We start from the raw sequence: 57,671 nt of genomic DNA, 5'->3' as shown, positions 1-57,671 counted from the left end.
CTTAACAAAACTGCAATTAGCACCAATTGCGCTTGATCAGCACAGTAGCCAAAATATGCGCTTATACCAAAGCAAACAAGTGAGCTCACCGATGGTTGTAGGAGTTATAAACACCAAGCTAGTGCTGCCAACAAACTACCAAAGCCACTACGATAGCCATGCTTTAGCGCTTATTTTAGAGCATGAATCAGTGCACATTAAACGCAAAGACAACCTAGTTAATGCCCTCGCCTTAAGTGCCACTATTTTGCTGTGGTTTAACCCTGTCGCTTGGCTTGGCTATGCAAGCCTACGTCGTATTCAAGAGCTTTCATGTGATGAGCAAGTGCTCAAAAATAAATCGACAGAACAACGAATTTTATACAGTAAGGCATTAGTGCACTGTGCCAGCTTTAGCAGAGCAGGCTTAATGGCTTATTCACAATACGGAGATAAAAACACCATGTTACAACGTCTAAATCAAATAAAGCAGATCGACAACAGTTCATTTATCGCAAAAACAGCGTTAGTTATTTTTACAATGGGCATGCTTAGCAGCTTTGCAATTGCAAAGCAGCCGATGTCAGTTGAAAAAACAAAAGATTACCAAGCGGTTATGCGTGTGGAACCAATCTACCCAATACAAGCTGCAGAGCAAGGCATTAGCGGTTCAGTCGTTCTGAAATACGATATTTTACCAAGTGGCGCCACCAGCAATGTCATTGTGGTTAGTGCGGAGCCTGAAGCTGTTTTCAATCGAGAAGCAAAAAGAGCCTTAAAACAATGGCAATATGCGCCATCTGAATCGGGCTTTAAAAACGCCTTAGTGCAACTCGATTTTGCCTTAGACGAAAACTATCAAGCAAAAGATTTAATAGAGAAAATTAAAGTTAGTTCGAAATAAGCTGTATCAACTTAAGACCCTAAAGCAAGCGCCTTATTTAAGCCGCTTGCTTTGTGGTTTTTACTGTTTTAATCAGTATGAATTATAAACACAGTGCAATCATCGCCACACAGCTCACGTAGCCAATCAGCCAAACTAACGAGCGCAAAATATCTTGGTTTATATAGTAAAAAATACAATATAGGACACGAGTAATTATATGCACAACAGCTAACATTTCAGTGGCTTGATAGATATTGTTGGTCGCAATCACCACCGCTAAAGCAACAGCAAAAACAACTAATGACTCAAAACTATTTTGATGAGCAGCCAGCGCCCTCGCCCCAAAACCTGTCAACTTACTTTGTTGATCTCTCGGGTGTTTATTGTCATATCCTTGAAGCTTATTTTGCGCAAAAGCCACGGGAGCTTTTGCTAAATAAGGTAGAAGAACTGCGATGAGTGCGCAGATAATCAGTGTTGTCATGATATTTCCTTATTTTTTAACTGTATTAGCTTACCCTAACGCAAACAAAAAAAGCCGCTACTTATAACAGCAGCGGCCAGCAATAGCATCATTGTTACTATAGCCTAATGACGACATAAAAGCCCTGCGGCATATTGTCACAGCTGAGTTTTCCTCAAGTTGGTCGATCAGCTAATGCCCAAATACTTTGGTTTTGTTACTCTATACCCAAGCCCCCTCATTAATTTATTTTCAATATGACTTGGATTTTCTTAACCATTTTTGCGGCATTTATGCAGTCGTGGCGCAATGCGCTGCAAAGTAAACTCAGTGCAACAGTGAGTGTAGCAGGGGTGACGCTTGCTCGTTTTATTGTTGCCAGCCCAATTGCTGCCCTGTATTTATTTGCACTTTATCAATACCAAGACGCCGCACTACCAGACTTTAACCTGGCTTTTATTGGCTACATTATTGGTGCCAGTATCGTCCAAATTGTTGCCACAGGTTTGATGGTAAAACTATTTAAAATGAATAACTTTGCAGTCGGTGCTGGGCTTGCCAAAAGTGAAGCACTGATGGCGGCTATTTTAGGGGTTATGTTTTTTGGCTCCGCACTGTCATTGCTAGGTTGGGTTGGGGTATTTATTGGTGCAATCGCCGTATTGCTATTAAGTGGCATCGCGAATGTTAAACACTTTAATTTGGGCACTGCACTCCTTGGGCTTGCTTGCGGTACTTCATTTGCTCTTTCATCATCATGGATCCGTGAAGCAAGTTTAAATTCAGGACTGACTTTCCCGCACTCAGCCGCATGGGTACTGGTACTGATAATCAGCTTACAAACGCTAATGCTATGCGCTTATATTACACTCAAAGAGCCCGATACATTTAAGAAAATGTGGCACCATAAAGGCACTACTACCGCTGTCAGTGTTTGTAGCTGTTTAGGTTCAATCGGTTGGTTTAGCGCCATGAGCCTGCAGCATGTTGCTTATGTAAAAACACTCGGGCAAGTTGAAGTGTTCTTTACCATTTTGGTATCGATTCTTTGGTTAAAACAGCCGTTAAAACGCCAAGACACGGCGGGTCTAGTATTAATTGCCTTGGCTGCCATTTTGGTGATGCTACCCAATTAGGTGCATTTCTAGTCATTAAAAAAGCGGCTATGCCGCTTTTTTAATGACTAATTTTTAGTGTTATCACACCACTGATAATCAACAGTACTCCGGCAATACGGCCAAATGTGGCGGCATCACCGTAAAATAAAATACCCACCAAGAAGGTGCCTGCAGCGCCTATACCTGTCCATACTGCATAGGATGTCCCCATCGGAATATCTTTTTGTGCCAACCACAACATAAAGCCACTGGCGACCATAAAGACGACAGCAATAGCAATGCCTAACCAGCGACTCTCTGATTCTTGAGACATCTTAAGGCCAACAGGCCAGCCAATTTCTAACAGACCTGCGACAATTAAATACAACCACGCCATTATTGATCTCGCTTTTTCAAGATCACGTCATATAAATCTTCACGGCGGTCTTTTAAGTTTCTAACGGTACCTTCACTGTGCAGGATTTTCAGTTTATCCATATCTAAATCACTGAATAACAGCATTTCGGTATTCGGTGTTGCTTCGTTCAAGGTCGCATCATGGGGGAATGAGAAATCAGAAGGAGTAAGCACCGCCGATTGCGAGTACTGTACGTCTAAGCTCTCTACCTCAGGTAGATTACCAACAGAGCCTGCAATTACAACATAACATTCATTTTCGATTGCGCGTGCTTGTGCACAATGACGAACACGTAAGTAACTGTTTTTAGTATCTGTCCAGAAAGGTACAAATAAGATATCTAGCCCTTGCTTAGCGAGAATACGCGACAGCTCGGGAAACTCTACATCGTAACAAATTTGAATACCGACACGACCCGCATCCGTTTCAAATACGGCAATCTTGTCACCCCCTTGGATCACCCAGTCATTTTGCTCATGAGGCGTGATATGTATTTTGCGCTGCTCATCAATTTTACCGCTTCGATGACATAAGTAACTAACGTTATAAATCTTATCGCCTTCTGCCAGCGGCATTGAGCCGGTAATAATATTGGCATTGTATTCAACCGCCATGCGCGACATCGCATCACGGAACGTTTCAGTGTATTCTGCTAAATAACGAATTGCCTCAGTTTGATTGCATTGCTCGGTGAGCCCCATTAACGGCGCATTAAAAAATTCCGGAAATAAAATAAAGTCGCTTTTATAGTCAGACACCGTATCGACAAAATACTCAACTTGCTTAAGTAACTCCTCAACTGAGTCGACGCAGCGCATTTGCCACTGCACAGCACCTACGCGCACTATAGATTTGGTTGATTCAAGCACAGTATCAGTGGGCTCAAACATGATGTTATTCCACTCTAACAACGTGGCATAACCCACTGACTCTTGGTCTTCTGGTAGATATTTTTTAAGTAAGCGTTTTACTTGGAAATCGTTAGAAAGTTGAAAACTTAAAATCGGATCGTAAAGCTCTTTATGATCCACTTTTTCGATGTACTCCATAGGTGACATTTCAGAGCTATGATTGTAATAACGTGGAATGCGCCCACCCGCCAAAATCGCACGTAAGTTATACTGACGGCATAATTCTTTTCGCGCATCGTATAAACGCCTGCCTAAGCGCATACCGCGGTGGGTTGACGAGATAACAACATCTAGACCATATAAAGCATCGCCTTCTGAGTCGCTAAAAACACGGTCGTGGCCATCAACAATATCTTCGTAAGTATGCGGGTTAGAAAAACGAGCGTAATCTACTTGTACACTCAAAGCGATACCCACAAGCACACCGTCATCAACAATGCCAATTTGACCTTCAGGGAATTGGTCAATTAAACGAAAAATGGTGTGGCTTGGCCACGCTCCACCTAAGCCTGGGTAAGCTTGATCCATCAGAACTTTGATTTGTGGATACTGCTCTTTGGTTAAATTACAAATCTCTAGATGCGTTTTTTCAGCCGACATACATACTCCTTTAGGGCATAACAGGAAACACAAAGCAAACTATACGGTAGCACGTTTAAAATAGCTCTTTTAGAGTGGCATCAATTACACACTATGCCAAGTATCAGCATAATAAACAGCGTATGAATATGCGTTTAATTAAATCGACCCACAATAAACTTATTAATGAGTGAAGGTGATATTGGTGATTTATTCATCAGCTAGGCTATTTTCATCTATACTTTGCGTTTAAGCGCCTGCTTGTATGAGGTTCATTTGATAAAACATTTACTAAAACAATCAAAGCAGTCAGGTTTAGAAGAAATAGAACAAGTAAAGTTTTTAATCATTTCTAAAATCGCATATTTCGCACTGATAGTGCATGCGTTGCTCATTCCACTTTTTGCCCATGTGGGCGCTATTACTTTAGCTTTAGTCAATATTCTTAGTGTCGTTGCGTGGGGCAGCGGTATCTTTCTAATAAAACAAGGGTTGACCTCTTTAGCATTGAGAGTATTTTGTTTAGAAGTACTTATTCATGCTGTTGTGGTATGCGCCACACTAGGGCTCGATTTAGGGTTTCAATTTTATTTGTGGACTATCTCCTGTATTTTGATGATTGACTACCAATTATCACTAAAACGCGCTGCACTATACAGCTTATTGATGATCACTACCTTTGCTCTTCTATACATCTTTTTCAACGATGTACCTTATCAATATACCTACCCACAGCTTATTCCTTATGTACATTTAACAAATATTATTATTGCTGGTTTGCCTATGGTTTACGCTATTGGGCTGATCAGAGAGATTACGCTTTCACAGCGTGTTGAATTAACCGAAATGGCATCACGAGACCCACTCACCAAACTTTATAATCGTCGCTTTGCTAAAAAATTAATTTTAGCAACTTACAAAAAAAGCATCGAAACAGATCAAAGCCTGTGCCTTGTTATGGCTGATATCGATCACTTTAAACAAATTAACGATACCTATGGCCATGACAAAGGCGATGCGATTTTAGTCAATATTGCACAAGCAATAGGTGAATTCTTAAATGAAACAGATATAGCTGTACGCTGGGGTGGTGAGGAGTTTTTGCTCTTACTCGATAATACCGATGAGTATCACGGGTTACAAAAAATAGAAGCCTTGCGTGAACATATTGCGACATTAGACGCTCACCAAGAGCTACCAAACTTATCGGTGACAATGAGTTTTGGCTTAATTGAATGGCAACCGCTTGCATCTTTAGAGCGCATGTTGCAGCAAGCTGATGCAGCACTCTATGACAGTAAAGATGCAGGAAGAAATACTACCACGGTTGTAAAAGCATTCTGTTTACAACTGGATGATACTGATGCGGTCAATTAACCGCATCTATCGTAATACTATGCATAATGCTCTGTGGCATAAGAGGGGTGAGACCTTCGTTAACATAGTCATCAAATCCCGCACGATAGAACTCAGACAGCGGATGCCCAGATTGACCACCAGGAATTGCCATTATAGCTTTATCTAAGTGTCCTGGCTGTACAATAAATCGTTGTGAGGCACCAAAACTACGCCCTTGTACTGCTGGCATGAAGGTATCACCAAACCCTGGAGCCGCTGGCATGTTGAGCAACTTTTTGAGTATGGGAATTTGTTTTGCAAATGGATGCTCAATAACGAGCTTATTCACGCTTCCCCACTGCCAATTTTGCATGTTCTGTCCATATTGAGTGGTCAGCTTATCAAGGGCGCGATCAAATGCTGCTCGCATTTGCTCAGACCAATCAGCATAATCAGGGTTTAGCCAACCTTTCGGTTGAGTATTTATTAGCTGCCAAACTGCAGGCTCAAGATCTCGCTTCACGTGCTTTAAGCTGCCATCATACGTTTGCAGTTCATTTTCCAGTGGGCTGAACAGGCCATTAATCACTTCATCACGGTAGTACTTCACTAACGTATAACCAATCGAATCTGCACATGCACATGCTTGCCAATTGTTTAACTCTGTTAGGGAAGCTTTATACTCATTGGGTCTACTTTCAAGTTGCTTTACAAGTAGGTTATGCCATTTTGTTAAAAAGCGAGCTTCATTATCATGCTGCAACTGATAAAAATCGCTCTCTGTGAATTGCTGCTTTTCAAATAAACGGTCGCGGATCTGAGCCGAACGTGCGCCCATTGCATAAGCACCATTACCAAAGCGTTTATTATCTTCAGCCGAAACAACACGTGAGTTCCCCGTCCAAAGTCGACCACTTGCAGGGTTCTTAACATAGGGTCGCTCAGTTTCATTTTCGTGCCACCCTACTGGGTAATTTTGCTCTGAGACAGCAAGTTCGTTAGGAACCTTGCGTGCAGGAATCGCCCCCATGTTCTTCCAAGCTGCACTCCCACTATCATCTACAACCATTAGATTTTGTACAGGAATACCAACATCCGCTGCAAGCGCTAACGCATCATCAACGTTATTTGCTTGCTCAAGCTTTATTAGGTCCATATTAACCGCATAATCATGATGTGCCACCCAACTTAGCGCATAAGGCTTACCGTTTATATTTTTTACCGGACCATACTCACTCATGGTCAGCGTATAGTTTTCACTACTGCCATCATTAAGTAAAATCGCTTCATCTATCTGCCATGTTTTGTCGCGCCCGTCGAGTGCAATCCAATCTGCTGTATCCAAGTAGCCATTGGTAAAACCCCAAGCGACTTTATTGTTCGTGCCAACCACAATTGCAGGGGCACCAGGTAGCGAAACGCCTGTTATTTGTTGCATCTGGCCATTTAAAGGGTAATTTAACTGCGCTCTATACCAAATAATCGGCACCGCAAACGACAAATGCATATCATCAGATAACATCCCAGCACCTGTTTGCGTTAAATCCCCCGTAACAGCCCAATTATTACTGCCTAACTCCTTAGTATCTTCAATATGCGTGATCATACTCAAAGGTGCTGATAAGGAAGGAATCGAGTGATTGTAAGGAGCTAGCTGACTGTTATCGAGAGCTGCTTGATACAGGCTAGGTTGCGTAATAAAAGCAACCATCTCTTTACCAAATAGTTGCTCTATTTGAATTAAGGTTTTATCTCGTTCAAAAGTCGCAGTTTGCAAATCCAAATACATACTAAAAATAGTAAGTAGGCTGTCTTCACTTTGCCATGGTTTCGCCGTAGCAGCTGTTAGTAAATATTCAAAACTATCAAAGCCCGTTTGTGCGTGTCCCTCATTCACACCTTTTGCATATGTCGCCAATAGTGCTCGATCTGACGAAGGTAATTGCTCGAGTAAAATTTGGCTTCGTTTTCTCAACTGATGAAAGCGCATTGTTTTATCAAGTTCCAGCGCGGCTTTGCCAAATAATTCACTTAACTCTCCGGCTGCATTTCGACGCAATAAATCCATTTGAAAAAAGCGATCTTGTCCATGAGCAAAGCCAAGCGCATATGCCGCATCTAAACGACTTTGTGCATGAATCACAGCTTGACCTAGCACATCTCGTTCGATTTTAACGGATTGTTCAATTGCTGTACTTGTTCCCTTGCCATCCAGAGCGGGCAAGCTTAAGTTCAACGCGCCATAAATAAGCCCCGTAGCCAATAACGCAACGACGAGTAGACTCATCAACAACCATTTAATTATTTTAAACATATTAAATACGCTTCCGAAGGAGTTATAAGCCTATAGTAACCAGTGTTTTATGAAAAAATAGTGTTTCGATACAAATAATTAAATTTAGTTTTAAGATTGTGTGCTTCATTTTTATTTACGACAGAAATTGTCTATAGTAGGTAGATAGTATAAAAACCGATACCTCTCATGCCACTCGCTACTGAAAATGATAATAAAAAGCTAAAAAAACTAAAGCTCACCTTCTGGCTTTCTTTAGGTTTAATTATCCTAATCGGTCTAGTCATTGACCATATCAACTATACGCGAGAGAAAGACGCCTACCGCTCACAAGAGCTTGCGAAAATAAGTACTTACCGCGCTGAGTTGGAATCAATATTGGTGTCAAACATTCAACTCGTACGAGGTCTTGCGGTTGCAGTGGCTGCAGAGCCTAATCTTAACCAAGCCCGCTTCTCACAAATCGCAACACCACTATTTGAAACCTCCTCTGAGCTCAGAAACATCGGCGGTGCACCCGATATGGTTATAAAAATGACTTACCCGATGGAGGGAAACGAAAAGGCAATTGGGTTAAATTTTTTAAAAAATAAAGCTCAACGCTCAGATGCCATAAAAGCACGGGACGAAAATAAAATTATTATGGCAGGTCCTCTTGAACTGGTACAAGGCGGCCAAGCGCTCATTGCTCGAGTGCCCGTATTTACCCAGCCAAACAATCAATTTTGGGGTCTACTGTCTGTCGTTTTAGATATAAATAAAGTGTATCAAAACGCAGGGCTCACTTCGCTTAGTAATGAATATGAACTCGCGCTACAAGGACGAAATGGTAAAGGGCTTGATGGCGAGTTTTTTTATGGTAATGAACAGATTCTAGAGACTAATCCACTCAGCTTTAGCATTTCATTCTCAGGCGGTCAGTGGCAAATGTACGCCACACCTAAACAAGGCTGGCAGCCTGCTAATTCTTCTATTTGGCCATTACGGCTGGCGATTATTCTAATTTGTGCTTTATTTGCAGGTGCATCTGTTTTTTTACTGAAAATGCTTGAGCGCCAATATAGAAACGAGCGCATGCTCGAGACCATGAGCGGTTTAGCAAAAATAGGGGCTTGGTCCTTTAATCTCGAAACTAAAACAGTATATTGGTCAGAAATGACCAAATTGATTTTTAAACTACCATTTTCAAGCCAGCCCGAATGGCCCAGTAATTTTGATTACTTCAAACCAGGCTACAGCAGAGACAAAATTCGCCACCTAACAGAAAAAGCGATTAAAAATGGCGAGAGCTTTGAAACACAAGTACAAATAATGACGTACGAAGGCAATCCTGTTTGGGTTCTTGTCAATGGCGAAGCTGAACATCACAACCAACGATGCGTGAAACTGTTTGGCTCTTTGCAAGATATAGATGCCCGTAAACGTGTTGAACTTGAGAACAGCAAAATAGCCCTCCACAATGAAATTTTAGCATCTTTAACTGTTAATGATGCGGTTTTAACAGGTAACCTCAACCTATCAAAACATATTATTGTGCAAGCAATTTGCCATGCCCTTGGCGTTGACCGTGCAGGAATCTGGCTCTTCAGTGATGATAGACAATCACTCAATAGGTTTGCGATACACGACCAAAGCAACCCCCAATTCAGCGAATCTATCGCTCTACAGCAAATCGACTTCCCTAATTATTTTGACGCCATAAATAACCATGCTGTGATAAGCGTAAGTGATGCACAATGTGATTCCCTAACAAAAGACTTATCTGTTGATTACCTAGAACACTTTGATATTCGTTCGATGCTAACTGTTATTATTCCCACAGGTAGCAAAACGATGGGGGTAGTTTGCGCAGAAATGTGTCACCACCGGCGTAAGTGGAGCAAAAATGAGGAAAGCTTTTTAATTGCAGTGGCGGCACTCATTGGCAGTTTACACGCCAGTCAACGACGAATTGAAACCGAACAGCAGCTTGTCCAAGCAAAAGAAGCGGCAGAGCAAGCGGTAAAAGCCAAAAGCGAATTTTTAGCCAGTATGAGTCATGAAATCCGAACCCCAATGAATGGCGTGATTGGCATGCTTAATATAATTAAACAAAGCAAGCTTGATATTCAACAAAGTCATCACATTGCACTTGCTCAGTCATCAGCTGAATCTTTGCTGCATATCATTAATGATATTTTAGATTTCTCAAAAATCGAAGCCGGCAAACTAGACATAGAGAATGTATCGTTCAATGTATCGAAACTACTGGGAGATACCATTGAATCCTTTGCAATCAAAGCTGAACAAAACAACACCAAGCTGATTCTTGATGCCACTAATATCAAACATGAATTTATCATTAGTGATCCAAATCGAATTCGTCAAATTATCAATAACCTACTAGGAAATGCCGTCAAGTTTACTAACAACGGTGAAATAATCGTCATAGCTAGCTACGAAGTAGCAAACAACGACACCTTCTTGTGTTGTTCCATAGTTGATTCGGGAGTTGGCATCAAAGCAGATAAACAAGCCACATTGTTCGACTCTTTTACTCAAGCTGATGCATCAACAACTCGTCAGTATGGCGGTACGGGACTTGGGCTTGCAATTGTGAAGCAGCTCTGTCAACTAATGGAGGGAGATGTTGGGGTAGTAAGTGCGCTAGGTGAAGGCAGCACCTTTAATTTTACTGTGAAAGTAAAACTAGACTATGCACAACAACAACCCGAGCCGAGTCATATTATCGACAAGAAATTGATACTCATTGCAGATAACTGCAAGCTAAGCAGTGGTATTGCTAAAAAACAATTACAGCTATGGGGTGCTAAAGTAGAAGTAATTAATAATATTGACGGCTTACTTGCCCGTGCACAACAACCAACTGGCTGTCATTTTGATGCTATTTTTATCGACTACGATCTATTCACTAAAGCGTCTAAAGCTCAACAAAAAGCGTTTCAAACCCACTTTAATGCAAGCCGTGGTAAGCGTATTCTAATGGCACCGATGAGTTTAACTGAAAAGCAAACAAGACACGTGTTAAAAGTGGAGAGTATTATTTTTAAACCCCTCACTCCTTCGGACTTATTTAACTCGCTTGCTAATGAAAAATACATTGAGCAGCAGCAAACCAACAAAGAGCCGATAAACGCAAAAATAGCAGAGGTTAACTCTGACACTGAGTCACAAGTACTTTTAGTCGAGGATAATAAAGTAAACCAAATAGTGGCAAGTGCATTGTTGAGACAAGCTGGAGTGAGCTTTGATATCGCAGAAAATGGCCTTGAAGCGATCTCATATTTGCTCAACAGAGAAGAGGCTCCTTACGAGCTTGTTCTAATGGACTGCCAGATGCCTGAAATGGATGGTTATCAAGCAACACGCTCAATTAGAGCGTCAGAAGCGGGAGATGCACATCAAGACGTTAATATCGTGGCCTTAACCGCGAATGCAATGCAAGGCGATAAAGAACGCTGCCTCAGTGCTGGCATGAATGACTATTTAACCAAACCACTTAACTTTGATGCTTTAAATAAAAAATTACAAATGTGGCTAAGCCCTCATAAACACAGAGAGTAAAACAATGCACTTAACACCAAACCAACAACGCGTTATAGGTTGCTTACTTGAAAAGCAAATCACAACACCTGAGCACTACCCTCTCTCTTTAAACGCATTAACCAACGCCTGCAATCAAAAATCAAACCGTGAACCGGTTCTATCACTGAGCGAGTCGGATGTACAAAATATCATAGATGAACTGACCCATTTACGTTTAGTCACTGTTGATGAAGGTCTTTCGGGTCGAGTAAACAAATACGCGCATCGCTTTTGCAATACTCAGTTTGGCAGCTTACAGTTTACTGAGCAACAGCGTGCGATTATTTGCTTATTATTGCTAAGAGGGCCGCAGACCCCTGGCGAGTTACGCACCCGGAGTAATCGCCTCGCCGAGTTCTCTAATGTGAATGACGTTGAAATCGCCCTTAATGCCCTTATCGAGCAAGAACATGTTATCCGTTTAGCCCGTGAACCAGGTAAACGAGAAAGCCGTTATATGCACTTATTTGCTGACTCAGATAGCTTAGCAAAAGATATAGCTGATCATGAGCCTGAACAGGCCAGCAACAGCGAAGTTCAACAATTACGTGCCGAAATCGAAGAACTTAAGCAACAAATTAACGCGATAAAAGCGCATTTAGGTCTTTAATAAAAGCGTTGCTCGTAACATAATGTATAAGACGCTGAACAACCACAACGAAAATAGGAGCTCAACCATGCGTGCCGATATTCTGGCAGAAATGAAAGTCCAACCCACGATTGATGTGAAGGCGGAAATTACGCGCCGCGTCAACTTTCTAAAAAGCCGACTTTTAGCTGCGCATTCCCGTTCGCTTGTCTTAGGTATTAGTGGTGGTGTTGACTCATCAACATGTGGTCGTTTATGCCAATTAGCCATTGATGAATTAAACCAAGAACACAACACCAACGAATACCAATTCATTGCGGTGCGCCTACCTTACGGTGTGCAAGCAGATGAAGACGAAGCACAAATGGCCGTTGATTTTATTAAACCCAGTAAGCGCATGACCGTAAACATTAAAGCGGCGGTTGATGGGATGCACGAACAAGCAATGGCAGCTGTGGTCGGTGGCGGCGTTGAGCTTCCTGAGCAAGCAAAAATTGACTTTATTAAAGGTAATGTGAAAGCGCGTCAGCGAATGGTGGCACAATATGAAATTGCCGGTTTTAGCCAAGGTTTAGTTGTAGGCACCGATCACAGTGCTGAAAACATTACGGGGTTTTACACTAAATTTGGTGATGGCGCGTGTGATTTAGCGCCTTTATTTGGTCTTTCGAAACGTCAAGTAAGAGCGCTTGCTGAGCAGCTAGGAGCCCCGTCGTTGCTGGTTCATAAAGCACCAACAGCTGATTTAGAGTGTGATCGCCCAGGTTTAACAGATGAAGAGGCACTTGGCCTAACCTACGAACAAATTGATGACTTTTTAGAAGGCAAAGATGTGACAAGCGAAGTAGAAGATAAATTAATCGCTATTTACTTACGTACTCAACATAAGCGCCAAGCAATTCCTACTATTTATGACGAGCTTTAAGCGGCAAAATACCCAAGGGCAATTTAAAGCAATAAGCAAATTAGTTGCCCTCTCTTCCACGCTACACTGATATCGCCCCCTTAGCAATATCCTCATTTCTCAATATGATAAATGATCGGTGTTAAAACTTTACCCGTAAAAAGTTTTGCAACATGATTGCAGTAAAGATGAAATAGTTCTGTAATTTGGTTTATAGTGGTTACAGTTCACACTGAATAGAAAGCCCAACACATCAGACATCTAAGGATTTATACATAGTTTATGTCATCGCCTATTTTAATTACTGGCGCAGGCCAACGTATTGGACTCGCCTTGGCCGAGCACTTTTTAGCGCAAGGACAAGCAATCATAGTCACATACCGCACTCGCCACGATGCTATTGATATCCTCGCAGGTAAAGGAGCAACGTGTATTCATGCTGACTTTGACAGTGATGCAGCAATTACACATTTTATTGAACAACTAAAAAGCCATACTAATCAGCTAAAAGCAATTATTCATAACGCGTCGAGTTGGGATTGTGAAGCCAATAACCAAGATTATGCGACACTGTTCGATAATATGATGCGCATACATGCTAAAACCCCTTACTTAATCAATCTAGCTGCGGCTGATCTACTGCTTCATTATCAACAGAATACAGGTCAAGCTGCCGATATCATCCACATGACAGATTACGTGGTGGAAAAAGGCAGCCCTAAACACCTAGCCTATGCAGCAAGTAAAGCAGCACTCGATAACTTAACTAAATCATTTTCAGCGAAATTTTCACCAGCAATTAAAGTGAACGCAATTGCCCCATCACTCATTATTTTTAATGATCATGACAGTGAAGAATACCGAGCCAAAACCATCAAAAAGTCTTTAATGGAAATTGAACCTGGCTGCACAGAAATTATTAATAGCGTCGAGCTACTACTTAACAGCCGCTACATCACAGGGCGTTCATTACCTGTCGATGGCGGCAGACATTTAAAATAACGTATTACTGAGAAATCTATGCACGATGATTTAAAAAAGAGCTATCAAGACATAATTAGCGCAGTAGGTGAAGATCCTCAACGAGAGGGCTTACTTGATACGCCGAAACGCGCAGCAAAAGCGATGGAATACCTTACTAAAGGTTATCGCCAAACACTTGATGAAATTACCAATAACGCCGTCTTTACCTCTGATGCTGACGACATGGTATTAATTCAGGATATTGAGCTTTACTCAATGTGTGAACACCACTTACTGCCCTTTGTTGGCCGTTGTCACATTGCTTACATTCCTGATGGTAAAGTACTCGGTCTGTCTAAATTTGCTCGTATTGTCGATATGTTTGCACGACGCTTCCAAATTCAAGAACAGCTTACTCATCAAATTGCCAAGGCGGTTGAAGAGGTCACAGGTGCAAAAGGTGTTGGTGTTATTGTTGAAGCAAAACATATGTGTATGATGATGCGCGGCGTTGAAAAGCAAAACTCAAGCATGCGTACCTCTGTTATGCTTGGCAGCTTCAGAGCCGATCCAAAAACCCGTAATGAGTTTTTGCAGTTAGTTAGAGGGTAATCATGGCCAATGCAATTATCAATGTAACAAACCTCAGGCTAAGAACCTTTATTGGTTTTAACCCTGAAGAGCGTGAAAAAAAGCAAGATGTCGTGATTAACCTTGAAATTCACTACCCTGCTGAGCAAGCGTGTGAAACTGATGCTGTTGATAAAGCACTTAACTACAAGACCATTACTAAAGAAGTCATCGCGTTAGTCGAGGAAGGTCACTTCTTATTGCTAGAAAAGCTCGTTGCCGAGATTTTAGCTATTTGCCACCAGCATAAAAGTGTTCATTACGCCAAAGTTCGTGTTGATAAGCCACATGCGCTGCGTTTTGCAGACTCAGTATCGCTGACTCTCGATTGGCAAAAAAACTAAAAAAACTTTTCAAGCCCAACAGCAAAGGCAAGCACAGCTAAATAGCGTGCACCTTTGCCAAGGGCGACAAGTACGAGAAAAGTTAAAAACTTAACGCGAAAAATTCCACCGACCACAGTGAGCGGATCGCCCACCACAGGTAACCAAGCAAACAATAAACTGTAAATACCGTATTTATTGAATTGTTTTTCAGCTTTTTTAATGGACTTTTCAGAGACCGGAAACCATTTACGATCTTTAAAACGCATGACCTGTGTGCCAAGCCAATAGTTAACACAACTACCTAGCACATTACCGAGTGTCGCACTAAGCCATAACAACCAAAGTGAATAGCCCCCTTTGGCAATCATTGCCGTCATTACCAACTCTGATGAACTAGGTAACAAAGTTGCTGAAATAAATGCAGTAAAAAAAAGCGAAAGATAGGCCATACATACCCAAAAAAAGAAAAGCTCAGCAACACTGCTGAGCTTTTCTAGTATATCTAATTTCTCAGTTTTATTTTATAAATTCGATGCTCAGCGGGTAATCCACTTCCTTACCATCGTTGGCTTTGATTGCCGATACAACAACCATAATAAAAGCAAAAATGGCGATGACAGGTAATAAAATGACGCCGATAACAACAAACATCAACAAGAAACTAATGATATATGCAATCATCATCGTTAACTGAAAATTTAATGACTTACGGCCATGCTCAGCCACTAACGGCATTTCATCCTTTTTGGCAAGCCAGACAATGAGTGGCCCAATGACAGATCCGAAAGGGATTAACAATCCAGCAAATGAGCTTAAATGACATAGCATTGCCCACGTTCGATGGTCCTTATTATCCGTTATAACTTCAACCTTTTGATTATCGTCCATTATGACTCCTTGTTATTTTTTATCACCTTCACTATAGCGTTATATTTGCCTAGTTAATATACCTATGAGTCGATTTAACACGCTGTTTTCACCCCACTTCGTTACTGTGATAAAAAAGTGATAACTTCGTGAGGCTTTTATGATATTGCTATTTGATACTGTTTTTGAACAGTCAAAAACAGGAACAAATAATGAAAACTTTATCTTTAACTTTGCTAGCTGCAACAGCAATTTCTAGCTTCACGAGCCAAGCAGCTGAGCTGGATATCAAACTAACAAACCTCACTCAAGGTGTTCATTTTACACCTATTCTGATTACAGCCCACAGCGGTGATACATCACTTTTTGAAGTCGCAACGCCAGCATCTACAGCGCTACAAACAATGGCTGAAGGTGGCAACATTGCACCTCTTGTTGATGAAGCAACAGCCGCTAATAGCGATCTGGTTGCCAACCCAGCAGAAGGGTTACTTGCTCCGGCCGCATCGACAATGGCAAGCCTAACAACAACAGAAGGTAACGACTACTTATCTCTAACAGCCATGTTGTTGCCAACAAATGATGGGTTTGTCGGCTTGAATAGCTGGAAAATACCTACCGAAGCAGGTACTTACACTATTTACCTAAATGGCTATGATGCAGGCACTGAAGCAAATGATGAACGCGTTGTTGAAGGCTCAGGGGCTTTGGGCGTTCCCGGTATTCCTGCCGCACCAGGCGGAAATGCAGGCACAGGCGGTAGTGGTGTCACAAGCAGTGAAAGCAACACAATGGTACATATTCATCCTGGTAACTTAGGTGATGATGATCTTGAAGCAGGTATTAGTGACCTTGATAACACAGTACACAGATGGTTAAACCCAGTTGCTAAATTGACAGTAACGGTTAAGTAGGAGAGCTATTATGCTTCGTTTAACAAAAAGCTTGATCATCATTGCGCTCGGCGCCAGCCTTGCGGCCTGTGGTGACTCAAATAATAATCGCTCAGAGACTCCACCTGAAGTCGTGTCACCTCCCGTTGTTAGCCCAGTCGTTACATACGAATTTACAATACAAGTAAGTAACTTAACTGCTGCACAACCATTATCGCCAATTGCTGTGATTTCTCATACCGAAAACATGCTTTGGGAAATTGGTAGCCCTGCATCGACAGCGCTTGAGGTAATGGCCGAAGGAGGAAACAACAGCGACCTATTAGCGGTTGATTTTGCAACCGCAGTTGCATCTGCCGATGCGCCTCTACCGCCAGGTAGTCAGGTAACATTATCACTCACAACAGAGCAACTAGATTCATTAAAAATAAGCTTAGCAACCATGCTGGTGAATACAAATGATGCATTTACCGGTCTTAATGCAATAGATGTGTCTTCGTTAGCTGTCGATGAAGCGCTGACTTTTACTACATTTGCTTATGATGCTGGAACAGAGGCTAATTCAGAAGCCGCAGGGACAATTCCTGGACCAGCTGATTCAGGCGAAGGGTTTAATGAAGAGCGTAATGATGTTAACTATGTGGCTATGCACCCAGGTGTCGTTAGTCAACATGATGGTCTAAGTAGCTCTGTACTTAGTAGTCAACATAAGTTTGATAACCCATTGACTCAAGTTGTCATTACGCGGACGCAATAACATAGCACTCACTTGCGCTAAGGGCATAAGGAAGTGCCTTAGCGATTTGGACAAGACTATGCGCCCAGAAAAACTTTTAATTGTTGAAGATGACCGTGCTATACGTCAACTTGTAATAACTCAACTTAGCAACCTAAATTTACATATTGATGAAGCCGATTCTGCTGAATCAGCATTAAAAAAACTAGCAAGCAATGATTATGGGCTTGTTATATTAGATATAAATTTACCGCAAATGGATGGTTTAAGTTTATGCCGCAAAATTAAAGAACACTACCCCACAGTGTCGGTTATTTTACTTACCGCTTTGAGCAGTGACATGGATAGAGTTATTGGTTTAGAAATGGGTGCAGATGACTATATTTGTAAACCGTTTTTTGCAAGAGAATTACAAGCGAGAGTAAAAACTCAATTACGTCACCGAGAACAATTACTTATTGCTCAATCCTCTATAAAAAAGAAACCCGATGAAGCACAACTTCAGCTCGGAGCCTTACACATAGAGTTTTCGAGTCATCAAGCTTACTTAGCAAATCAAGCCGTCAACTTAACCGCGACAGAGTTTGATTTACTGGTACACTTTGCAAAGCATCCTAACCATGTTTTCAGCCGCCAGCAGCTACTTGATCAAGTTTGGGGGTACCAACACAGTGGTTACGAGCATACCGTTAATTCCCATATCAATCGCCTTCGCAATAAGTTTGAACAGTACCATCGTGCTCTATTTATAGAAACAGTATGGGGTGTCGGTTATAGATTAAATCCAGGGCAGTTAAATATACAATGATGTTTTCGATGACCCTTTACCAAAAACTAGCTTGGTCACTAGTCATTATTTTTAGCCTGTTGTGTGCGCTTATATTTAATTGGAGTAAAAAGCTTGAACAACATTCTCAGCACCAAGCACAGCAGCAATTACACATCCACCTCGCTGAGCACCTTGTAAACGATAATCCATTAATAAAACAAGGTGTGTATGACTATAAAGCGTTAGAAAACTTATTTCATACCTTAATGGTGTTGGGACCTGCTTTCGAATATTACTTTGTAGACCCTGAAGGTAATTTGCTGACCTATTCGGCCAAACCAGGCAAAGTAGTGAGACAGAAAATAAGCCTAAGCCCAATAAAAAAGTTAATTGCACAGCCTAGCTCTACACCTATTTATGGTGACGACCCGCGTAACGTTGAAGGTCAAAAAATATTCTCTGCTGCACCTGTCTACAATCAACAAAAGCTACAAGGTTACTTGTATATGATCATTGGTGGTCAAGCTTTTGATGCAACGCTGAACGAGGTCAAACGTGATAACCCAGTTTGGCTAGGGGCAATGTGGTTTGTAGCAGCTATGGTCGCGCTATTTATCACTATGTTGTTGTTATTTCGCTTTTTCACCTCACCACTTAAGCAATTAAATAAAGAGGTCAGCCGAATAAAAGCAGCCAACTACAGCCTCACAGAAATGGCGCTTAGTCCGAGCTATATGGGGAATAACGAAATTGGCAACTTAAGTAAGGGAATTTATGGCATGCTATCTCGTATTGATGAGCAATTTAAATCTTTGCAGCAAATCGATAAACAACGCCGAGAATTACTTACTCATTTATCACACGATTTAAGAACGCCACTGGCTTCATTACATGGTTTTCTTGAGGTTATAAAAAAACCACACCCCCATCTGAGTGAGCACGAGCAACAACGTTATCTCAGCCTTGCAATGGATAATTGCCAGCAATTAAAGTTGTTAATTGAACAAATTTTTGAACTGGCTAATTTAGAGTGTGGCCAAGTAAAGATAAAAACGGAAACGTTTAATCTTGGCGAATTAATTTACGACTGTGTCGCCAAATTAGCATTAAACGCTGAAGCAGCTGGGGTGACAATAAAAGTCACTCCCAAAATTTGTGACTTTCCAGTGACAGCAGATATTGCCAAACTAGAGCGTGTACTGACTAACCTTATAGAAAACGCGATACGCCATACCCCCTCTAAAGGATTAATCACTGTAGAAGTGTCTCAACTCAACGAACAAGTATTTGTCTCAGTCTCTGACACGGGTGTAGGCATTCACGCTGATGAGTTAACGGCAATCTTCGAACCTCACTACCAAGCACGTAATAGTATTAAACGAGGCCAAGGTGGACTTGGTTTAGCTATTTGCAAACAGCTACTTAAACTAATGAATAGTGATATTGAAGTACACAGTACCCTGGGTAAGGGGACCCAATTTCGCTTTAACTTAACGAAGCATGCACCAGTTTAAGGTCGAATCACCCACTGGTGCGTATATTGATTATTGTTTGATACCTGCCAAATCAAACATAAACGCATAATACAGTGCGGTATCTTCTAAACTTTTAAACCGCCCTGACGCACCACCGTGTCCTGCTTCCATATCGGTCTTGAATAACAATACATTGTTGTCCGTTTTCAGCTCACGCAATTTAGCCACCCATTTTGCCGGTTCAAAATATTGTACTTGTGAGTCATGTAGCCCCGTTGTGATCAACATATTTGGATAGGCTTGTTGCTTCACTTGATCATAAGGTGAATATGACAACATATAGTCATAATACTTTTTATCATTTGGGTTACCCCACTCATCATATTCATTGGTCGTGAGCGGTAAGCTGGTATCAAGCATCGTTGTTACAACATCAACAAAAGGAACAGCTGCAATCACTCCTTTATAAAGTTCTGGCGCTTGGTTTACTATCGCCCCCATTAACAAGCCACCTGCACTGCCCCCCATGGCAAAAATGCTATTTTTGTCACCATACTTTTGTGCAACTAGAGATTCTGTCACATCAATAAAATCGTTAAATGTGTTTTTCTTGTGTAACAACTTGCCATCTTCGTACCATGGGCGCCCAAGCATTTGTGAACCGCGGATATGTGCAATTGCAAACACGAAACCGCGATCAAGCAAGCTTAGTCGCGAACTCGAAAAACTTGGATCCATCGTCGCACCATACGAACCATAGCCATACTGTAATAACGGGTTAGTACCGTTTTTATCAAACTTATCTTTACGATAAACGAGGCTCACAGGTACATCGACACCATCTCGCGTTGTCACATACACCCGCTCAGATATATAGTTATCTGGATTAAAGTCACCTAACACTTTGCGCTGCTTGAGAAGCGTTTTTTCACCGTTTTCTAAATTAATATCGTAACTTGTACTTGGCGTGGTCATACTTGAGTAGTAAACACGTAAGTTAGGGTTATCTAGCTCATAGTTACCATAGCTAGAAACCGTATATGTCGGATCCTTAAAGGCAATCACTTGTTCTTGCTGATCACGTAAATCACGAATAATTAAAGAGGTCTGCCCCATTGTGCGCTCTTCGTATACCAAGTGATGATTAAATAACTCAATACTTTCCAGCTTTATATTTTCGCGCCCAGCAATCAGCGTTTGCCACTTCGCTTTATCCTGAGCTTGTTCACGATGCACTTTCATTAACTGAAAGTTTACGGCATTTAAATTAGTGACTATGTAATACCAGTCACCTAATTTCTTAATGTCATACTCGAGTCCTGTTTCACGTGGAATTAAACGTTTTGGCATGGCACTGATATCGTTTGCATCAATAACCGACACCCCAGAAGCACTCGTGCTACTATGCTTGATATAAATCTCTTGGTGATCTTTGCTCTTCTCAATACTGGTGTAATAGCTCATGTCCAGCTCTTCATATACGAGCTCATCATCCGCTTGAGACGTGCCTAACCTGTGCCGAAAAACTTGATATCCCAATAAGGTTTGCGGGTCTTTTTTAATATAATAAAAGGTTTTATTATCATTCGCCCAAACAACATCACCTTCGCTGCCTTCAATTGTATCCGGCAATAATTGATTGGTTGTCAAATCCTTAATTTTTATAGTGTATATACGCCGACTCAACGTATCCTCACCATAGGCTAATAAAGCACCATTTGGGCTTACATCAAGTCCTGTTATTGCAAAATAATCATGATTTTTAGCAAGCTTATTTACGTCTAAAATAACCTGCTGATGCTGTCCTTGCTTATCAGTACTTCGTATATAAACAGGGTATTCATTATCACCATGAGTTTGTGAAAAATAATAATGGCTTCCCTTTTTTATGGGTACTGATTCATCATCTTTTTCAATACGTCCTTTCAACTCTTCAAATAACTTATTTTGTAAAGCATTTGTATGAGCCATCATTTTTTCTACATAACTATTTTCAGCTGCTAAATGGGCAAGAACCTGTGGGTCGGTGCGAGTATCGTCACGCATCCAATAATAGTTATCAACTCTGCTATCACCGTGAATAGTCATCTCATGAGGTATTTTTTTGGCTACAGGCGCCAAGGTGTTTACTTTATCTGCAGCTGAAAATGAGCTGGACTCGTTTACAGAACTCGGTATTTTGTTACACGCCGCAACGATAGCAAGTGGTATAGCTAACAAGTAAAGAGAGTGACTAATTTTCATAGGGTTCCTGAGTTATTTTTTTATCCCGACTTTAATATAAGTAAAATTAACTCCTGATATAAGTAGGCTTTGTGAAGCAATGTAAAAAGGGAGCCGCAGCTCCCTTTATATAAACGTATTGATTATCTACTTTTGCTTACGACGACGCACAAATGCAAACGGCGCAGCTAACAAAGCTAACCATGCAAGTGAACCCGATGAACGCGATCTATTTGCTGAAGGCGCAGGTTCTACTGGCATCTCCGATGCTTCATCTGCAAGGTTATTAACAAGTACAGTTACCGTGGCGGGCTCCGAGATATTGCCAGACTTATCACTGACAACCACTTCAAGTTCAATGGCGGTCATTCCTGCATCATAATCTAAGACTTCTTGTTGCATCACGACAACGTCACCTTCGGAAGTGACTGAAACAGCTGTAGAAGTAGAGCTTAAAACAATAAACTCAGAAATAGGGTTAGCAAGGTCTGCACCAAAACTAGCTTCTAGGGTGCCAATTACCGTACCATTCTCTGCATTTTCATCCACTGAGAACTCAGCATCCGCTAAAACAGGCGAGGTGTTAGCATCACTTTGCGGAGTAGCAACATATGCTTGCGAACCTGAGTCAGATAAAATTAAGAAATCAGCTCCTGCATTAAACATAGTTGCAGACTCGCCAGGCGCTAATGAACTGACGGCATTCCCCGCTTCATCTGTTAAAGCCGCGTAGACATTTTCAGACGCATCACTGAATGTATAAGTTCCCATTGCAACATCACCTTGGTTTGTTGCCAGTGGTGTCCACAACTCTTCTTCTGTTCTAAAACGAACATTTGCAGTTACATTGCCTAGATCATCCGCTGTTAAACCAAATGCGTCTAAACAGCTTTGTAAAGTTAGATGATTATTACCGATAATTTGAAAGATATTATCCAACTGACCAGACGAACTGCCATAACCATGAGTGAAAGTGATTGCTGTGCCTGGCTCTATGTCATCAAAGAACCATTCAAGCTTACCATTTTGTACTGTTACATCGTATGTACCGTCTTGATCAAGGTCAAAGTCAGCCATTAAGCCCGCGACGTATGAATGGGTAATTCCCTCATTCAAAATAACCGTTGTTAAAGTCACATAACCACTTTCACAGATATCAGCGGTTACTGGGAATGTTTCAATCGATGCACCGACTAGATCAAAGCGATGCGCTTCATCAATCTCATCAGTCATCACTGTTGGTGCAAAAACGGGGTTTAACGTTGTCGCGCCTGTATTAGTCAACTGATGTGCTACACCACTTTCAGTTTCAACGGGTGTAAAGCTCATGGCAGCATTCGCTTTTGGTAATACGTGATAGACCAAGTGGAAAGCAGGCTCGCCGCCATCAGAGAAAACTAACGCACCATCTAACTCTAAGTTGGTTAGATCTGCTGTTGTCGCTTGCGAACCAATATTATCGTCTGTCAATGTCCATTCAGGCAACGTAGCAGGGTCAATTGTTGCCGTCACATCAAATGACATTGTTTGACCAGCAGGCACGGTAATGGTTTCAGGGTACTCTAATGAGAATGAACCACGCTCTATGTCATTTTGATAACGCTGCTCAAGTGATAACGAATATACTTTCACTTCGTTCGAGAAGTTTTTAACTTGAATAGTTTTTGTTAGCTCAACAGTCTCAGAAGCGTTAACTAGGCCAAATGAAAGTGCCGCCTGCTTAGTATCAGCAGCCCATGCAGCAACAGGTAAGTTAGCAGCTTTATTAACATCAACTAAGCCTGCGCCGATATAGCTAATTGGAGCAAGTTCAGCATCTGGGTTTATTGCACGAGGCTCCATGGTGACATCTAAATTTGCTGTATTCATTAGTGTCGCTTTAAGCTCTAACGCATTGCGCTCTGGTTGTGCTTCTTTTAAGAGGCTCACAGCACCTGCGGTAATAGGTCCTGAGAAAGATGTACCTGATACGCCAGTTAACCCATCACCAAGTCCAGGCTGCGCAGTCATTATATTCACACCAGGGGCAGTAATCTCTGGCTTAAGTAAGCCTCCCATTGATGGACCACGAGACGTAAAATCAGCTATTGCTCCTGTAAGAACTAGCTTTTCAAGTTGAAATTGGTATTCAGGCTGCTCACCTGCCGCTAGCTGCTCTTTTAACTGTCGTCCGACTTCTTGAGTTACAGATAGTACACGAATAGTTACTTGGTCTGCCTCTGGGCCTGCAGCCATGCCAGGTGCGCTTCCTTCAGCATTATTTGCAATAATGACAAAAGCAGCCCCGCGTTGCTGTGCTCGCAATGCCTTCGCAGAGAAACCACATGCACCACGATCAATAATGACGCCTTTACCTGTGAAATCAATATCTTCAGCAAAGTCCACACATGCCGTTGCGTTATCACTTGGGTGAACCAATTCATAGTCTTCACTGGTCAATTCAAACGCATCCGTGTTACCAAATGAAGCAAGACCTGTTTCAACTTGGACACCATTTACAAGATTATTAAACACATTATCAGGTTCAGTAGGGTGAGTCATTGCACCCACTGAAAGTGCATTTTCAGTTGTACTAGGACCACCAACAATAAATGGATATGCACCATCATTACCAGCAGAGATAACAACATTTGTGCCTAGCTTTACAGCCTCATTTATAAATAAGCCCACAGCATCATTGGCAACATCACCATAATCACCACCTAAAGACATATTAATTACATCTACACGGTCAGAGATATCACCATCACCATTCGGGTCCATTGCGCTTTCTAATGCTTGTAATTGCGCTAAGCCAGGACAATTAGCCGCACAAACAGAGTAAACAAATAAGTCCACATTAGGCGCAATACCATTCACTGAGTGAGATACATGGGTACCATGGTTAGTTGTTACATCAATCGGATCAGCATCATTATTTATATAATCATAGCCACCTAACACTTTACCCTGTGGCCAATCAACGCTTGTTGGATCTGCCGTCGCTGCCGCATAGGCTGCATCGGTACCTTCACCGCCAAATGCCGTATGGGTATAATCAATACCGGTATCAAGTACAGCAACACGAACACCTTCACCTGTCGCTAGACCATTCGAGACAAGTGGTGTTGCCTCTATATAATCAGCACTATCCGCAACATGTAGCTCATAGTCATAAACAGGGTATATCTCTTCGACTTGAGGGTTCGATAAAAGCATGGCGACATCTTGCTTACTACCATTGACAACTACAGAACTAACAAGCGTTGATGTTTTAGCTACAACGTGTACAGGTAACCCCATACTCTCGATAGAGCTTTCTACAGATGCTTGCGCTGTTTTAGCAACCGCTTGTACTGAAGCAATATCAGCCCCCATAGTTTTTGCACTAATGGCTGCTGGGGCTTTTAGCTTAACCAACCAACTTGTTGCCTCACCTTTTACGTTTCGTTCTTGTTTGGTAACAGCGACTGGCTTAATTAGTTTTTTTCCTGCTAAGTTATACTTAGCAAAATCATTTGCCTGAGCACTTGCGCACATCGCACTTGCCACAGCGAGTGCGACTGTCGTTCTTTTTATTAGATTATTTGACATAGGGTCCCCTAGGATATGTTATGTTATCGTTTTGACAGTGATTGAAACTGAGTTTCGGCATCAATATAAAACGGGACGACAAACAGGAACAACAAAATAATTACACTATGATTACAATAACCACAAAAATAGACACAACATTATTTCAAACCCATTGTTTTTAAAATATTTTTATAAAAAACAGTAAGTTGTAAATGTTTGTAAACGAATATTGTCTTTTTAAACGCAAGGCGAGATAAAATGAACTCAGACGTCATTAACATTTTAACGATGGCAAAGGTAATCCAAACAGCCGTAGCCCCCGTTTTCTTAATTACTGGTATTGCGGCAACACTAGGGGTTTTATCTAATCGCCTTGCACGCATTACTGACCGCGCAAGACAGCTTGAGCGTAAGCTAAAAGTAAGTACTGATGAGGACTTTAATCTATCGTTAACGACCGAATTAAGAGCCTTGCTGAAACGCTCGCGCTGCATCCATATTGCATTTAGCTTAAGTGTGCTTAGTGCCCTACTCGTTTGTGCTGTGGTCATGTGTTTGTTTCTCTCACACATTCAATCTATTAACTTAAGTGTGACGATTGCCAGCTGCTTTGTTGCTGCAATGGCGTTACTGATTTTTGCCTTTTTATCATTGCTAGGTGAAGTTTTCTTAGCAACACGAAGTATGCGCCGTGGCATGATCTTCGCAGATATTGATATAAATGATTAGGGCGTATTGACCTTTTATGATTAATTTTGCAGCAGTGTGTTTGGTATTTTGGCAAGGCAGAGCCTATGTAGTGTGGTTGCTCCACATAAATAGGCGATAACGCAGCATCAATGCCAAACACGCGCTGCCCTTCGGGTTCTTCCTAGGGGCGATTAACTCTTTGTTGCTCGATTTTTACTTAGTCCACTAGGTTACAAATCTCGCGCCGCGATTAAATCGCCCCTAGAGTGAACAAATTTTAATCTACAAAGGTAAATACGCCCTAGATTAAACTTAAGTTAAGATTAACCGCATTACACTTGAATAATCTATTTAGCTGAGATAAAACTCGGTTAATTTATCTTTATGACATATTAAGGGGCAAAAGGAATGAAATTAAAACAATTAGTATTAGGTACGATACTGTCGACTATGGCACTTAGCGCATCGGCAGACTCTGTATTTGAAGAGCCAAGTGACGCTATCGAATACCGCCAAGCTGCATTTTCAATGATCCGCGTACAAATTGGTGACATGGGCGATATGCTAAAAGGAAAAGTACCTTTTGATGCAGAACGTTTTCAGATGCGTGCAAACAATGCAGCTGCGCTATCAAAAATGCCTTGGGAAGCTTTCGTAGCGGGTTCTGATAAGGGCGATACATCTGCACTTGCAGCTGTTTGGAGTGACAACGAAACCTTCATGAAAAAAGCAGTGGCTTTCCAACAGTATGCTGACGAACTAGCCGTTGCTGCACAAAGTGGCGACCAAAAAGTGATTGGTAAAGCATTCGGCGCGTGGGCTAAAGGTTGTAAAGATTGCCATAAATCATTCAAAGACTAGTTAAAACTTAAACTAAAAAGGCGCTTATTAGCGCCTTTTTTAATGCCTTAAGATAGCTACCCTAGCAGATAACTGAGTGGCTCTGCCCCCCAAGTCGTAAATAGCAACACTAAGCACACGGCAAAAATAACGAATGCGATAACGGGTGATTTAGTCACAGGCTCCGTGGCTGAGATTTGATCGCTACTGCCCGTAAGCATAGGCTTTACTAAGTTCTTACCCTTTATACGATAAATAACAATCGCCAAAACATGCAATACAATGGCATACAACAAAATATCAAAATTAAGATGATGCAACCAACCTGCAAACTCCACGGTATCTGAGGATACATGCGCTACTAACGGACCATCCGTTAATATATCGTCACTCGTCATTAAGCCAGAAGTTAACTGCACGATAAGCAGAGCAAAAAAGGCTATCACCATATAGCTACCAGCCGCACCATGACCCGCTTTATGTTCACTACTCCTGAACGACTTAATCGCAGCAACAGGAGAGTGAATAAGTGCTGATAGCCTCGCAGTTTTACTACCAATAATACCCCAGATAAGACGAGTAACTAGCAATGCAAGGGTGAAATACCCTGCTGCAAAGTGCAGCTCAAGCATGCCCTCTTCGGCACTAAAATAAAGTGTCGCGATAGCCGCAACCAACAACCAATGGAAACTTCTTATAAAGCCATCCCATACTTTGACTTTAGACATTGTAACCCTCCCTAAGAAATGTATATTATTGCAAACTTCGACGATTTTGACACACTCCAATAATAGGTGTTTTGATCTGAGCCATAACAACAAACAAGAGCGATAAGATGCAAAAACCCATTCTAAGAGCCTTGCTAAAAGGATTTTTCGACATGCTCCCCTTATGCCTTGCGGTGTTACCTTGGGGGATTTTATGTGGCTCTTTAGCAATTCAAAATGGTTTTAGCGCATTTGAAACACAAGCAATGTCGTTACTGGTATTTGCAGGGTCTGCGCAGTTGGTCGCCATAGAATTAATAGCCGGCAATACACCGCTTTTAACTATTTTGTTTACCACACTCATTATTAGCTCACGGCACTTTTTATATGGCTTAGCAGTGCGCCACAAGGTCATCGATCAGCCTTTTCGTTGGCGACTTCCTGTTAGTTTTGTTCTCACTGATGAATTATTTGCTTTCTCACACCATCGCAAAGCCTATCGAACAAAAGTACGCCTTATTTATGCTTTAAGTGCTGGGTTTAGTTTTTATATTGCGTGGAATATTTGGACCCTGCTAGGCATAGTCGCGGGAAGCTTACTCCCCGATTTAACAAATCTTGGCCTTGATTTTGCCATCGCAGCCACCTTTATTGCTTTAGTTATTCCTGGTGTAAAGAACCTTGCTACCTTAGCGACCGTGATCACCGCAGGTGCTGTCGCAACGCTATTAAAAAGCCAAGGCTTTCAGCTGTGGCTAGTCACAGCGGCCCTTATCGCTATGACGGTGGGTTATGTAATTAGTCGCTGGCAAGTAAAAGAGGAGCACGCACAATGATGACGACTATTTTATTGATGGCGTGTATCACCTTCTTCAGCCGTTACTTATTTTTACACCGCGCGCTACCGTTTAAAGTCGGCCCGAAAATGCAGCAATTTTTAAGTTTTAGTGCCCCTGCAGTACTTACTGCAATTTGGGTACCCATTGTGTTTATTAATGACGAAGGGATATATCTAGATTGGCAAAATCCCTACCTAAGTGCTGCAGTCATAGCCGTTATTGTGGCTTATAAAACACACAATATTTACTACACAACACTGGCAGGGATGGGATTATTTATAATCTTAAGTTAGACACTTGCAAGTAAAATCGCGCGGCTTTTCTCAAGCGTAACTTGCTCGCGCTCACCAAGAGCCGTCATACCATGACGTTCAAGCTGAGCCACAAGTTTATCGGCAACACTTTCATCCAACTCGTAATCGCTTAAACGAGTTGGCATTTTAACACTGTGGAAAAATGCTTCTGTTGCAGCTATCGCGTTATCAATTGCTGAATCTTCATCTTTAATATCAAGGCCTAATACTCGCTCAGCATATTGCAATAACTTGTCACGCTTAGTGTCTTTTTGCTCTGCCATCATACGTGGTAATACAATCGCTAATGTTTGTGCGTGATCCAAACCATACACAGCAGTCATTTCATGACCTATCATGTGAGTTGCCCAGTCTTGCGGGACGCCAGCTCCTATTAGGCCATTGAGTGCCATCGTCGCTGACCACATAATATTAGCGCGCACTTGATAGTTATCGGGTTCAGAGAATGCTTTAGGGCCTTCTTCGATAAGCGTCATTAAAATCCCTTCAGCAAAGCGATCTTGTAACTTGGCACCCACATCATATGTTAGGTATTGCTCCATTGTGTGTACAAACGCATCAACAATACCATTCGTTATCTGACGCTCAGGTAATGAGAATGTCACAGCAGGGTCGAGCACAGCAAAACGAGGACGCACAAACTCACTGGCAAACGGCAGTTTATCTTGCGTCTCTAAGTTTGATACCACACTAAAGGTGTTCGATTCCGAACCCGTGGCAGGTAAGGTTAAAACAACGCCAAGTGCCACAGCTGACTTTACTTCAGCGCCTTTTGCTAAAATATCCCATGGTTCGCCAACAAACTCAGCTGCAGCTGCGATAAATTTGCTACCATCAACCACAGAACCACCACCAACCGCGAGGATATAGTCAATTTGCTGCTCTTTAACTAGTTCGACTGCTTTCATACATGTTTGGTAGCTAGGGTTTGGTTCAATACCGGCAAACTCAAACCAAGTATGCTCGCTTAATGCAGCTTTAACTTGATCATACACACCATTTTTCTTAATGCTGCCGCCGCCATAAGTAACTAGTACTTTGGCATTTTTTGGGATCTCATTTTGAATCTCTTTGATTTGTTGTTCACCAAAATGAATTTTGGTTGGATTCTCAAAGCTAAAATTTAACATGCTTACGCTCTCATATTTGTGAGTATTAATCAGTGACACGACTATTGTAGTTATTTTCATATAGGGATAAAGGATGAAAATAAATAATCACTTTTGCAGACATGCAACAATAATCAGCATAAAATAGTCTTAATTTGATGCAGCATCCTAAGGATCGAAAATGTGGCAAGGCTTGGAAGAATTCTTATATGTCGTTGAGCATGGCAGCTTTACACATGCAGCCAAGGCTATGGAAGTATCAACCTCACATATAAGTCGGCAAGTACAACAGTTGGAAAGTCGTTTAGGTTCGGTATTATTTCAACGCACCACACGTAAAATCAACCTTACTGATGCAGGGCGTGAATACGCAGTAAAATTAAAAGCAATACGCCAAGAATTGATTGATGCAAACAACCAACTACAGGGTGAACAACGCCAACCAAAAGGCCTAATACGTATTACTGGCGCAGGTGAATTTGTAGCAAACCAAGTCGCTCCCAAAGTCGCAGAGTTTGTCAAACGCTACCCTGAGGTTGAAGTCGATCTCGACTTTAATAGTCGTAACGTTAACTTAGTTGAAGAAGGTTTTGACTTAGCCATTCGCTTTGGCAGAATGCAAGACTCAAATTTAATTGCACGACCACTCTGTAAACGCGTAATGACACTCGTTGCAAGCCCAGAGTATTTAGCTAATCACCCTGCTCTTAAAACACCTTTTGATCTCACTGAGCATAATTGTTTAATTACTATGCGAAAGCGCTGGCGATTTAATATTGATAATCAAATTAAAGAGGTTCGCATTGATGGTAATTGGCGTAGCAACCACCCACAAGCTATTTTAAGTGCCGCTGTTGCGGGTGTTGGTATTGCACACCTTGCTCTAGATATTGTTGAACCTTATTTGAATAATGGCCAATTAGTAAGTGTACTTGATGAGTTTCAAGTCAGCGATAATGCATCTTGGCTAGTATACCCTCGTAAAGATCTATTACCATTTCGCGTACGTTTATTGATAGAGCATTTAACCGATGCATTCGCTGATTAAAATTTACGCTTTTAGAAAAATCTCAAGCACGTTAGAATCAGTGTAACAATAATAAAAAGTTATCATTATGAGCGAATTTTACCAACTTTCTGCTACTAGCCTTCAAGGCCAAACTATCGACTTTTCTGACTTTGAAAATAAGGTTGTGCTCGTGGTAAACACAGCCAGTGAGTGCGGTTTTACTCCACAGTATGAAGGGCTCCAAAAGCTACATGAAAAATACCATGATAAGGGCTTAGTCATTATAGGTTTTCCCTGTAATCAATTTGGTAAGCAAGAACCTGGTGATGCTAAAGAAATAAAAGAGGGCTGTCTAATCAACTATGGTGTCAGCTTTTTAATGATGAGCAAAGTTGATGTAAACGGCGAACACGCACACCCCGTTTTTCGACATCTAAAGTCCGAATTGCCAGGCTTTATCACCCGCAAAATAAAATGGAACTTTACCAAGTTTTTAATTGGCAAAGATGGTAAAGCCATTAAACGCTTTGCACCACTAACAAAACCAGAACAAATAGAATCAACCATTGTCGCGGCATTACATAAATAAAACGTACGTCAAAAAGCAATAAAGAGGCGCAGCGCCTCTTTATCTAAATTTATACTTAGTCGTTCAAATAATCATCAAAATCATCTTCACCTAAGTTTCTTCGCAAGCGTTTTTGTTCAAGATAGTCTTCCAACTTCTTCTTAACGCGTTGCTTTTTCTTGTCGTGTTGATTACGCCCGACCATTTCGTACTCGTCTTCAACAAAATCGTCATCTAGCGCGTCATAACTAAATGTCTTACCCACAACCCACTCCATAAAGTGTTTGAGACCAATTCAACGGTTCTAAATTTGTTCCATGAATTAGCAAAGTTTAAAAAGCTCAGTAGTAATTTAGTACCTAAAAACTACCAAAATAAAGCCATACCCCCATGCTAAATAGGTGATATGTCAATATTGTGAATAAATAGCGCTAAATTCGATTTCTGAAAAGTGAGAGTTTTTTATCGTTTCGATAAAACTCATTTATGCATATGAATTTTTTGGTTAATTTGACCAAAAAATGGTTAAAATTTTATTTCTATTTCTTTTCCCAAAATAAACAAAAACAAGCAAACTATTGATATTAAATAACTTTAAAAGTTTGGCACTCTATTTGATAACTAAATTCTGTCATTTCAAACAGGAAAGAAAAAAATGAAAAAGTTATTGTTAGCAAGTTCTTTATTTATCGCCACAACGGCTATGGCTCATAACGATAATGTTACAAATATTTCATTTAGCGGTGAGCAATGCGATGTTGAATTTAAAAATGATGTTCGTATCACGCCAAGCGAATTAGAAGTTTACACAGCCGATAATCGTACTATGAAAATCATCAACCAAAATAATTTATATATTGATGGTGAAAGCGTATCACTCAATGCCTCACAACAAGCGGCTATTGCCGCTTATTCCGACAGCTTACGCAGCCAACTCCCTGAGGTGGCAAACATCGCGCTTGATGGGGTAAAAATCGCAGGTGTAGCAATCGAAGAAGTTGCTAATGCTTTTAACATTGACGGCCTAAACGACATCTCTGAATTAATGGATGACATCAGCGTAGAAGTGCAGAACGCTTTCTATCAACAAGGTGCATTCACTATGGGTCAGCAAAATTTCGAAAAGTTTGGCCAAAACTTTGAAAATCAGTTTGATGAGCAAATCGAATCAGCGGTTGAGTCAGCCATGATGCAATCAATGGGCAGTATTTTAGTTGCTCTTGGCTCTGAACTAATCGGCTCAGGTGGTGATATGGATGCTTTTGAACAGCGCATGGAAAACATGGGTGAACAAATCGAAGCACGCGTAGAAACTCAAGCCGCACAACTAGAAGAGCGTGCCGATGCACTCTGTGGCAGTTTTGCAGATATTGCCCATAAAGAGCAAGAGCTCGTCGCTTTAGTACCTGAATTAAAAGAGTACCAGCTGTTCACATTTAAACAGCATGCTGAGTAAGATATCCCTGAACCAACGCACTTGGTTTTGCGCAGAGCCTGCTCTGCGCTTTTTATTTTTTGGCTAATACTGTGAGCTGTGACAAGGTTTTAATTGCGTGTTCTAAATGCTCAGACCAAGGTAAACCATAGCTTAAGCGAAAACAGCTGCGGTATTTTTTACCTGCTGAAAATATTAACCCTGGAGTAATGCTGATCCCCGCCTCTAACGCTAAATGGAATAACTTTACCGCATCATACTGCCCCCCAAGATCAATCCAAATCACACAGCCACCTTGCGGGTTACTAATGCGCGCACAACTTGGCATATATTGCTGTAAGCACCAAATCATACGTTCTTTATTTGTACTCAAGCGCTGCCTCAACAAACGCAGATTACGATCGTACTCACCACTGGCGATAAACTCATACAGAGTCCATTGATTAATGAGTGGCGCAGAGCAACTCAGAGCACGTTTATAACGCCTTGCTTGCTCTGCAAACTTGCCCGCAATGATCCAACCAATACGATAACTTGGTGCAGCCGTTTTTGAAAACGACGCACAGGTGATCACTAAGCCTTTTTTTGAATAAGCTTGCGCTGGCGTAGCACGTTTAGCAGTAAAATGTAGATCGCCATAAACATCATCTTCTATGAGCACAACGTTACGCTCTTCTAAAAGAGTCACTAACTGCTCGCGTTTAGTCTCTGGCATAAAACTACCAACGGGGTTATTTAACGACGTTGAAAGAACACACGCTTTGATATCATGCTCATCGAGTGCTTGCGCCAAGTCATCTAGCCAAATCCCTTCATCAGGACACAGCGGGATTTCCAACGCTTTTAAGCCTAAGCTTTCAATCAATTCAATAATGCCAAAATAACAAGGTGATTCAATGGCGATGATATCGCCAGCTTTAGCGACACATTTAAGTGCTATTGCCAATGCCTCTTGTGCGCCATTGGTGATCACCAATTCATCACTATCAACACCAATACCAAAGTCTAAATAGCGATGGATCAATTGCTTTTTCAACGGTGCAAACCCATCCATTGGGCCGTAGTTAATTGCCGATGCGCCAGCCAGTGTCATTACACGTCGCATTGTTCGTGCTAGCGCTTTATCTGTAGGTGCTGCTGCAATAGGGTTTGCAATACCGAATGGCACAACATTGGCTTTATGTATGGCACTATAAACTTGCTCAATCAAGCCTTGCTTATTCACCATCATTGGCTCGCGACTTAGCTTCACTCGTTTCGGCCGCGATTGATTTAATTGAGAAGACTTTAAAAAGTATCCTGACTTTTCTTTGGCTTCTATCAACCCTTGCCCTTCTAAAAGTTGATAAGCTTGTTTCACTGTTGGGATACTTACATTTAACTTATCAGCCATTTTTCTCAGCGACGGTAACTTCTCTCCAGGTAATAGCGACCCTTGTGAGCAAAGATCTCTTATTAGCTGAATCACCTGTTGATATAAAAACTCACTATTACTGCGACTGATCACTTGTGACATCGGACACCAAACTGTATAGGTTATATTTTTAGTTTTCTGTATATGTTAAGTATACAGAAGAGGCCTAAAATGAACATACTTTAAACTTTTGAGTACTAACTATGAAAAGTGCCGCTCTTTACCTTGTCACGGTACTAATTTGGGGGTCAACTTGGCTAGCAATTGAGTTTCAACTAGGCGATGTTGCCGTTGAAATCTCCTTGTTTTATCGCTTTGCTATTGCAGCCGTTTTAATGTGGGCTTTCGTACTGATAAAAAAGCTACCTATGCAATATTCACTGCGTGATCATAGCTTTTTCGCTTTACTGGCATTATTCAACTTTGGTTTAAACTATCTTGTTTTATATTGGGCACAAAATTACCTCACTTCAGCCATGGCATCGATTGCTTTTTCCATGCTGTTATTGATGAATATCATCAATACACGGTTATTCTTTGCCAAACCTATCGCCAAGCGAATTTACTTTGGTGCACTTCTTGGAGTGATGGGGATTGCTAGCTTGTTTTGGCCACAAATTCAGCAATTCAACTTGAGTAATGGTGCGTTGGTCGGGTTACTACTTGCGCTATCAGGAACCTTTGTGGCTTCATTGGGAAATATGGTCAGTGTTCGAAACTCTCAGCGTAATATTGGCGTACTACAAGGCAACGCATGGGGTATGTTATATAGCGCTTTAGGCTTGGCTGCTTATGTTTTAGTAAGCGATGTAGAGCTTACCTTGAATGCTCCAACAAGTTATTGGGTGTCGCTGCTCTATTTAGCTGTGTTCGGTACAGTTATCGCATTTGCTTGTTATTTTGCACTACTAAAAAATATCGGCCCAGAACGGGCAAGTTATGTGATCGTATTATTCCCACTGGTTGCAGTAGTACTAAGTACCTTATTTGAAGGATTCGAATGGCAAGCGAACACCTTTATCGGATTTAGCTTAGTTTTATTTGGCAATGCCATTGTGCTAACACCAACAAAACAGATTAAAGCTTTTTTTGCTGCTCGCAGTATTCAGCAAAAAGGCTCCGTCCCCAGTTAGAAGTGACTATGTCGCCTCTAACACCAAGCGCTGGCAAATTTTGCCGGCGCTTTTTTATGGCACATGAAAACGAAGTGCTTGCGGGTGAATACTGACCTTCGCAGGCGTATAACCCACCAGCTCACCATCTGCCTCAATAAGCTGTCTAGGGGTGGTTACTTCTGCACTGACTAGTTGTGAATATTCTAGCCTTTTCAAACTATGATGCTTTACCAGTAGTAAATACACAAAACTGAGCAGGTTTTTCAGCAAACCATCTGCGGGCATGCAGTAACAGTCAAGCTGACCATCATTTAGCTGTGCTTTTGGGGCGATTTTTAAACCACCACCGAAATATTGATGATTGGCAAATATCGTCACTAAGTTACTGTAGTTGAGTGCTTTACCATTAAACGCAGCGTGTAGAGGCTTAGCCTGAAATGAAAACAGCTGTTTTACACCCTGCCAAATATAGCCGAATGAACCATAGCTTTCAGTCTTATTTAGCTGAGCCACCACTTCAGCGTCAAAGCCTATTCCCGCTACATTAATAAAATAGCGCTGGTTTATTTGCCCAATATCGATTAACTCTGTACGGCTATTAAAAACGGCTTCATACCAAGCCTGTTGTTTACACGCAAAGCCTCGAGCAAAATCATTACCTGTGCCAGCAGGAATTAACGCAATTGAACAATCACTCTCTATGAGTGCATTAACAGCTAAGTGTAAAGTTCCATCACCACCAATCACCACGACTTGAGTTTGGTTTTTAGCCAAAAGCGCAATATCAGCGCAATCATTCTCAAACTTGCCTGTGGTTAAATACAATTCAGGCTCGATCTGTCTTTTTTTACATTCTTTTATTAACCAATCAACACTGTTTTTATGATTTTTTTTGTCGCTTGGCTTTATTATTATCAACATCAGCGATTACTTCTTTTCAGACAGGGCAAAAATAGCCACCCATTCAAATTATATTAATCTGAATATTTAGTCACTTTATAAATTTAAAAACGCATAAACAAAACATCATAAAACAAAAACTCTTTATATACCTGAAGTTAATAAAAAAACACCTTGCATAACCATGCAACCCATAGCAAAAAATAAAACTTAACCCATTGTTAATAAAGCAGATTCGGATTAAAAAAAGTTATCCGATAGACTCAATTTTTATCGTTTTATTTTTGTCCAGTTTGGTTGCAAAATACCCATGTTTTCAACCAAACACAACCTGGAGCAAAGTAATGAACCCGATTAATACACTCAATCAAAGTGCAGCAACTCATGTTGCCGTAAAACCAACTAACAGAAAAGCAAAAATGCTTGCTAAGTTAAACCGTTACGGAAAAAAACTAGCACTTGGCGGCGCAGTACAACACAAGTAACCCCCAACCATGGTTACTTTATCGGTGCAGTAAACACCCAACCACTAATGAAGATCCTTCTTTAGCTCCTCCGTTTACTGCCCCAACCCCCTTCTTTTAAGTTAAAAACAGCAAATAATTAAACCTTTTTACAAAAAACCCTCTCTTTACGCTCAAAAAACAAGCAAACAAACTTTTTCCTATTTACACAGCCGATTCAGCTAAGTATTATTCTCGCATCACGATGTGGAGAGATGGCAGAGTGGTCGAATGCACCGGTCTTGAAAACCGGCAGGGGTTTGTAGCCCCTCTAGGGTTCAAATCCCTATCTCTCCACCACTTATTTTTATTTGTTGATTTATTTCAGCAAATTACAATCAGAATTATGCGCTGGAGAGGTGGCCGAGTGGCCGAAGGCGCTCCCCTGCTAAGGGAGTATAGGGTTTGTAGCTCTATCGAGGGTTCGAATCCCTCCTTCTCCACCATTTTATTATTAAAAACCGCTTTTAAGCGGTTTTTTTATGCCCGAAAAACTTGCACACCTCATTATATTTCATGCATGCTAAGTATCTATTTGCTACACAAAGTGATGCTATGTTTCGTTTTGTATTTGTGACTCTTGCTCTATTTGCCAGCGCCAACAGTCAAGCCACTATTTATAAGTGTATGATTGACGGGGTTGCCACCTTTACCGAGCAGCCTTGTGGTAAAGATGCAGCAATCGTGAAAATTGCACCGCCACCAGCAAGTAATCAAATCCCAGCCACAGAGCAGCCGCAAAAACCAGCAGACTTAAGTGTTGAGGATTATTTAAAAATCCAAAAAGCCGATCGCGAAATAGACCGCCTCCAATTAGAGCTCAAAGAACTACAAAAACAACAAAGTGAGCGCATCGATAAACTCAAAAATATGACGCAAGATGCGGCAAACAGGTTAGGTGCAGCGTCCATTGACGATGCTATTAGCAAACAAAGCGAACGTATTAACGCTTACTATAAAAGCCAAATCGCCACCCTAGAAAAGCAAGTAGCACAGCTAGAAGAAAGCAAAAAGCAGCTCAAAGAGCGAGACACACAATCCAATTAGCTTAGCTTAGCTTACCAAAACTGGTCAGACATGATATAACTGATTTGCTGATTAAGTTTAGGGATCAATCGTTTTGCAAATTCATACGCTCGAGGGTTATATTCAAAATATCTATTTAATTGAATATCAAGATAAATTAATGCTGCTTGATGGATGTTGCCGTGCTGATGTGAATACTGTTTTTGACTATATTACCGAGCAACTCAAGCGCCCTGTCACTGACTTAAAGCTTGTTGTGGTGACCCATATGCACCCAGATCATGCCGGTGGAGCACATGCATTAAGAAAGTTAAGCGGTGCTAAAATAGCCACGTCAAATGCCCCAGGACAATGGTATAGAGGCATTGATGGTTTCTTAATGCACTTAACCGATATCGCTTTGGCTTGGTGGGTCGCTGGTAGGTTAAATAAAAAACGTCACAACCTTTGGTACAGCCGCCATCTAGATGCTGATTATTACCTTGGGGCAGATGCAACCCTACCCGGCTTTGAGGATTGGCAAGCACTACATAGCCCAGGTCATACCGACCGAGATATTAGTCTGTACCATATTCCTAGTGAGCGAATTTATATTGCTGATTTATTGGTAAAAGTAAAAGGACAGCTCGTGCCCCCCTTTCCTGTTTTTTACCCAAAGCTGTATTTAAACTCTTTGCTGATGCTTAAAACGCTGCAACCCAAACGAATTATGTTTGCTCACAGTAACGAAGTCAGTATTGATGACATCGACTTTGAGCAAATTTTAGCGCTGGTCCCCGAAAAACCAATGACCCATTGGCGTTCAGTCAAAGCAAAGGCCAGACAAGCCCTCAACTTAAAGCGCTTTTCACAGTCGTGATAAAAGTATCGATATCCTGCTGATCATTGTAAATATGAGCAGAGACCCTTAAGCCTAAATGACGCTCATCAACCGCAATATTCGCTGCAATAAGCGCAGCTTTAACAGCCGCTTGTTGCTCGCCAAAATGCATAATAGCCGTTCCAGAGCATTTGTCAGCCTGTATTGGTGAACGCATATAATCAGCTAATTGATCATGAAACTGTGCGAGCATTGCTAAGTTATGTGCGCGTACTTTTTCAATACCAAGCTCTGCAAAGTAATTAATACTATGCGAAGCCAAAATATAAGGCGCCACTGAAGGTGTACCACCCCAAAAGCGCAACGCGGTTTGATGATAAGCAAAGTGCTTAATATCAAATTCAAACGGATTTTGATGAGAAAACCAGCCAACATCTTGTGGCTGACAAAGTGAAAGCTGCTTACTGTTAACCCACAAATAAGCAGCACCAGGCCCACCACATAGCCATTTTACACTCGAGCCCAACATAAAATCGGCATCAAGCTTAGTTAAGTCGACTTCTAAAATCCCCGCAGATTGCGCAATATCAAGTAAACTCAATGTGCTGTGTTGCTTCGCGATATTTATAATTTCGTGAATAGGCGCTTGTTGGCCCGTGTTTGAATAAACATGGCTAATAAAGACTAAATCAATCTCATTATTCGCTAAATATGACTGCCAAACCTGCGCATCGGTTAAATCTTCATGTTTACCAATAAACACAATTTCAGCACTTTCAGGTAGGGCTTTTTGCATTGCAAAACCCATACTTGGAAAGTCACTTTCGGCCATCAACACTTTGCAATTTTCTTGCTGAAGTCGCGGGTGCGACATCAAGAGCTTGGTTAAACCGCTCGATAAGTTCACTTGGGGGCAAAACAACTCTCTTTGTGAGTTAAATAATTTAGCGAGACTATTTGTAAACGCCTCAATACCTTGTAGCCACTGTTGCCATGGTTCTTTATTTTCATTTTGCCAAGCTGCAAAAAACTGCTGATGAAAATACTGCTCAGCAGATTTCAATGGTCGCCCAACAGAGTGGTTAAGCAAATAGCTGCCTTGTGGAATTACAAAATCGTCTTTGTTCATTACTTAATCCACTGTTTTAACTTAGTTAAATCATCAAACCGAGTGCGAATATCATCACGCTTTGCTGCCGCACGACGATCCCTTAACTGCTCAAGTGAGTTAAGTAGCACATGCAAAGGCGGCCCACTGGCTGTGACTTTATCCATATGTTGTTGCTGCATTTGCTCTGAAGGCTGCGCAATGTATTTACTAACCAATTGATTATGGTGGCCAATTGCAGTATCACCATGCAATTTACACACTTGAATAAACAGCTTTAAGTTAGTTTGTAACCATTCGCTATCGCGCTCAGCTTCTGCCGCTAAAAAGTCATCCATAATGCTTGTCATGCGCATGCTTTCACGCAAAATTTGCTGATCTTCAGGCATCATATACAAGAATTTATCCACCAACATTTGCGAGTAGCTCGGTTCATTGGCAAAACAAAGGCCAAGTAATAAATCGATGACATTAATGCCCGCAAAATCACCGGCATTCGCACCTCGATATACCTCTTTACCTACTCGATACGGCTTGTAATATGGGCGTACACAATAAAAAAAGCGGTCTGTGTCGAGCTTGTTGTATAGCGTATTATTTGACTCAATCACATCAAGTAGCGCTTGCTTTGCTACTGCCAGTAAGTCAGCCGCGATAGGGTGCGATATACCTAACGGCTGAATTTTTAATAAAGCATCGGCCGCACGCTTATACGCTAAAATACCCTTGGTATTGTAATCAATAAAGATTTTCTCATCTTCAAGGTCAGTAAAGCGCTTATACACACCATCAACCGCTTTATTGTGCGTGGTTAAATGCGCCGTTGCAAAACGTGGGGTAACACCAATAGATGCACCAATATGCATTGCCAGCGCAGAGGCTTCTACAAGGGGTGAGCTTGTTTCACGAGAAGGCTCAGTGATCTCATGTCGACGGCATGCCGCCATATACAGACCAACATTACCCAACAAATCAAAGGCGTTGTCAAACCCTTCATCGGTATTGCCCTCTGCTAGTAAGGTGCGGATATGCTCATTACCTTCTTGCTCTAATTGACGTTTAAAGTGCTCACCGACACCCTCTACATTCGCTTTATCGTCTTGCTGCCAATATAGTTTTTCTAGTTCGCTATTGAGCTCAACAAAACGGGTGCGAAGCCAGCTATCAAATGCCTTGGTGTTCTCAGTCACAGGCTCACTCCAAAATAATTATATTGCGATAATGTTAACAGAGTTCAATGAGTGCTAATCGCCAAAATATAGACTAGAATCCATCTAGATTAGTGAAAATCACTCAAATTAAAATGAAATTAGACAAAAAAGACCAACAATTACTTAATGCGCTACAAGATAATGCAAGAACTTCTATCTCAGAGCTGGCACACTCGGTTAGCCTGTCAGATACCCCTTGCCTACGCCGCATTAAAAAACTTGAATCAGCAAATGTGATCAGTGGTTACCATGCTGCCATCAATCCTAAAGCGGTTGATTTAAATGTCTCTGTGTATGCCTTTGTTCGCTTAAACCAAAACTCAGTTGCCGCTGCTGAGCAATTTGAACAACAAGTTGAGAAGCTTGAACATGTGCTTGAGTGCTCTGTTATTTCTGGTAGTTATGATTATCTACTCAAGATTATTGCTGCTGATTTAGAAAGCTATGAAAGCTTTGTGAAACATAAATTAGGCAGTATTAACTGCATCGCTAATATCGAATCGACGGTGGTATTAAAGCAAGCATTTACCAAACGCCATTTACCGCTCGCTTGACGCAGCTTGCTTGCAAATAAAACATAACTCGATAAGCTAAAAAAAGGCTTTAAAAGGACGCTTAAAATATGAAATTCATCAACTTAGTTGCTATCTCTTTGGCCATCAGTGGACTATTTAGCAGCTCATTAATGGCGCAGCAACAAACCTGCCTTACTCAGCTTGAAGACCAAGCACTGATGATGAAAAGTAAGCGCGAAGGGTTATATAGAGAACCGCTACCTCGAACACAAAGTACTTTTAGCTTTAATACCGAGCAGGCATTTAGTGACTATTTAACCGCTGCTTATTTACAAATCAGCAGCGAAAACCCCCGCGCAAACTTGCCATGTCCTGTTTATACCGACACGTATCTACAACTGGTTGCACAAGGATCGCGACCTGAAAACGCCACTATTGCCGACTTAATAAGCCCGTTTGAACTAAAACATGACGATAGCCGCAAGGCGGTACTATTAATTCATGGTTTAACCGATTCACCCTTTACCTATCACGATCTTGCACAGGTCTATTACCAGCAAGGTTATACGGTACGCACAATTTTACTACCTGGTCATGGTACCGCTCCCGCAGCTCTGAAGGACATTGATGCCGATGACTGGCGAACAGCAAGCATCTACGCTATTGAGCGCACATTGAAAGATTTTGATCAGGTCATACTAGGAGGTTATTCAACAGGGGCGGCACTGGTGATTGATTATTTAACGCAAGGCCCTACCAATGACAAAATTTTAGCCGCTATGCTATTTTCACCAGCCACAGAACCCCATAATAAAAATGGTTGGCTAGCCAAATGGATTGACGCTATACCTTTTGTTAACTGGATTGATAAAGATGCTGATCTCGACTTCGCAAAATATGAGTCATTCCCATTTAGTGCAGCAACAGCAAGTCATCAAGCCATGAGTCGCATCAATATTGATGAACTTGCACCACGTCAATTACCAAATATCGCGTTATTCAGTACCTTTAGTGACATTGATACCACTATTGATAACCAAGTTACTTTTAAACTTCTGGCCGCTTTACATGATCCTAAAAAGCGCATAAAGAATAAATTAGATCGCCTTATTTATTATGGCGACGATAGCAATATTCCAACTAACTTTCCGACTGATTACGAAATTATCCGTGATGACTGCGACAACGAGACCTGTAAAAAGATACAAGGTATGTCACATATAGGCATCGTTAATAAACCTAGTAACCCTTATTACGGTCAGCACGCCTATTATCGTAATTGTGGTAGCTATTTAGATAATGACACCTTGTATAAAGCCTGTAAGTATCAGGAAAATATTGTTTTCGGAGAGCGCACAGAGGCCAATTTAGCAAAACATAAACCCTTTGCACGGCTCACATTTAACCCTTATTTCGATAAGCTCGCTATGCATATCAACGACTTTATCAACGATATTGAATCGGCTGCGCGATGAGTGAATTTAACCACCGCTGGTTTAATCAAATAAGCGAGATTGATGCCGCTCTTTGGCAATCATTTTTTGATGATACGCCCTTTACTGATCACACATTTCTAGCTGCCCTAGAGCAAAGTGGCTGTGTTAGCGAAGAGTCCGGCTGGCAACCCATGTACTTGGCAATTTACCAGCATGATCAAGTCGTTGCTTTACTACCAGGGTATCTAAAATATCACTCTTATGGTGAGTATGTATTTGACTGGGCTTGGGCTGAAGCCTATCAACAACATGGCCTAGATTACTACCCTAAATGGCTGTGTGGCGTGCCATTTACCCCAATTGCAGGACAAAGAATTGGTATAAATCACGATAACCCCGCTGATATCTATGCCTACATTGATGGTGTACTCACAGCAACAACAACGCAGTTAGGCTGGTCTGGGTGGCATATAAATTTTTGCCATCAACAGCAAGCTAATGCTTTGACTAGCGACACAGTAATGCAACGTCATGGCGTGCAGTTTCAGTGGTTTAATGAAGGCTATAATTGCTTTGAGGACTTTTTAGCTTCACTCACCGCAAGAAAGCGTAAGTCGCTCAAAAAAGAACGCGCTAAAATAACTGAACAGCAGATAGCCGTAGAGTGGCTTGAAGGTGCTGACATCAGCAAACAGCACATGCAGCAATTTAGTCATTTTTACCGCCAAACCTATTTAAAACGCTCAGGCCACAATGGTTATTTGAACAGCGCCTTTTTCGAGTTGTTACAGCAAAACATGGCCGACAAACTGGTGTTAATGTTCGCTAAGTATCAAGGAGAGGTGATTGCTGCCACACTCAGTTTTAAAGATCAGAACTGCTTATATGGTCGATACTGGGGAACAAATTATGAGCTCGATAGTTTGCACTTTGAGCTTTGCTATTACCAAGGCATTGAGTACTGCATTACCAACAAACTTAAACAGTTTCATTCTGGCGCGCAAGGTGAGCATAAAATAAGTCGCGGTTTTAAGCCCGTAAATACTTATTCACTGCATCATATTCAGCAGGGTGATTTTGCAGCAGCCATTAGTGATTTTATTATTAGAGAGCGCCAACATATGGCGCTCTATAAAGCCCAATGCGAAAGCTTACTGCCTTTTAAACAGCAATAATTGGTTATTCGCTGGCATTTGCACATCTTCAACAAGGGTTAAGCCAGCTTGCTCTGCAAGTTGGCAAATCGCTTCAAAATCACGAATTGCACTATTTGCATCTTGCTGTTTTAAAAAAGCATCAAACTCAGCATTACTGGCACTGGTATACTTACCTTGGTACTTAAATGGTCCATAAATACATAATTTACCTTTAGGCGCTAAATGCTTCGCTACACCTTGGAAAAAACGCTCCACCAGTGGCCAGCTTATAATGTGCATGGTATTCGCCGTAAAAATAGCATTCACTGTTTCAACAGGCCAAGGATCATTGAGGTCGAGTGTTAATGGCGCATGCAAGTTTGTCAGCGCAGCTTCCTGATGCCACTGTAAAATCCCAGGGTGATTAATCTCGCGATCACTACAATGCCACTGTAAATGTGCTAAATGCGTTGCAAAATGCACACTATGTTGCCCAGTACCAGAGCCGACCTCTAATACATCCGTCACATCCGAGAAGAACGCTCCTAATACGTTTAAAATAGGTAATTTGTTGTTTTCACAGGCTTGAGAGAAGGGTTTATCCATACAAATTAGTGCACCATGTTTGGTAATCAGTGCACAACAGTAAAGCAAAAATAACCCGTAAAGTCGCGGGTAATTTATAGCTTAAAATTATAAATTCAATACTTTCATTGGGTTAAGTACTTTTATTAAGACTGGTACAGCTTATGCTACTTATTCTATGAATTAACCAACTGGAGATACATTATGTATATTTCACCCTACACCGCTGTGGATGCAGCACTTGCCGCCAGTGAGCGAGCAGAAAGCGAAAAAGCCGCCTTAACAAATTGTGATGACAGAGCAACTGTAATCGACCTTCTTTCTCAATGTAATAAAGAAAATGTACAGGCGCCGAAAAAACATGAAACAGACCAGATTTTTATTCTTGGCTACAATTAAACCAAAACAGTTAATCACTTCAAGCTTTATAACTCTACATAAAACTTGCACTAAAACCGATTAGCTGTAATGATAACAATTATCATTACAGCTAATCGGTTTTTCTATGCGCTCTCACAATGCTATGCTCCATTATCAATGGCAAATGAAATGTGTTTGCCAAAGACCTGGGTTACACGCCCCAGCACTTGTTGCTAACTATGTTGAATCGGGCTTAAACGTTGCACGCTATTACGAAAAGCACCACAATTTTATTTTACAAGAGCTTTATTTAAGGCGTACTTTTCATGAGCTACTTGAAAAAATATGTGATTCATTAATACATAATGCAATTCGTAAACAATGTTTAGCTCAACTTTACAAGCCGCAACTTGCACTAAAGCGTTACTACAAAACTCATAACTGTATTGAAAAGTATTTCAGTTTGGAGCGAGAAGCGTGCCTTCTCAGCCAAGAATTTAACCCGATTTAGGAGTGTTTATGAGCCAATTTAGAACCGAATCAGATAGCATGGGTGAGTTACAAGTCCCTGCCAATGCCTTGTATCAAGCTCAAACGCAACGCGCTATCAACAATTTTCAAATTAGTGGCTTAGCCATGCCTAAGCAATTTATCACCGCTCTCGCTTATATAAAACAAGCTGCTGCGCAAAGTAATGCAGCATTAGGCCATTTAAGCCAAAGCAAAGCTAAAGCCATTGAGCAAGCATGCCAAGCGATTATCGACGGTAAACATTTTTCAGAATTTCCTGTTGATGTATTCCAAACCGGTTCTGGTACCAGCTCGAATATGAATGCCAATGAAGTAATTGCCACCCTAGCCAGTAAATTAGCAGACGAAACTATTCATCCTAATGACGATGTGAATATGGGACAAAGCTCAAATGATGTGATCCCTACGGCTATTGCAGTAAGTAGCGCCATTAATATCATTTATGAACTGTTTCCTAAACTCGATAAGCTCAGTCAAAGCCTACAAAATAAACAAGCCGAAGTGGGCCATATTGTGAAAACCGGCCGCACACACTTAATGGATGCTATGCCTGTGAGTTTTGCCCAAACACTCGCTGCATGGCAGCTACAAGTGGATCATGCAATGGCTGGCATTCGCCAAGCACTCGAACGAGTTTGTGAACTTGCGCAAGGTGGTACAGCCGTTGGTACCGGCATTAATGCCGACCCAGCCTTTGCCAGTGAATTTTGTCAGCATTTAAGTGAGAATGTAGGAATTCGCTTTAGCCCTAGCAAAAACTTTTTTTATAACATTGGTTCACAAGACGCCATCGTTGCGTTATCAGGCCAGCTCAAGGTCTTAGCAGTAGCACAAATGAAAATAGCCAATGACTTACGCTGGATGAACTCAGGCCCACTTGCAGGTCTGGGTGAAATTGAGCTTGAAGCCTTACAGCCAGGTTCTTCAATTATGCCAGGTAAAGTAAACCCTGTGATCCCAGAAGCTGCGGCTATGGTCAGCGCACAAGTAATTGGTAATGATGCCACCATAACGGTAGCTGGCCAAGCGGGTAACTTTGAGCTCAATGTGATGCTACCTGTGATTGCCTTAAATATTCTGCAAAGTATCGAACTGCTTGCCAATAGCAGTGAAGCTCTTGCAGACAAAGCGATTGCCAGCTTTACAGTAAACCAAAGCAATGTTGATAAAGCTCTCGCAAAAAACCCTATTCTGGTTACCGCGCTCAATCCGGTGATCGGCTATAGCAAAGCAGCAAAAATTGCCAAATTAGCTTACCAAGAGGGCCGTCCAATTATTGATGTTGCTGCAGAGCATACTGATATTTCGCGCGAAGAACTGAGCGAGTTACTTAACCCTGCCAAACTAACCCAAGGTGGTTTGTAATAACTACTTATTGTGGAGCGGTATAAAACTTTCATCTTACTGTAGCTCTGTAAATACAGAGCTACTTACTGAAAGCTAACGTTTTTATTGCCCCACTTTGAGCAATGTGTATGATAGTGAGTACTTATTCAACGATTTTTAGGTATGTTATGCGCTATCCTCTATTGGCTATTTTATTTCCTGTTTTACTCACTGCCTGCTCGGATGCAGTCATTAATGAGCAAGCCGAAACTACAAGCAATCGCAATAAAGTTATTGATACTCAAAAAACCGTTGAAGTAAAAAAATCAGCTGTTGATGTTAACAAAATTGCGCCAGACCAAGCCACGATTAAGTCTACACATGAACAACTAAATCAACTTATTGATGACCCTCGCTGTGATAACAGCAGCCAATGTAAAGTATTACCTGTTGGTAGCCGAGCCTGTGGTGGCCCTAGTAGCTTTATTGTTTATTCGACCAAAACAGCTGACACAGCGGAAGTTGAAAAACTTGCAAAAGACATCACAGCCCTTGAAAAACGATTTAACGCCGTGAACGACATGATGAGTATTTGTCAGCATTTAACCACGCCCAGTACGCAGTGTTCTAATAACACTTGTGTTAAAATCGATGGCTCTGCGCAAAGTGTGTACTAAGGGATAAGCAATAATGGTTCGTTCAACGTTAAAAAAACTTTTCATTACTACTGGTATATTTGCGGTAATAGCATTAACAGGTTGTGAAACAACAACATCAAGCAATTCTAGTAAGGTTGATTTAAGCGATTTAAATGAACAATTGAACGAGTTAGCGAGCAACAATAGCTGTACAGCAACTTTCCAGTGCAAGGTATTAGAAGTTGGAGAGCGAGCATGTGGAGGGCCAAGCCGCTACGTTGTTTATTCAACCTTAAACACAGCGCAAGAACAGGCTGAGCAACTTGCCGAACGAATTACAATGGCAGAAAAAGACGCTGAACAGTCTTTAACTGTGAATGATTGCTCGCCTGTATTGCCTGTACAGTCGCTGTGTATTTCACAGCACTGCCAAGCCATCGAGATTAAGTAAATAATGCAATAAGGCCGGATATTATCACCACACTGATGATGCAAATACCGGCCTTATAAATGTATTTTATGTGCATCGTGTTATGCACCCAGTAAGCGTAAATGTAACGTACAAAGTAACTTGCCGCGGTGCCAAATAATGCAAAAATAACTAAATAAGCAAGTAAAATAATATCCACAGTTATGCCACTTCGTTAAAACATCTTTTCTCAGTGTAAGGGCTTAAAGAAGTAAAGGCAAAACCTTAGCTTTTTTTACTGTGTGCAATCAGTAACTCAGCAACTTGTTGTTTCACTGCGCGCTTATCATCAGCAGCAACTCCAAACCGCTCTGCTAATAAGGCAATCTCTTCATCATTTAAGTTAAACGATAAACGCTGTCTAGTTTTTTTCGATTTAACATCCAGTTCCAAAATCTTACGGATCATATCTGATGGGGTAAGCTCTTGGTCAATGGCTTGTTTTTTTATTGATTTTTGCACTTCAGAGCTTAAATCAAACGCCATTTGCGTGGCTCTAACTGCTTGCTCCTGACGCTGCCACTTGGCTTTTGCATCACTCACTTGGCATCCCCAGGAAATAAATCAACAATATCACTTATGGGTCTGGTTAACGTCAGTGATACTTCTGTTTCACCCCCTTCCCAAACCTCAATATTTAAACCATGTGATTCATCGTCTGAGCTTAAACAGATCATTTCACACGGCTCTCCGCCTTCGTCTTCATAACGAGGTAAAGGCTTATTGCGGTAGTCCTTATTATGGAAATAACATACATAAGGTGCTTCTGTTTGTTTGTAGCTTGATGCTAAAAAGTGACTAAAACGCTCTGGGCTATTTTGCACATTAATTGCCGTTAATTCGTCTTCATCAAAAATACGAGCGAACTCATCAAGAGTAAAAATCTCATCAACATCATCGCGTTGAATTTTAATCGCAAAGTTTGCCCATTGCTCACCATCATCAGACTCAATTTGCAAAAACACCACTTGGCCTGACTCGCTTTCAAGTACCAACTCGTATTCTGCACTACGTTGATATTGATAAGTTTGTACATCAACAACACGTAATGTTTGCCCCTTTAGCCAGCTCGGATAAGCAAATGAATCTATGACGCTTAACATATCACCAACTTGCAATTGGCTAGGCTCAGTGAGTTGACGCTCCGGTGTTTTTTTAGATTTGAAAAAGTTAAACATTGGCTGACTCCTTGTTGAAGCAAAAAAGGTAACCCAGTGCATGGGTTACCTTTTGTCTTTCCGTTAACTGATTAGCTATTTTGTTTTGCTTTAATACGCGCCAAAATATCTGCGCTTTTAGGGTTGGTATCACCAATGCCCGCTTCAGCCATTTTCGCTTTTAAATCATCGCCGTTAGTATCTGCTTCTAATTGCTTAGCCGCACCTAACTGGTCTTGACGGTCTTGTTGACGCTGCTTAATACGCTCTAATGACTCACGTGCAGATGTCATTGATGAACTATTTGTATTAAGTGTGCTGTTTACAGCCATCGTTGCCTGTTGCACGCTTTCAGTCGTTTTAACCATTGTTAATTGGCGCTGATTTTCTTTAATCGACTTTTCCGCATCTTTAACTTGTTGCTTTAGTTGCACGATGTGGTTACTAAAGCCAGCTAACACTTCTTCGTTTTCAGCTTTCTCAGCTTCAAAATCACCAATTTTTTCCGCGATTTCTAATGCTAACGCTTCGTTACCTTTTTCAAGTGCTTGACCTGCATACGCTTCGTGCTCTGCAATTGATGCGTCTAATGCGCTAATTTTACGCTTTGTTTGCATCTCTTTTGCCATTACTTCAGTCAGGCTTTTCTTAGCGCGTTGTAGGGCATTTTGTGCATCAGCAATTTCTTGTTCAAAAATACGGATACCGTTTGCATCAACAATTGCTTGCCCTGCTTCACGAGCGCCACCACGCACAGCTGTAAATAGTTTCTTTAAAATACTCATAATCTTAACTCCAGAAATTGCTAATTAATCGTTTAAATAAATGGTCACGGCTTCAAGTGCATCAATCGCATTGTCTGCCAGTGTTACCAACTCATGGGTAATATCATCAAACGATGAATTAACCGATAGTGCGCCAAAAATAGCGTATTTATCATCAATTTTTGCAAATGCGCTCAATGGAATTGGTACATTTAAACGTAGTAACGTTTCGTTTAACTCATTACGCATATCTGCTTGCACTTCGTTTTCGGCAAACAGGTAGCTAATACATAGTAATTGCTCTTCTGTTTGAGTAACAAAGATAGGTAACTCATCATTCCCATCGACGATAACTTGTAACACATCTTGCTCACCAGGGTTGGCAATCAAGAAAGACTCAAAGCTCACACCTTCGGTTTCAAAAGACGCTAATTTGATTGATAGTTCATTTAATTCCATGTCTCACCTTTTACGTTTTGACATATTATGTCTTGAGTTAAGATTTGCACAGTCGACATATTATGTCAACTGAAAAATATCAATTTTTATACAATTCAGTTTCAACTTGCCATGCTTGGCGGTAATAATCATACAAGATCCCAGAACCTAATCTATTGACTTCAATCGTATTTATTTGTTCAAAATAATGATTCGGAAACACAAAAGAAGCCAATAAATATTCTTTGCTTACCCAACGAGATGGCACGGGTAATTCGTTAGTTTCACGAATTCGTTGGCTTGCTGATTTACCGGCCGTCGTCGCGATTGTCCAACCCCACTGACCAAATGAAGGGATATTTTGTTGGTATTGCTCAACATAACCAAAGCCTGCGGCTTTCATTGTTTTAGCGATACTCAAAAAGGCTTTCTTTGCATGATAAGGCGATGTTGATTGCACGGCCACAGCCCCATCAGACGCGAGCAACTGACGCACATGATTATAAAAATAGTCACTGTACATCTTGTTGAGATCGGGGTGATTAGGGTCTGGTAAATCAATTAAAATAGTGTCAAAACGCTCACCTTTTGCCAGCATAGCTTCGACTTCTAAAAAGGCATCAGCAGTGCGTATTTCAGCGCGAGGATCACTCATAGAGTGATTATTAAGGGTTGTTAAGCGTGTTCTGATCTTTTCTGGCGCATCATAGTCGCCCACATCATTACCAAATAAGTTTAACAGTTGACCATCTAAATCAACCAAGGTGACATGCTTTACTGGCCACTTCAAAACATCACGCAATGCAAGCCCGTCACCACCACCGATGATCAATACGCGGTCGTGACGATTTGAGGCGAGCATTGCAGGATAGACAAGCATTGAATGATAAATTTGTTCATCCACACTTGAGAACTGTAAACGACCATTGAGATAAAGGTCGGTAATTGCATTCGGCTGATTACGGCTCAAACGCTCGGTTAACACCAAGTGCTGATACTTAGTAGCTTGCGAGTAAATGACTTTATCTTTGTATAAAACATTACTGAGGTTTTTCATCCAGCTAGTGCCAAGTACAAGCACAAATGCAAAAAACACCAACAACAGGACATGGCAAACTAACAGTAGCTTAGCAAAACGAACATGTTGATGATAGCGCCATAAAAATACCAGACCGGCAATAATATTAAACAATGCCGTCCAAGCCGCAGCTTGCATAATTGGCATCGCGAGCATGATGCTCACCCAAATCGCAGCACCAACACCAGCACCGATATAATCCGCCCCGTAGATGGTGCCTGCATTATTTTCTAAAAAGCGGCCATACACTTGCTGGCGAATACGCGCAATCAGCGGGATCTCCATACCGATTAATAGCCCAAGTAATAGACCAAACACATAAGGTAAGAAACGTGACCATTCTTGTAGCTTCTCGAATACATAACCATTGAGTACTGTGTCCGCCGGCAGGTTAAAAATTTCGGAGAAGATATGCGGCAATGAATAACTCACAGCGATAATGCTAGCAATCGCTAAAATACAGCCCATGCCAACCAAAGCAATAAGACTCTCCAGCCAAGCAAAAGCAGTAAATGCATCTTTAAACCAGCGAGCTAAAAATGCACCTATCCCCATTGCCACAATCATGGTGCCGATCATGGCATAAATAGCGCTCTCAACTGAACCTAACACTCGGCCTGCGTAATGAGAGAGAAGGTACTCATAAATAAGGCCGCACCCAGCGAGTACGGCCATCACAGTAATTAATAAAAAATCATGCCCAAGCAGATTCGCTCTACTTGGGGCGCTAGTTGTAGTAGACACTTAATTAGGCACCTAGTAAGGTTGCCATGGTCGAACCAACCGCAAATGAAACCGCTGCAGAGATAGCAGCTACACCCACGTTCTTCTGGCGATTTACTTCATCTGAAATATCACAACCAGATAAGATGATTTTAATAGTCACTAAATGCAGTAAAATGAAGGCAACTAAACTCACTGCTGCGCTCAATGCCCAGTAACCTAAACTAGCTACAATGTTGTCAGCCGCATAAGGAGCAATACCCGAAGCAGCGGTCAATGCCAGTGCACTACCTACTAAAAAGCCAGCATAACGAATACCCACCGCTAAGTTGCCGTCAATAACCGCTTGTTGTAGGCAATCACCACTGCGATTAGTACGCTTGAATAACTGCACTCGATATTGGCTGATCAGTAGCATCGCAATGCTGCCAATTGCAAAGGCCGCGATCACGATTGGAATACCATGCCAGCCTTCGGTCGCCACCCAAAATAAGGCTGAACGAATAACGATAGCCACACTCACTACATGGCCAAAATCAATGAGTGCAGCCGTTGCATTGCCTTTTACAATTTCATCATGCAAGCTAACTTTGCGAAGCGCCACTTTATCTTGGAAGAAATGACCTAGCTTGATAAGCACAATCGCCATCACCCCATAACCTAACATTTGCAATGCTTCTTGTTGTAAGCTTGGGGCAAATGCGCCACTACTGACACCGCTAAGAACAATCGCAAGTGCCACAAGACCTGCGGCAAAGCTAATACCAAATGCAAAGTTATCACGCTCAGTAATTTCATCATTGGCGTGTAAATTAGACACCCAACCTTTAATAAATTTTAAGCTTACAAATAAAGCGATAATGATTGCAAAGTCGATCGCTATAGCTTGCAACGACCAAGTTGTTATTCCATTAAATTCATACATGTGTTGTAACTCCGGTGGTTATTCTTTTCACTACTTACCGCGGCTGATGCCACGTGATGTTCTGCTCGAGCTGTTACGTAATGACCCAGAGCTTTTACTGTAACTACTGCTAGAAGCATAGCTACTACGTGTGCGTGGCGGTGTATAACTGCTACGGCTTAACCCTGATGCGCCACTGCGCTTAGTGGCATATGGGCTAGTGAATTGTTTACCTTGGCGTTGGTAAGACTGACGAGTACGCGTCTCAACCGTTTGTTGTGCCTTAATCTGTTTTGGACTCGAGTAACGGTAACGACCGTAGTCATTGTAATAACTGTATTTTCTGTGCCGGCTCCAGCGACCATATTCAACTCGGTCAAATACATCACCTAACATACGGTACATACCATACCAAACCCAAAAGCTGGTGCCGCTACTATTTGTTTGCCATTGACCATAGTTAGGGTTACCCACTAATTGATTACCGACACTTTCACCTTCAGCTGCTCCGCTAATTGCCCCAACGCGAGCAAGTGTGCCATTCGACATATCTGCAAGCATATTGATGGGATCAGTGAGTGCATCTTGAAATAATGACGGTTTTGCTGCATCACGAATTAAATCAAGTTGATGGAGCGTATCTTCATAAGGGGGAATTAAGTGTGTAGACTTTACGTCGGCTAAGCGCTGTGTAAGGCCTGAGTAGATAGCACCTTCACGAGTCGCATCAAGGCTAATTACACGGGCGATCTCAGACAGTTGCGGTTGTTGCTCAGCTAAAACCTTTCCGTATTGCTTTAGTATTGTCGCATTGCGAAGTGAGCCATTATCAAGCGCAGTACCTAACTGGCTCAACTCGACTTCAGCTTTTTCTATAGATTGTTGAATTGTTTGTTTTAACTGCTCTTCTTTAGACTGACAGCCCATAAGCAAGCTTATCAAACAAAACAGGCTTATAAGTTTCCAAGCTTTAATTTGAGACATTCATGTCACCTGATTGAGGTTTAAAAATCCCAAATAGTTTTACATAGCTCAGGTACTAAACCAAGATTAAAATTGCAACAAAGAGTAAATATAGTGGAAATTCGTTAGGTTGTAGAGTGAGTGATAATCAAATATACAATCACGCCTACGCTTTGGCATTTTGATAGTAAGTAGCAGCAGGTTTGTCCTGCGCCATGGGGTGTCTGTTCGCGGATAAAGCGTGATGTAAAATCGCGCCACATACGAAAAAACCCGTTGCATTGCTGCAACGGGTTTCTCTAATTAGGAGCCATGGTGCGCTACGCAGTAGGGTGTCCTACTTTCACATGGCGAATGCCGCACTATGCCTACAAGGATAGAAGTAGTAGGGTCTTGGTTGGGTGTTTTATTTTTCTACAGGCAACAAAAAACCCGACTCTTTCGAATCGGGTTTCTCTAATTAGGAGCCTGGCAATGTCCTACTTTCACATGGCAAATGCCACACTATCATCGGCGCTGTTTCGTTTCACTACTGAGTTCGGCATGGGGTCAGGTGGGTCCAAAACGCTATTGTCACCAAGCAAATTCTGTTTAATTTTCTTATTATTTTTAATTTAAAGTCTTGCGACTGAATTAGGAGCCTGGCGATGTCCTACTTTCACATGGCAAATGCCACACTATCATCGGCGCTGTTTCGTTTCACTACTGAGTTCGGCATGGGGTCAGGTGGGTCCAAAACGCTATTGTCACCAAGCGTATTCTGTTTGTTAATCGCCTTAGCAATTAACTAAAATTCGGAAATCTGATAATCGTAAATCTACTTTAGTATACTAACTTCTGTCTGTTACGCTGTCATAAAACGCGTTTGGCGTTGTATGGTTAAGCCTCACGGGTAATTAGTACAGGTTAGCTTAATGGCTCACACCACTTCCACACCCTGCCTATCAACGTTGTAGTCTTCAACGGCCCTTCAGAGACTTTAAAAGTCTAGTGAGAACTCATCTCGAGGCCTGCTTCGCGCTTAGATGCTTTCAGCGCTTATCAGTTCCGAACGTAGCTACCGGGCAGTGCCATTGGCATGACAACCCGAACACCAGCGGTTCGTTCACTCCGGTCCTCTCGTACTAGGAGCAACCCCTCTCAATTCTCAAACGCCCACGGCAGATAGGGACCGAACTGTCTCACGACGTTCTAAACCCAGCTCGCGTACCACTTTAAATGGCGAACAGCCATACCCTTGGGACCGACTTCAGCCCCAGGATGTGATGAGCCGACATCGAGGTGCCAAACACCGCCGTCGATATGAACTCTTGGGCGGTATCAGCCTGTTATCCCCGGAGTACCTTTTATCCGTTGAGCGATGGCCCTTCCATTCAGAACCACCGGATCACTATGACCTACTTTCGTACCTGCTCGACGTGTCTGTCTCGCAGTTAAGCTGGCTTCTACCATTACACTAACCGTACGATGTCCGACCGTACTTAGCCAACCTTCGTGCTCCTCCGTTACTCTTTGGGAGGAGACCGCCCCAGTCAAACTACCCACCAGGCACTGTCCGTAATCCCGATCAGGGACCAACGTTAGAACATCAAAACTACAAGGGTGGTATTTCAAGGACGGCTCCACAAAGACTAGCGTCTCTGCTTCAAAGCCTCCCACCTATCCTACACATGTAGGTTCAATGTTCAGTGCCAAGCTGTAGTAAAGGTTCACGGGGTCTTTCCGTCTAGCCGCGGGTACACAGCATCTTCACTGCGATTTCAATTTCACTGAGTCTCGGGTGGAGACAGCGTGGCCATGGTTACACCATTCGTGCAGGTCGGAACTTACCCGACAAGGAATTTCGCTACCTTAGGACCGTTATAGTTACGGCCGCCGTTTACCGGGGCTTCGATCAAGAGCTTCGTCCGAAAACTAACCCCATCAATTAACCTTCCGGCACCGGGCAGGTGTCACACCGTATACGTCATCTTGCGATTTTGCACAGTGCTGTGTTTTTAATAAACAGTCCCAGCCACCTGGTCACTGCGGCTCCCGTCCGCTTAGAGAGCAAGTCTCATCACAGATAGGAGCGTACCTTCTCCCGAAGTTACGGTACGATTTTGCCTAGTTCCTTCACCCGAGTTCTCTCAAGCGCCTTAGTATTCTCTACCTGACCACCTGTGTCGGTTTGGGGTACGATTCGGTATAATCTGAAGCTTAGAGGCTTTTCCTGGAAGTATGGCATCAACAACTTCACACCCTTGGGTGCTCGTCTCGTGTCTCAGTCTTAAGAGTCCGGATTTTCCTAAACTCTCAACCTACTCACTTTCACATGGACAACCAACGCCATGCTTGTTTAGCCTGCTCCGTCCCCCCATCGCAATTATACCAAGTACGGGAATATTAACCCGTTTCCCATCGACTACGCCTTTCGGCCTCGCCTTAGGGGTCGACTTACCCTACCCTGATTAACATGGGATAGGAACCCTTGGTCTTCCGGCGTGCGGGTTTTTCACCCGCATTATCGTTACTCATGTCAGCATTCGCACTTCTGATACCTCCAGCATACCTCCCGGTACACCTTCAACGGCTTACAGAACGCTCCCCTACCACTCAAACAAAGTTTGAATCCGCAGCTTCGGTGCATAGTTTAGCCCCGTTACATCTTCCGCGCAGACCGACTCGACCAGTGAGCTATTACGCTTTCTTTAAAGGATGGCTGCTTCTAAGCCAACCTCCTGGCTGTCTGGGCCTTTCCACATCGTTTCCCACTTAACTATGACTTTGGGACCTTAGCTGGCGGTCTGGGTTGTTTCCCTCTTCACGACGGACGTTAGCACCCGCCGTGTGTCTCCCGGATAGTACTTTACGGTATTCGGAGTTTGCAAAGGGTTGGTAAGTCGGGATGACCCCCTAGCCTTAACAGTGCTCTACCCCCGTAAGTATTCGTCCGAGGCTCTACCTAAATAGATTTCGGGGAGAACCAGCTATCTCCCGGTTTGATTAGCCTTTCACTCCTAGCCACAGGTCATCCCCTAACTTTTCAACGTTAGTGGGTTCGGTCCTCCAGTTGATGTTACTCAACCTTCAACCTGCCCATGGCTAGATCACCGGGTTTCGGGTCTATACCTTGCAACTCAACGCGCAGTTAACGCTCGCTTTCACTACGGCTACCCTAATCGGTTAACCTCGCTACAAAATATAAGTCGCTGACCCATTATACAAAAGGTACGCAGTCACATAACAAGTATGCTCCTACTGCTTGTACGTACACGGTTTCAGGTTCTATTTCACTCCCCTCACAGGGGTTCTTTTCGCCTTTCCCTCACGGTACTGGTTCACTATCGGTCAGTTGGGAGTATTTAGCCTTAGATGATGGTCCACCTATATTCAGTCAAAGTTTCACGTGCTCCGACCTACTCGATTTCACTTAGATTGCATTTTCGTGTACGGGACTATCACCCTGTATCGTCAAACTTTCCAGAATGTTTCACTAACACAAAATAAGCTTAAGGGCTGGTCCGGTTTCGCTCGCCGCTACTTCCGGAATCTCGGTTGATTTCTGTTCCTACGGGTACT

56 protein-coding genes, 2 tRNA genes and 3 rRNA genes (2 of these 61 only partly in view) are annotated in these 57,671 nt (G+C 41.9%); 34 read left to right on the top strand and 27 right to left on the bottom strand.

What is annotated here, in order from left to right; genetic code table 11:
• Positions 1–883 carry the 3' portion of a M56 family metallopeptidase gene (locus L3Q70_RS00495; RefSeq protein WP_237114674.1) on the top strand. 323 nt of this gene lie to the left of the window's left edge, so 883 of the gene's 1,206 nt are visible here — the last part of the coding sequence; the start codon falls outside the window, past its left edge; the stop codon is at positions 881–883.
• An 82-nt stretch (positions 884–965) separates the two neighbouring features.
• On the opposite strand, the gene L3Q70_RS00490 is transcribed toward L3Q70_RS00495, so the two are convergent.
• Positions 966–1,349, bottom strand: a complete 384-nt coding sequence (locus L3Q70_RS00490; RefSeq protein WP_062569468.1) for an MAPEG family protein — start codon at positions 1,347–1,349, stop codon at positions 966–968.
• A gap of 236 nt (positions 1,350–1,585) precedes the next feature.
• Here L3Q70_RS00490 and L3Q70_RS00485 point away from each other — a divergent pair, with 236 nt between their 5' ends.
• Positions 1,586–2,464, top strand: a complete 879-nt coding sequence (locus tag L3Q70_RS00485) for a DMT family transporter (protein WP_237114673.1) — start codon at positions 1,586–1,588, stop codon at positions 2,462–2,464.
• Between the two features lie 40 nt (positions 2,465–2,504).
• Here the strand turns inward: L3Q70_RS00485 and L3Q70_RS00480 are convergent, their stop codons facing one another.
• Positions 2,505–2,822 (bottom strand): multidrug efflux SMR transporter, encoded by a 318-nt coding sequence (locus L3Q70_RS00480; protein ID WP_062569467.1) that lies wholly within the window; start codon positions 2,820–2,822, stop codon positions 2,505–2,507.
• A complete protein-coding gene (locus L3Q70_RS00475; RefSeq protein WP_062569466.1) occupies positions 2,822–4,354 on the bottom strand; it encodes a carbon-nitrogen hydrolase family protein in 1,533 nt (510 codons plus the stop codon). The genes L3Q70_RS00480 and L3Q70_RS00475 overlap by 1 nt, the downstream gene beginning before the upstream one ends.
• Before the next feature lie 255 nt (positions 4,355–4,609).
• On the opposite strand from L3Q70_RS00475, the gene L3Q70_RS00470 reads away from it, so the two are divergent.
• Positions 4,610–5,710 carry a GGDEF domain-containing protein gene (locus L3Q70_RS00470; RefSeq protein WP_228074382.1) on the top strand — a complete coding sequence of 367 codons (1,101 nt, stop codon included), beginning with the start codon at positions 4,610–4,612 and terminating at the stop codon, positions 5,708–5,710.
• Here the strand turns inward: L3Q70_RS00470 and L3Q70_RS00465 are convergent.
• Positions 5,703–7,985: a penicillin acylase family protein gene (locus tag L3Q70_RS00465; protein WP_237114672.1), complete on the bottom strand. Its 2,283-nt coding sequence runs from the start codon at positions 7,983–7,985 to the stop codon at positions 5,703–5,705. The two genes, L3Q70_RS00470 and L3Q70_RS00465, sit on opposite strands and share 8 nt — an antisense overlap.
• A gap of 168 nt (positions 7,986–8,153) precedes the next feature.
• Between L3Q70_RS00465 and L3Q70_RS00460 the strand changes: the two genes are divergently transcribed.
• The 6 genes from L3Q70_RS00460 (at position 8,154) to folX (ending at position 14,979) form a co-directional block, all read left to right on the top strand.
• The gene (locus L3Q70_RS00460; protein ID WP_237114671.1) at positions 8,154–11,528 is read left to right on the top strand and encodes a response regulator; all 3,375 of its coding nucleotides are present in this window, start codon (positions 8,154–8,156) and stop codon (positions 11,526–11,528) included.
• A gap of 4 nt (positions 11,529–11,532) precedes the next feature.
• Positions 11,533–12,159 carry a DUF480 domain-containing protein gene (locus L3Q70_RS00455; RefSeq protein ID WP_237114670.1) on the top strand — a complete coding sequence of 209 codons (627 nt, stop codon included), beginning with the start codon at positions 11,533–11,535 and terminating at the stop codon, positions 12,157–12,159.
• 67 nt (positions 12,160–12,226) lie between these two features.
• A complete protein-coding gene (nadE, locus tag L3Q70_RS00450; RefSeq protein WP_062569462.1) occupies positions 12,227–13,063 on the top strand; it encodes an ammonia-dependent NAD(+) synthetase in 837 nt (278 codons plus the stop codon).
• A gap of 261 nt (positions 13,064–13,324) precedes the next feature.
• Positions 13,325–14,044, top strand: a complete 720-nt coding sequence (folM, locus tag L3Q70_RS00445; RefSeq protein WP_062569461.1) for a dihydromonapterin reductase — start codon at positions 13,325–13,327, stop codon at positions 14,042–14,044.
• Positions 14,045–14,062: 18 nt separating this feature from the next.
• The gene (gene folE / locus L3Q70_RS00440; protein WP_062569460.1) at positions 14,063–14,617 is read left to right on the top strand and encodes a GTP cyclohydrolase I FolE; all 555 of its coding nucleotides are present in this window, start codon (positions 14,063–14,065) and stop codon (positions 14,615–14,617) included.
• 2 nt (positions 14,618–14,619) lie between these two features.
• The gene (gene folX, locus L3Q70_RS00435; RefSeq protein WP_062569459.1) at positions 14,620–14,979 is read left to right on the top strand and encodes a dihydroneopterin triphosphate 2'-epimerase; all 360 of its coding nucleotides are present in this window, start codon (positions 14,620–14,622) and stop codon (positions 14,977–14,979) included.
• Here the strand turns inward: folX and L3Q70_RS00430 are convergent.
• Both L3Q70_RS00430 and L3Q70_RS00425 read right to left on the bottom strand, forming a co-directional pair.
• Entirely contained in the window at positions 14,976–15,410 is a 435-nt protein-coding gene (locus tag L3Q70_RS00430; protein ID WP_062569458.1) for a YqaA family protein, read from the bottom strand. The two genes, folX and L3Q70_RS00430, sit on opposite strands and share 4 nt — an antisense overlap.
• A gap of 67 nt (positions 15,411–15,477) precedes the next feature.
• Positions 15,478–15,849, bottom strand: a complete 372-nt coding sequence (locus tag L3Q70_RS00425; RefSeq protein WP_062569457.1) for a DUF4870 domain-containing protein — start codon at positions 15,847–15,849, stop codon at positions 15,478–15,480.
• A gap of 191 nt (positions 15,850–16,040) precedes the next feature.
• On the opposite strand from L3Q70_RS00425, the gene L3Q70_RS00420 reads away from it, so the two are divergent.
• Genes L3Q70_RS00420 through L3Q70_RS00405 form a run of 4 tightly spaced genes read left to right on the top strand, consistent with a single transcriptional unit; the run spans position 16,041 to position 19,740 of the window.
• Entirely contained in the window at positions 16,041–16,742 is a 702-nt protein-coding gene (locus L3Q70_RS00420) for a spondin domain-containing protein (protein ID WP_237114669.1), read from the top strand.
• A gap of 10 nt (positions 16,743–16,752) precedes the next feature.
• Positions 16,753–17,478 carry a spondin domain-containing protein gene (locus L3Q70_RS00415; protein WP_062569455.1) on the top strand — a complete coding sequence of 242 codons (726 nt, stop codon included), beginning with the start codon at positions 16,753–16,755 and terminating at the stop codon, positions 17,476–17,478.
• A 58-nt stretch (positions 17,479–17,536) separates the two neighbouring features.
• Positions 17,537–18,265, top strand: coding sequence for a response regulator transcription factor (locus L3Q70_RS00410; protein ID WP_062569454.1), 729 nt, complete (start codon positions 17,537–17,539; stop codon positions 18,263–18,265).
• Positions 18,266–18,273: 8 nt separating this feature from the next.
• Positions 18,274–19,740: a HAMP domain-containing sensor histidine kinase gene (locus tag L3Q70_RS00405; RefSeq protein ID WP_228074381.1), complete on the top strand. Its 1,467-nt coding sequence runs from the start codon at positions 18,274–18,276 to the stop codon at positions 19,738–19,740.
• Between the two features lie 30 nt (positions 19,741–19,770).
• Here L3Q70_RS00405 and L3Q70_RS00400 read toward each other — a convergent pair whose 3' ends face one another.
• Entirely contained in the window at positions 19,771–21,945 is a 2,175-nt protein-coding gene (locus tag L3Q70_RS00400; protein ID WP_237114668.1) for a S9 family peptidase, read from the bottom strand.
• 126 nt (positions 21,946–22,071) lie between these two features.
• Entirely contained in the window at positions 22,072–25,497 is a 3,426-nt protein-coding gene (locus L3Q70_RS00395; RefSeq protein WP_237114667.1) for a S8 family serine peptidase, read from the bottom strand.
• 240 nt (positions 25,498–25,737) lie between these two features.
• On the opposite strand from L3Q70_RS00395, the gene L3Q70_RS00390 reads away from it, so the two are divergent.
• Positions 25,738–26,208, top strand: a complete 471-nt coding sequence (locus tag L3Q70_RS00390; RefSeq protein ID WP_062569451.1) for a DUF2721 domain-containing protein — start codon at positions 25,738–25,740, stop codon at positions 26,206–26,208.
• A 369-nt stretch (positions 26,209–26,577) separates the two neighbouring features.
• Positions 26,578–27,030: a cytochrome c gene (locus L3Q70_RS00385; protein WP_062569450.1), complete on the top strand. Its 453-nt coding sequence runs from the start codon at positions 26,578–26,580 to the stop codon at positions 27,028–27,030.
• A gap of 56 nt (positions 27,031–27,086) precedes the next feature.
• Here the strand turns inward: L3Q70_RS00385 and L3Q70_RS00380 are convergent, their stop codons facing one another.
• The gene (locus L3Q70_RS00380) at positions 27,087–27,737 is read right to left on the bottom strand and encodes a cytochrome b/b6 domain-containing protein (RefSeq protein ID WP_237114666.1); all 651 of its coding nucleotides are present in this window, start codon (positions 27,735–27,737) and stop codon (positions 27,087–27,089) included.
• Positions 27,738–27,844: 107 nt separating this feature from the next.
• On the opposite strand from L3Q70_RS00380, the gene L3Q70_RS00375 reads away from it, so the two are divergent.
• Positions 27,845–28,552 carry an AzlC family ABC transporter permease gene (locus L3Q70_RS00375; protein ID WP_237114665.1) on the top strand — a complete coding sequence of 236 codons (708 nt, stop codon included), beginning with the start codon at positions 27,845–27,847 and terminating at the stop codon, positions 28,550–28,552.
• Positions 28,549–28,848 (top strand): AzlD domain-containing protein, encoded by a 300-nt coding sequence (locus L3Q70_RS00370; RefSeq protein WP_237114664.1) that lies wholly within the window; start codon positions 28,549–28,551, stop codon positions 28,846–28,848. The genes L3Q70_RS00375 and L3Q70_RS00370 overlap by 4 nt, the downstream gene beginning before the upstream one ends.
• Here the strand turns inward: L3Q70_RS00370 and L3Q70_RS00365 are convergent.
• A complete protein-coding gene (locus L3Q70_RS00365; protein WP_237114663.1) occupies positions 28,845–29,999 on the bottom strand; it encodes an iron-containing alcohol dehydrogenase in 1,155 nt (384 codons plus the stop codon). The two genes, L3Q70_RS00370 and L3Q70_RS00365, sit on opposite strands and share 4 nt — an antisense overlap.
• A gap of 160 nt (positions 30,000–30,159) precedes the next feature.
• Between L3Q70_RS00365 and L3Q70_RS00360 the strand changes: the two genes are divergently transcribed.
• Together L3Q70_RS00360 and L3Q70_RS00355 are read left to right on the top strand one after the other, a co-directional pair.
• The gene (locus tag L3Q70_RS00360) at positions 30,160–31,026 is read left to right on the top strand and encodes a LysR family transcriptional regulator (RefSeq protein WP_193988094.1); all 867 of its coding nucleotides are present in this window, start codon (positions 30,160–30,162) and stop codon (positions 31,024–31,026) included.
• A 67-nt stretch (positions 31,027–31,093) separates the two neighbouring features.
• Positions 31,094–31,576: a glutathione peroxidase gene (locus tag L3Q70_RS00355; RefSeq protein WP_130150266.1), complete on the top strand. Its 483-nt coding sequence runs from the start codon at positions 31,094–31,096 to the stop codon at positions 31,574–31,576.
• Between the two features lie 55 nt (positions 31,577–31,631).
• On the opposite strand, the gene L3Q70_RS00350 is transcribed toward L3Q70_RS00355, so the two are convergent.
• Entirely contained in the window at positions 31,632–31,820 is a 189-nt protein-coding gene (locus L3Q70_RS00350) for a hypothetical protein (protein WP_083515317.1), read from the bottom strand.
• 390 nt (positions 31,821–32,210) lie between these two features.
• On the opposite strand from L3Q70_RS00350, the gene L3Q70_RS00345 reads away from it, so the two are divergent.
• Complete coding sequence (locus L3Q70_RS00345; protein ID WP_237114662.1) at positions 32,211–33,011, top strand: YggN family protein; 801 nt, start codon at positions 32,211–32,213, stop codon at positions 33,009–33,011.
• A 52-nt stretch (positions 33,012–33,063) separates the two neighbouring features.
• Here the strand turns inward: L3Q70_RS00345 and L3Q70_RS00340 are convergent, their stop codons facing one another.
• On the bottom strand, positions 33,064–34,497 hold the full coding sequence (locus L3Q70_RS00340) for a PLP-dependent aminotransferase family protein (RefSeq protein WP_237115227.1): 1,434 nt from the start codon (positions 34,495–34,497) through the stop codon (positions 33,064–33,066).
• Between the two features lie 110 nt (positions 34,498–34,607).
• Between L3Q70_RS00340 and L3Q70_RS00335 the strand changes: the two genes are divergently transcribed.
• Complete coding sequence (locus tag L3Q70_RS00335; protein WP_062569441.1) at positions 34,608–35,537, top strand: EamA family transporter; 930 nt, start codon at positions 34,608–34,610, stop codon at positions 35,535–35,537.
• Positions 35,538–35,591: 54 nt separating this feature from the next.
• Here L3Q70_RS00335 and L3Q70_RS00330 read toward each other — a convergent pair whose 3' ends face one another.
• A complete protein-coding gene (locus L3Q70_RS00330) occupies positions 35,592–36,440 on the bottom strand; it encodes a YegS/Rv2252/BmrU family lipid kinase (RefSeq protein WP_062569440.1) in 849 nt (282 codons plus the stop codon).
• Positions 36,441–36,763: 323 nt separating this feature from the next.
• On the opposite strand from L3Q70_RS00330, the gene L3Q70_RS00325 reads away from it, so the two are divergent.
• The 5 genes from L3Q70_RS00325 to L3Q70_RS00305 all read left to right on the top strand — a co-directional run bounded on the left by L3Q70_RS00325 (position 36,764) and on the right by L3Q70_RS00305 (position 38,807).
• Positions 36,764–36,904: a hypothetical protein gene (locus L3Q70_RS00325; RefSeq protein ID WP_165381466.1), complete on the top strand. Its 141-nt coding sequence runs from the start codon at positions 36,764–36,766 to the stop codon at positions 36,902–36,904.
• Positions 36,905–37,131: 227 nt separating this feature from the next.
• Positions 37,132–37,222: transfer RNA gene (locus L3Q70_RS00320), tRNA-Ser, on the top strand.
• Positions 37,223–37,275: 53 nt separating this feature from the next.
• Positions 37,276–37,368, top strand: a tRNA-Ser gene (locus L3Q70_RS00315).
• Between the two features lie 109 nt (positions 37,369–37,477).
• The gene (locus L3Q70_RS00310) at positions 37,478–37,969 is read left to right on the top strand and encodes a DUF4124 domain-containing protein (protein ID WP_193988090.1); all 492 of its coding nucleotides are present in this window, start codon (positions 37,478–37,480) and stop codon (positions 37,967–37,969) included.
• A 73-nt stretch (positions 37,970–38,042) separates the two neighbouring features.
• A complete protein-coding gene (locus tag L3Q70_RS00305; RefSeq protein WP_062569438.1) occupies positions 38,043–38,807 on the top strand; it encodes an MBL fold metallo-hydrolase in 765 nt (254 codons plus the stop codon).
• Here the strand turns inward: L3Q70_RS00305 and L3Q70_RS00300 are convergent.
• Both L3Q70_RS00300 and L3Q70_RS00295 read right to left on the bottom strand, forming a co-directional pair.
• Positions 38,779–39,897 (bottom strand): aminotransferase class V-fold PLP-dependent enzyme, encoded by a 1,119-nt coding sequence (locus tag L3Q70_RS00300; RefSeq protein ID WP_193988088.1) that lies wholly within the window; start codon positions 39,895–39,897, stop codon positions 38,779–38,781. The genes L3Q70_RS00305 and L3Q70_RS00300 overlap by 29 nt on opposite strands.
• On the bottom strand, positions 39,897–41,066 hold the full coding sequence (locus L3Q70_RS00295) for a monodechloroaminopyrrolnitrin synthase PrnB family protein (RefSeq protein ID WP_193988087.1): 1,170 nt from the start codon (positions 41,064–41,066) through the stop codon (positions 39,897–39,899). Before L3Q70_RS00295 ends, L3Q70_RS00300 begins: the two co-directional genes overlap by 1 nt.
• Positions 41,067–41,179: 113 nt before the next feature.
• Between L3Q70_RS00295 and L3Q70_RS00290 the strand changes: the two genes are divergently transcribed.
• The 3 genes from L3Q70_RS00290 to L3Q70_RS00280 all read left to right on the top strand — a co-directional run bounded on the left by L3Q70_RS00290 (position 41,180) and on the right by L3Q70_RS00280 (position 44,213).
• A complete protein-coding gene (locus L3Q70_RS00290; protein WP_237114661.1) occupies positions 41,180–41,641 on the top strand; it encodes an Lrp/AsnC family transcriptional regulator in 462 nt (153 codons plus the stop codon).
• A 68-nt stretch (positions 41,642–41,709) separates the two neighbouring features.
• Complete coding sequence (locus L3Q70_RS00285) at positions 41,710–43,077, top strand: alpha/beta fold hydrolase (RefSeq protein ID WP_193988086.1); 1,368 nt, start codon at positions 41,710–41,712, stop codon at positions 43,075–43,077.
• Positions 43,074–44,213 carry a GNAT family N-acetyltransferase gene (locus tag L3Q70_RS00280; protein WP_193988085.1) on the top strand — a complete coding sequence of 380 codons (1,140 nt, stop codon included), beginning with the start codon at positions 43,074–43,076 and terminating at the stop codon, positions 44,211–44,213. Before L3Q70_RS00285 ends, L3Q70_RS00280 begins: the two co-directional genes overlap by 4 nt.
• Here the strand turns inward: L3Q70_RS00280 and L3Q70_RS00275 are convergent.
• Positions 44,190–44,780, bottom strand: a complete 591-nt coding sequence (locus L3Q70_RS00275) for a DUF938 domain-containing protein (RefSeq protein WP_193988084.1) — start codon at positions 44,778–44,780, stop codon at positions 44,190–44,192. The genes L3Q70_RS00280 and L3Q70_RS00275 overlap by 24 nt on opposite strands.
• Positions 44,781–44,963: 183 nt before the next feature.
• Between L3Q70_RS00275 and L3Q70_RS00270 the strand changes: the two genes are divergently transcribed.
• The 5 genes from L3Q70_RS00270 to L3Q70_RS00250 all read left to right on the top strand — a co-directional run bounded on the left by L3Q70_RS00270 (position 44,964) and on the right by L3Q70_RS00250 (position 48,065).
• On the top strand, positions 44,964–45,158 hold the full coding sequence (locus L3Q70_RS00270) for a hypothetical protein (RefSeq protein ID WP_193988083.1): 195 nt from the start codon (positions 44,964–44,966) through the stop codon (positions 45,156–45,158).
• 106 nt (positions 45,159–45,264) lie between these two features.
• Positions 45,265–45,630 (top strand): hypothetical protein, encoded by a 366-nt coding sequence (locus tag L3Q70_RS00265; protein WP_228074372.1) that lies wholly within the window; start codon positions 45,265–45,267, stop codon positions 45,628–45,630.
• A gap of 8 nt (positions 45,631–45,638) precedes the next feature.
• Positions 45,639–47,015: a class II fumarate hydratase gene (locus L3Q70_RS00260; protein WP_062569430.1), complete on the top strand. Its 1,377-nt coding sequence runs from the start codon at positions 45,639–45,641 to the stop codon at positions 47,013–47,015.
• Positions 47,016–47,164: 149 nt separating this feature from the next.
• Complete coding sequence (locus tag L3Q70_RS00255; RefSeq protein WP_062569429.1) at positions 47,165–47,653, top strand: hypothetical protein; 489 nt, start codon at positions 47,165–47,167, stop codon at positions 47,651–47,653.
• A gap of 13 nt (positions 47,654–47,666) precedes the next feature.
• On the top strand, positions 47,667–48,065 hold the full coding sequence (locus tag L3Q70_RS00250; protein ID WP_062569428.1) for a hypothetical protein: 399 nt from the start codon (positions 47,667–47,669) through the stop codon (positions 48,063–48,065).
• Here L3Q70_RS00250 and L3Q70_RS00245 read toward each other — a convergent pair.
• The 11 genes from L3Q70_RS00245 to L3Q70_RS00195 form a co-directional block, all read right to left on the bottom strand.
• Positions 48,058–48,243 (bottom strand): hypothetical protein, encoded by a 186-nt coding sequence (locus L3Q70_RS00245; RefSeq protein ID WP_062569427.1) that lies wholly within the window; start codon positions 48,241–48,243, stop codon positions 48,058–48,060. The genes L3Q70_RS00250 and L3Q70_RS00245 overlap by 8 nt on opposite strands.
• 65 nt (positions 48,244–48,308) lie before the next feature.
• Positions 48,309–48,626, bottom strand: a complete 318-nt coding sequence (locus L3Q70_RS00240) for a hypothetical protein (RefSeq protein WP_062569426.1) — start codon at positions 48,624–48,626, stop codon at positions 48,309–48,311.
• Complete coding sequence (locus L3Q70_RS00235; RefSeq protein ID WP_062569425.1) at positions 48,623–49,261, bottom strand: hypothetical protein; 639 nt, start codon at positions 49,259–49,261, stop codon at positions 48,623–48,625. Before L3Q70_RS00235 ends, L3Q70_RS00240 begins: the two co-directional genes overlap by 4 nt.
• A gap of 71 nt (positions 49,262–49,332) precedes the next feature.
• Complete coding sequence (locus tag L3Q70_RS00230) at positions 49,333–50,025, bottom strand: PspA/IM30 family protein (RefSeq protein WP_062569424.1); 693 nt, start codon at positions 50,023–50,025, stop codon at positions 49,333–49,335.
• 24 nt (positions 50,026–50,049) lie between these two features.
• Positions 50,050–50,463, bottom strand: coding sequence for a DUF2170 family protein (locus tag L3Q70_RS00225; RefSeq protein ID WP_062569423.1), 414 nt, complete (start codon positions 50,461–50,463; stop codon positions 50,050–50,052).
• Positions 50,464–50,542: 79 nt separating this feature from the next.
• Positions 50,543–52,264: a polyamine aminopropyltransferase gene (locus L3Q70_RS00220; RefSeq protein WP_237114660.1), complete on the bottom strand. Its 1,722-nt coding sequence runs from the start codon at positions 52,262–52,264 to the stop codon at positions 50,543–50,545.
• Positions 52,265–52,268: 4 nt separating this feature from the next.
• Positions 52,269–53,168, bottom strand: coding sequence for a DUF350 domain-containing protein (locus L3Q70_RS00215; RefSeq protein ID WP_237114659.1), 900 nt, complete (start codon positions 53,166–53,168; stop codon positions 52,269–52,271).
• 30 nt (positions 53,169–53,198) lie between these two features.
• Positions 53,199–54,131 (bottom strand): CHAD domain-containing protein, encoded by a 933-nt coding sequence (locus L3Q70_RS00210; RefSeq protein WP_193988082.1) that lies wholly within the window; start codon positions 54,129–54,131, stop codon positions 53,199–53,201.
• A gap of 445 nt (positions 54,132–54,576) precedes the next feature.
• Positions 54,577–54,691, bottom strand: a 5S ribosomal RNA gene (rrf, locus tag L3Q70_RS00205).
• A 58-nt stretch (positions 54,692–54,749) separates the two neighbouring features.
• Positions 54,750–54,864 (bottom strand): 5S ribosomal RNA (gene rrf, locus L3Q70_RS00200).
• A gap of 121 nt (positions 54,865–54,985) precedes the next feature.
• Positions 54,986–57,671 (bottom strand): 23S ribosomal RNA (locus L3Q70_RS00195); it runs 199 nt beyond the window's last position.

Origin of the sequence: Pseudoalteromonas sp. CF6-2, assembly GCF_021729425.1 — a bacterium.
Classification (GTDB): domain Bacteria; phylum Pseudomonadota; class Gammaproteobacteria; order Enterobacterales; family Alteromonadaceae; genus Pseudoalteromonas; species Pseudoalteromonas arabiensis.
Note: the sequence above shows the minus strand (reverse complement) of the source record. Positions and strands in the feature narration are given on the sequence as shown.

Bases quoted from the DNA above. Each gene is read 5' to 3' on its own strand.
- L3Q70_RS00455 (WP_237114670.1), top strand. From the start codon at position 11,533: ATGCACTTAACACCAAACCAACAACGCGTTATAGGTTGCTTACTTGAA.
- L3Q70_RS00225 (WP_062569423.1), bottom strand. From the start codon at position 50,463: ATGGAATTAAATGAACTATCAATCAAATTAGCGTCTTTTGAAACCGAA.
- L3Q70_RS00215 (WP_237114659.1), bottom strand. From the start codon at position 53,168: ATGTATGAATTTAATGGAATAACAACTTGGTCGTTGCAAGCTATAGCG.
- L3Q70_RS00370 (WP_237114664.1), top strand. From the start codon at position 28,549: ATGATGACGACTATTTTATTGATGGCGTGTATCACCTTCTTCAGCCGT.
- L3Q70_RS00230 (WP_062569424.1), bottom strand. From the start codon at position 50,025: ATGAGTATTTTAAAGAAACTATTTACAGCTGTGCGTGGTGGCGCTCGT.
- L3Q70_RS00405 (WP_228074381.1), top strand. From the start codon at position 18,274: ATGACCCTTTACCAAAAACTAGCTTGGTCACTAGTCATTATTTTTAGC.
- L3Q70_RS00375 (WP_237114665.1), top strand. From the start codon at position 27,845: ATGCAAAAACCCATTCTAAGAGCCTTGCTAAAAGGATTTTTCGACATG.
- L3Q70_RS00345 (WP_237114662.1), top strand. From the start codon at position 32,211: ATGAAAAAGTTATTGTTAGCAAGTTCTTTATTTATCGCCACAACGGCT.
- L3Q70_RS00415 (WP_062569455.1), top strand. From the start codon at position 16,753: ATGCTTCGTTTAACAAAAAGCTTGATCATCATTGCGCTCGGCGCCAGC.
- L3Q70_RS00465 (WP_237114672.1), bottom strand. From the start codon at position 7,985: ATGTTTAAAATAATTAAATGGTTGTTGATGAGTCTACTCGTCGTTGCG.
- folX (WP_062569459.1), top strand. From the start codon at position 14,620: ATGGCCAATGCAATTATCAATGTAACAAACCTCAGGCTAAGAACCTTT.
- L3Q70_RS00250 (WP_062569428.1), top strand. From the start codon at position 47,667: ATGGTTCGTTCAACGTTAAAAAAACTTTTCATTACTACTGGTATATTT.
- L3Q70_RS00395 (WP_237114667.1), bottom strand. From the start codon at position 25,497: ATGTCAAATAATCTAATAAAAAGAACGACAGTCGCACTCGCTGTGGCA.
- L3Q70_RS00430 (WP_062569458.1), bottom strand. From the start codon at position 15,410: ATGGCCTATCTTTCGCTTTTTTTTACTGCATTTATTTCAGCAACTTTG.
- L3Q70_RS00255 (WP_062569429.1), top strand. From the start codon at position 47,165: ATGCGCTATCCTCTATTGGCTATTTTATTTCCTGTTTTACTCACTGCC.
- L3Q70_RS00485 (WP_237114673.1), top strand. From the start codon at position 1,586: ATGACTTGGATTTTCTTAACCATTTTTGCGGCATTTATGCAGTCGTGG.
- L3Q70_RS00330 (WP_062569440.1), bottom strand. From the start codon at position 36,440: ATGTTGATAATAATAAAGCCAAGCGACAAAAAAAATCATAAAAACAGT.
- L3Q70_RS00260 (WP_062569430.1), top strand. From the start codon at position 45,639: ATGAGCCAATTTAGAACCGAATCAGATAGCATGGGTGAGTTACAAGTC.
- L3Q70_RS00480 (WP_062569467.1), bottom strand. From the start codon at position 2,822: ATGGCGTGGTTGTATTTAATTGTCGCAGGTCTGTTAGAAATTGGCTGG.
- L3Q70_RS00385 (WP_062569450.1), top strand. From the start codon at position 26,578: ATGAAATTAAAACAATTAGTATTAGGTACGATACTGTCGACTATGGCA.
- L3Q70_RS00475 (WP_062569466.1), bottom strand. From the start codon at position 4,354: ATGTCGGCTGAAAAAACGCATCTAGAGATTTGTAATTTAACCAAAGAG.
- L3Q70_RS00285 (WP_193988086.1), top strand. From the start codon at position 41,710: ATGAAATTCATCAACTTAGTTGCTATCTCTTTGGCCATCAGTGGACTA.
- L3Q70_RS00400 (WP_237114668.1), bottom strand. From the start codon at position 21,945: ATGAAAATTAGTCACTCTCTTTACTTGTTAGCTATACCACTTGCTATC.
- folM (WP_062569461.1), top strand. From the start codon at position 13,325: ATGTCATCGCCTATTTTAATTACTGGCGCAGGCCAACGTATTGGACTC.
- L3Q70_RS00425 (WP_062569457.1), bottom strand. From the start codon at position 15,849: ATGGACGATAATCAAAAGGTTGAAGTTATAACGGATAATAAGGACCAT.
- L3Q70_RS00290 (WP_237114661.1), top strand. From the start codon at position 41,180: ATGAAATTAGACAAAAAAGACCAACAATTACTTAATGCGCTACAAGAT.
- L3Q70_RS00390 (WP_062569451.1), top strand. From the start codon at position 25,738: ATGAACTCAGACGTCATTAACATTTTAACGATGGCAAAGGTAATCCAA.
- L3Q70_RS00420 (WP_237114669.1), top strand. From the start codon at position 16,041: ATGAAAACTTTATCTTTAACTTTGCTAGCTGCAACAGCAATTTCTAGC.
- L3Q70_RS00235 (WP_062569425.1), bottom strand. From the start codon at position 49,261: ATGTTTAACTTTTTCAAATCTAAAAAAACACCGGAGCGTCAACTCACT.
- L3Q70_RS00490 (WP_062569468.1), bottom strand. From the start codon at position 1,349: ATGACAACACTGATTATCTGCGCACTCATCGCAGTTCTTCTACCTTAT.
- L3Q70_RS00300 (WP_193988088.1), bottom strand. From the start codon at position 39,897: ATGAACAAAGACGATTTTGTAATTCCACAAGGCAGCTATTTGCTTAAC.
- L3Q70_RS00335 (WP_062569441.1), top strand. From the start codon at position 34,608: ATGAAAAGTGCCGCTCTTTACCTTGTCACGGTACTAATTTGGGGGTCA.
- L3Q70_RS00270 (WP_193988083.1), top strand. From the start codon at position 44,964: ATGTATATTTCACCCTACACCGCTGTGGATGCAGCACTTGCCGCCAGT.
- L3Q70_RS00410 (WP_062569454.1), top strand. From the start codon at position 17,537: ATGCGCCCAGAAAAACTTTTAATTGTTGAAGATGACCGTGCTATACGT.
- L3Q70_RS00275 (WP_193988084.1), bottom strand. From the start codon at position 44,780: ATGGATAAACCCTTCTCTCAAGCCTGTGAAAACAACAAATTACCTATT.
- L3Q70_RS00265 (WP_228074372.1), top strand. From the start codon at position 45,265: ATGCGCTCTCACAATGCTATGCTCCATTATCAATGGCAAATGAAATGT.
- L3Q70_RS00325 (WP_165381466.1), top strand. From the start codon at position 36,764: ATGAACCCGATTAATACACTCAATCAAAGTGCAGCAACTCATGTTGCC.
- L3Q70_RS00355 (WP_130150266.1), top strand. From the start codon at position 31,094: ATGAGCGAATTTTACCAACTTTCTGCTACTAGCCTTCAAGGCCAAACT.
- nadE (WP_062569462.1), top strand. From the start codon at position 12,227: ATGCGTGCCGATATTCTGGCAGAAATGAAAGTCCAACCCACGATTGAT.
- folE (WP_062569460.1), top strand. From the start codon at position 14,063: ATGCACGATGATTTAAAAAAGAGCTATCAAGACATAATTAGCGCAGTA.
- L3Q70_RS00210 (WP_193988082.1), bottom strand. From the start codon at position 54,131: ATGTCTCAAATTAAAGCTTGGAAACTTATAAGCCTGTTTTGTTTGATA.
- L3Q70_RS00365 (WP_237114663.1), bottom strand. From the start codon at position 29,999: ATGTTAAATTTTAGCTTTGAGAATCCAACCAAAATTCATTTTGGTGAA.
- L3Q70_RS00360 (WP_193988094.1), top strand. From the start codon at position 30,160: ATGTGGCAAGGCTTGGAAGAATTCTTATATGTCGTTGAGCATGGCAGC.
- L3Q70_RS00280 (WP_193988085.1), top strand. From the start codon at position 43,074: ATGAGTGAATTTAACCACCGCTGGTTTAATCAAATAAGCGAGATTGAT.
- L3Q70_RS00460 (WP_237114671.1), top strand. From the start codon at position 8,154: ATGCCACTCGCTACTGAAAATGATAATAAAAAGCTAAAAAAACTAAAG.
- L3Q70_RS00310 (WP_193988090.1), top strand. From the start codon at position 37,478: ATGTTTCGTTTTGTATTTGTGACTCTTGCTCTATTTGCCAGCGCCAAC.
- L3Q70_RS00380 (WP_237114666.1), bottom strand. From the start codon at position 27,737: ATGTCTAAAGTCAAAGTATGGGATGGCTTTATAAGAAGTTTCCATTGG.